At 59.8% G+C, this 57,671-nt stretch carries 50 protein-coding genes and 1 pseudogene (2 of these 51 only partly in view); 21 read left to right on the forward strand and 30 right to left on the reverse strand.

Going from position 1 to position 57,671, the window contains the following annotated elements:
• From N1032_RS15030 to N1032_RS15050, 5 genes are all read right to left on the reverse strand, one after another.
• Positions 1-656, reverse strand: partial view of a hypothetical protein gene (locus N1032_RS15030; RefSeq protein ID WP_259539963.1) — the 5' portion only. The gene continues 91 nt to the left of window position 1, outside the view; only the first 656 of its 747 coding nucleotides appear in the window; it begins with the start codon at positions 654-656; its stop codon lies off the left edge, out of view.
• Positions 653-1,744, reverse strand: a complete 1,092-nt coding sequence (locus tag N1032_RS15035; RefSeq protein ID WP_259539964.1) for a hypothetical protein — start codon at positions 1,742-1,744, stop codon at positions 653-655. The genes N1032_RS15030 and N1032_RS15035 overlap by 4 nt, the downstream gene beginning before the upstream one ends.
• 5 nt (positions 1,745-1,749) lie before the next feature.
• Entirely contained in the window at positions 1,750-2,547 is a 798-nt protein-coding gene (locus N1032_RS15040) for a hypothetical protein (protein WP_259539965.1), read from the reverse strand.
• A 112-nt stretch (positions 2,548-2,659) separates the two neighbouring features.
• Entirely contained in the window at positions 2,660-2,887 is a 228-nt protein-coding gene (locus tag N1032_RS15045; protein ID WP_259539966.1) for a hypothetical protein, read from the reverse strand.
• Between the two features lie 243 nt (positions 2,888-3,130).
• Entirely contained in the window at positions 3,131-3,673 is a 543-nt protein-coding gene (locus N1032_RS15050; RefSeq protein ID WP_259539967.1) for a hypothetical protein, read from the reverse strand.
• A gap of 187 nt (positions 3,674-3,860) precedes the next feature.
• On the opposite strand from N1032_RS15050, the gene N1032_RS15055 reads away from it, so the two are divergent.
• Positions 3,861-8,006 (forward strand): NACHT domain-containing protein, encoded by a 4,146-nt coding sequence (locus tag N1032_RS15055; RefSeq protein WP_259539968.1) that lies wholly within the window; start codon positions 3,861-3,863, stop codon positions 8,004-8,006.
• 92 nt (positions 8,007-8,098) lie between these two features.
• Here the strand turns inward: N1032_RS15055 and N1032_RS15060 are convergent, their stop codons facing one another.
• The 3 genes from N1032_RS15060 to N1032_RS15070 form a co-directional block, all read right to left on the reverse strand.
• Positions 8,099-8,563 (reverse strand): DUF3846 domain-containing protein, encoded by a 465-nt coding sequence (locus N1032_RS15060; RefSeq protein ID WP_259539969.1) that lies wholly within the window; start codon positions 8,561-8,563, stop codon positions 8,099-8,101.
• A 133-nt stretch (positions 8,564-8,696) separates the two neighbouring features.
• Entirely contained in the window at positions 8,697-9,038 is a 342-nt protein-coding gene (locus N1032_RS15065; RefSeq protein WP_259539970.1) for a ribbon-helix-helix domain-containing protein, read from the reverse strand.
• A gap of 231 nt (positions 9,039-9,269) precedes the next feature.
• Positions 9,270-9,488 (reverse strand): hypothetical protein, encoded by a 219-nt coding sequence (locus N1032_RS15070; protein WP_259539971.1) that lies wholly within the window; start codon positions 9,486-9,488, stop codon positions 9,270-9,272.
• A 395-nt stretch (positions 9,489-9,883) separates the two neighbouring features.
• Here N1032_RS15070 and N1032_RS15075 point away from each other — a divergent pair, with 395 nt between their 5' ends.
• The 4 genes from N1032_RS15075 to N1032_RS15090 all read left to right on the forward strand — a co-directional run bounded on the left by N1032_RS15075 (position 9,884) and on the right by N1032_RS15090 (position 17,632).
• On the forward strand, positions 9,884-10,582 hold the full coding sequence (locus N1032_RS15075) for an AzlC family ABC transporter permease (protein ID WP_259539972.1): 699 nt from the start codon (positions 9,884-9,886) through the stop codon (positions 10,580-10,582).
• A complete protein-coding gene (locus tag N1032_RS15080) occupies positions 10,582-10,887 on the forward strand; it encodes an AzlD domain-containing protein (RefSeq protein WP_259540182.1) in 306 nt (101 codons plus the stop codon). The genes N1032_RS15075 and N1032_RS15080 overlap by 1 nt, the downstream gene beginning before the upstream one ends.
• A 340-nt stretch (positions 10,888-11,227) precedes the next feature.
• Complete coding sequence (locus N1032_RS15085) at positions 11,228-16,489, forward strand: discoidin domain-containing protein (protein WP_259539973.1); 5,262 nt, start codon at positions 11,228-11,230, stop codon at positions 16,487-16,489.
• A 258-nt stretch (positions 16,490-16,747) separates the two neighbouring features.
• Entirely contained in the window at positions 16,748-17,632 is an 885-nt protein-coding gene (locus tag N1032_RS15090; protein WP_259539974.1) for a helix-turn-helix transcriptional regulator, read from the forward strand.
• 505 nt (positions 17,633-18,137) lie between these two features.
• On the opposite strand, the gene N1032_RS15095 is transcribed toward N1032_RS15090, so the two are convergent.
• From N1032_RS15095 to N1032_RS15105, 3 genes are all read right to left on the reverse strand, one after another.
• On the reverse strand, positions 18,138-18,857 hold the full coding sequence (locus N1032_RS15095; protein ID WP_259539975.1) for an alpha/beta fold hydrolase: 720 nt from the start codon (positions 18,855-18,857) through the stop codon (positions 18,138-18,140).
• A 116-nt stretch (positions 18,858-18,973) separates the two neighbouring features.
• A complete protein-coding gene (locus N1032_RS15100) occupies positions 18,974-19,942 on the reverse strand; it encodes a zinc-binding alcohol dehydrogenase family protein (RefSeq protein WP_259539976.1) in 969 nt (322 codons plus the stop codon).
• Positions 19,943-20,247: 305 nt separating this feature from the next.
• The gene (locus N1032_RS15105; RefSeq protein WP_259539977.1) at positions 20,248-20,808 is read right to left on the reverse strand and encodes an ester cyclase; all 561 of its coding nucleotides are present in this window, start codon (positions 20,806-20,808) and stop codon (positions 20,248-20,250) included.
• 79 nt (positions 20,809-20,887) lie between these two features.
• On the opposite strand from N1032_RS15105, the gene N1032_RS15110 reads away from it, so the two are divergent.
• Positions 20,888-21,508, forward strand: a complete 621-nt coding sequence (locus tag N1032_RS15110; protein ID WP_259539978.1) for a TetR/AcrR family transcriptional regulator — start codon at positions 20,888-20,890, stop codon at positions 21,506-21,508.
• A gap of 42 nt (positions 21,509-21,550) precedes the next feature.
• Here N1032_RS15110 and N1032_RS28425 read toward each other — a convergent pair whose 3' ends face one another.
• From N1032_RS28425 to N1032_RS15120, 3 genes are all read right to left on the reverse strand, one after another.
• On the reverse strand, positions 21,551-21,922 hold the full coding sequence (locus tag N1032_RS28425; RefSeq protein ID WP_407933041.1) for a nuclear transport factor 2 family protein: 372 nt from the start codon (positions 21,920-21,922) through the stop codon (positions 21,551-21,553).
• A gap of 309 nt (positions 21,923-22,231) precedes the next feature.
• Positions 22,232-22,921: an NADPH-dependent F420 reductase gene (locus tag N1032_RS15115; RefSeq protein WP_259539979.1), complete on the reverse strand. Its 690-nt coding sequence runs from the start codon at positions 22,919-22,921 to the stop codon at positions 22,232-22,234.
• 223 nt (positions 22,922-23,144) lie between these two features.
• The gene (locus N1032_RS15120) at positions 23,145-24,032 is read right to left on the reverse strand and encodes a helix-turn-helix domain-containing protein (protein ID WP_259539980.1); all 888 of its coding nucleotides are present in this window, start codon (positions 24,030-24,032) and stop codon (positions 23,145-23,147) included.
• A gap of 103 nt (positions 24,033-24,135) precedes the next feature.
• On the opposite strand from N1032_RS15120, the gene N1032_RS15125 reads away from it, so the two are divergent.
• From N1032_RS15125 to N1032_RS15155, 7 genes are all read left to right on the forward strand, one after another.
• Positions 24,136-24,528: a DUF2255 family protein gene (locus N1032_RS15125; protein ID WP_259539981.1), complete on the forward strand. Its 393-nt coding sequence runs from the start codon at positions 24,136-24,138 to the stop codon at positions 24,526-24,528.
• Between the two features lie 60 nt (positions 24,529-24,588).
• Positions 24,589-25,962, forward strand: a complete 1,374-nt coding sequence (locus tag N1032_RS15130; protein ID WP_259539982.1) for an MFS transporter — start codon at positions 24,589-24,591, stop codon at positions 25,960-25,962.
• A 43-nt stretch (positions 25,963-26,005) separates the two neighbouring features.
• Positions 26,006-26,812: a GNAT family N-acetyltransferase gene (locus tag N1032_RS15135; protein ID WP_259539983.1), complete on the forward strand. Its 807-nt coding sequence runs from the start codon at positions 26,006-26,008 to the stop codon at positions 26,810-26,812.
• Entirely contained in the window at positions 26,809-27,717 is a 909-nt protein-coding gene (locus N1032_RS15140) for a TIGR03620 family F420-dependent LLM class oxidoreductase (protein ID WP_259539984.1), read from the forward strand. The genes N1032_RS15135 and N1032_RS15140 overlap by 4 nt, the downstream gene beginning before the upstream one ends.
• A 19-nt stretch (positions 27,718-27,736) precedes the next feature.
• The gene (locus N1032_RS15145) at positions 27,737-29,362 is read left to right on the forward strand and encodes a thiamine pyrophosphate-binding protein (RefSeq protein ID WP_259539985.1); all 1,626 of its coding nucleotides are present in this window, start codon (positions 27,737-27,739) and stop codon (positions 29,360-29,362) included.
• 355 nt (positions 29,363-29,717) lie between these two features.
• A complete protein-coding gene (locus N1032_RS15150; protein ID WP_259539986.1) occupies positions 29,718-30,488 on the forward strand; it encodes an SDR family NAD(P)-dependent oxidoreductase in 771 nt (256 codons plus the stop codon).
• Between the two features lie 17 nt (positions 30,489-30,505).
• The gene (locus N1032_RS15155; RefSeq protein ID WP_259540183.1) at positions 30,506-31,087 is read left to right on the forward strand and encodes a DUF6518 family protein; all 582 of its coding nucleotides are present in this window, start codon (positions 30,506-30,508) and stop codon (positions 31,085-31,087) included.
• 72 nt (positions 31,088-31,159) lie between these two features.
• On the opposite strand, the gene N1032_RS15160 is transcribed toward N1032_RS15155, so the two are convergent.
• A complete protein-coding gene (locus tag N1032_RS15160; RefSeq protein ID WP_259539987.1) occupies positions 31,160-31,546 on the reverse strand; it encodes a DUF2255 family protein in 387 nt (128 codons plus the stop codon).
• Between the two features lie 87 nt (positions 31,547-31,633).
• Here N1032_RS15160 and N1032_RS15165 point away from each other — a divergent pair, with 87 nt between their 5' ends.
• Complete coding sequence (locus N1032_RS15165) at positions 31,634-32,029, forward strand: nuclear transport factor 2 family protein (protein ID WP_259539988.1); 396 nt, start codon at positions 31,634-31,636, stop codon at positions 32,027-32,029.
• A gap of 582 nt (positions 32,030-32,611) precedes the next feature.
• Positions 32,612-33,454, forward strand: a complete 843-nt coding sequence (locus N1032_RS15170; RefSeq protein ID WP_259539989.1) for a hypothetical protein — start codon at positions 32,612-32,614, stop codon at positions 33,452-33,454.
• Between the two features lie 69 nt (positions 33,455-33,523).
• On the opposite strand, the gene N1032_RS28430 is transcribed toward N1032_RS15170, so the two are convergent.
• The gene (locus N1032_RS28430) at positions 33,524-34,042 is read right to left on the reverse strand and encodes a GNAT family N-acetyltransferase (RefSeq protein ID WP_407933046.1); all 519 of its coding nucleotides are present in this window, start codon (positions 34,040-34,042) and stop codon (positions 33,524-33,526) included.
• Positions 34,043-34,316: 274 nt separating this feature from the next.
• On the reverse strand, positions 34,317-35,084 hold the full coding sequence (locus tag N1032_RS15175) for an SDR family NAD(P)-dependent oxidoreductase (RefSeq protein WP_259539990.1): 768 nt from the start codon (positions 35,082-35,084) through the stop codon (positions 34,317-34,319).
• Between the two features lie 542 nt (positions 35,085-35,626).
• Here N1032_RS15175 and N1032_RS15180 point away from each other — a divergent pair.
• Positions 35,627-36,235 carry a TetR/AcrR family transcriptional regulator gene (locus tag N1032_RS15180; RefSeq protein ID WP_259539991.1) on the forward strand — a complete coding sequence of 203 codons (609 nt, stop codon included), beginning with the start codon at positions 35,627-35,629 and terminating at the stop codon, positions 36,233-36,235.
• A 28-nt stretch (positions 36,236-36,263) separates the two neighbouring features.
• Here the strand turns inward: N1032_RS15180 and N1032_RS15185 are convergent, their stop codons facing one another.
• Positions 36,264-37,157 carry a ketopantoate reductase family protein gene (locus tag N1032_RS15185; protein ID WP_259539992.1) on the reverse strand — a complete coding sequence of 298 codons (894 nt, stop codon included), beginning with the start codon at positions 37,155-37,157 and terminating at the stop codon, positions 36,264-36,266.
• The gene (locus tag N1032_RS15190; protein ID WP_259539993.1) at positions 37,154-38,287 is read right to left on the reverse strand and encodes a glycosyltransferase; all 1,134 of its coding nucleotides are present in this window, start codon (positions 38,285-38,287) and stop codon (positions 37,154-37,156) included. Before N1032_RS15190 ends, N1032_RS15185 begins: the two co-directional genes overlap by 4 nt.
• 171 nt (positions 38,288-38,458) lie before the next feature.
• Here N1032_RS15190 and N1032_RS15195 point away from each other — a divergent pair, with 171 nt between their 5' ends.
• On the forward strand, positions 38,459-38,998 hold the full coding sequence (locus N1032_RS15195; RefSeq protein ID WP_259539994.1) for a GNAT family N-acetyltransferase: 540 nt from the start codon (positions 38,459-38,461) through the stop codon (positions 38,996-38,998).
• 238 nt (positions 38,999-39,236) lie between these two features.
• Here the strand turns inward: N1032_RS15195 and N1032_RS15200 are convergent, their stop codons facing one another.
• The 4 genes from N1032_RS15200 to N1032_RS15215 all read right to left on the reverse strand — a co-directional run bounded on the left by N1032_RS15200 (position 39,237) and on the right by N1032_RS15215 (position 44,830).
• A complete protein-coding gene (locus tag N1032_RS15200) occupies positions 39,237-39,977 on the reverse strand; it encodes an RES domain-containing protein (RefSeq protein ID WP_259539995.1) in 741 nt (246 codons plus the stop codon).
• A 35-nt stretch (positions 39,978-40,012) separates the two neighbouring features.
• Positions 40,013-41,533 carry a serine/threonine-protein kinase gene (locus tag N1032_RS15205; RefSeq protein ID WP_259539996.1) on the reverse strand — a complete coding sequence of 507 codons (1,521 nt, stop codon included), beginning with the start codon at positions 41,531-41,533 and terminating at the stop codon, positions 40,013-40,015.
• Positions 41,534-42,456: 923 nt separating this feature from the next.
• A complete protein-coding gene (locus N1032_RS15210) occupies positions 42,457-44,058 on the reverse strand; it encodes an SIR2 family protein (protein WP_259539997.1) in 1,602 nt (533 codons plus the stop codon).
• A 298-nt stretch (positions 44,059-44,356) separates the two neighbouring features.
• Positions 44,357-44,830, reverse strand: coding sequence for a GIY-YIG nuclease family protein (locus N1032_RS15215; protein ID WP_259539998.1), 474 nt, complete (start codon positions 44,828-44,830; stop codon positions 44,357-44,359).
• Between the two features lie 215 nt (positions 44,831-45,045).
• Between N1032_RS15215 and N1032_RS15220 the strand changes: the two genes are divergently transcribed.
• Positions 45,046-46,431: a hypothetical protein gene (locus N1032_RS15220; RefSeq protein WP_259539999.1), complete on the forward strand. Its 1,386-nt coding sequence runs from the start codon at positions 45,046-45,048 to the stop codon at positions 46,429-46,431.
• A gap of 303 nt (positions 46,432-46,734) precedes the next feature.
• Here the strand turns inward: N1032_RS15220 and N1032_RS15225 are convergent, their stop codons facing one another.
• From N1032_RS15225 to N1032_RS15240, 6 genes and pseudogenes are all read right to left on the reverse strand, one after another.
• Positions 46,735-47,604, reverse strand: a complete 870-nt coding sequence (locus tag N1032_RS15225; protein WP_259540001.1) for a hypothetical protein — start codon at positions 47,602-47,604, stop codon at positions 46,735-46,737.
• A gap of 127 nt (positions 47,605-47,731) precedes the next feature.
• Positions 47,732-47,932: pseudogene (locus N1032_RS28435) on the reverse strand (GIY-YIG nuclease family protein); the annotation flags it as partial.
• Positions 47,933-47,970: 38 nt separating this feature from the next.
• On the reverse strand, positions 47,971-48,156 hold the full coding sequence (locus tag N1032_RS28440; RefSeq protein ID WP_407933042.1) for a GIY-YIG nuclease family protein: 186 nt from the start codon (positions 48,154-48,156) through the stop codon (positions 47,971-47,973).
• A gap of 117 nt (positions 48,157-48,273) precedes the next feature.
• Positions 48,274-49,494, reverse strand: coding sequence for a hypothetical protein (locus N1032_RS15230; protein ID WP_259540002.1), 1,221 nt, complete (start codon positions 49,492-49,494; stop codon positions 48,274-48,276).
• Positions 49,495-49,710 carry a hypothetical protein gene (locus N1032_RS15235; protein ID WP_259540003.1) on the reverse strand — a complete coding sequence of 72 codons (216 nt, stop codon included), beginning with the start codon at positions 49,708-49,710 and terminating at the stop codon, positions 49,495-49,497.
• A 4-nt stretch (positions 49,711-49,714) separates the two neighbouring features.
• The gene (locus N1032_RS15240) at positions 49,715-50,455 is read right to left on the reverse strand and encodes a hypothetical protein (protein WP_259540004.1); all 741 of its coding nucleotides are present in this window, start codon (positions 50,453-50,455) and stop codon (positions 49,715-49,717) included.
• Positions 50,456-50,841: 386 nt separating this feature from the next.
• On the opposite strand from N1032_RS15240, the gene N1032_RS15245 reads away from it, so the two are divergent.
• A complete protein-coding gene (locus tag N1032_RS15245) occupies positions 50,842-52,992 on the forward strand; it encodes an AAA family ATPase (protein WP_259540005.1) in 2,151 nt (716 codons plus the stop codon).
• 676 nt (positions 52,993-53,668) lie between these two features.
• On the opposite strand, the gene N1032_RS15250 is transcribed toward N1032_RS15245, so the two are convergent.
• On the reverse strand, positions 53,669-55,747 hold the full coding sequence (locus tag N1032_RS15250) for a KAP family P-loop NTPase fold protein (protein WP_259540006.1): 2,079 nt from the start codon (positions 55,745-55,747) through the stop codon (positions 53,669-53,671).
• Positions 55,748-55,846: 99 nt separating this feature from the next.
• Between N1032_RS15250 and N1032_RS15255 the strand changes: the two genes are divergently transcribed.
• Together N1032_RS15255 and N1032_RS15260 are read left to right on the forward strand one after the other, a co-directional pair.
• Positions 55,847-56,320, forward strand: a complete 474-nt coding sequence (locus tag N1032_RS15255) for a hypothetical protein (RefSeq protein WP_259540009.1) — start codon at positions 55,847-55,849, stop codon at positions 56,318-56,320.
• A gap of 620 nt (positions 56,321-56,940) precedes the next feature.
• Positions 56,941-57,671, forward strand: partial view of an HNH endonuclease signature motif containing protein gene (locus N1032_RS15260; protein ID WP_259540011.1) — the 5' portion only. It continues 661 nt past the right edge of the window; only the first 731 of its 1,392 coding nucleotides appear in the window; its start codon is at positions 56,941-56,943; its stop codon lies off the right edge, out of view.

Consider the following 57,671-nt stretch of genomic DNA (forward strand, 5'->3'; position numbering starts at 1 on the left):
GTCAGCGAGCGGTGGAGCGCTGCCGCTAGGGCGCCAGGAGGATCGTCGTGGCTGATTCTCGTGATGCTGATGTTGTCCGCCGCGAGATCGAACGGCGGTGCGGCGCGTAAGACCACGGCATGAACCTGCCCAGGGAACTGAGCGAGTCGATTGAAGATCGCTGAGGGGTCGGCGTCTGTGAGCGCGAAGTCGGAGAAGATGGTCAAACGCCGAACGTGATCTGCATAACGAGCCGCAAGCCGCTCCGCTGTGAAAAGCGATGGAGAAAGCTCGCTTGTCCCGTACGCGCCCAACGGAACTCGTAGCGAGCTCATCAGTCGTCCGAGCCTTCCGTTCAACGGTACGACGCCGCTATCCGCGATTGATGGTTGGTCAAAGTGCACCACCGCGGCCTTTGACCGCTTCGTAGTCGACCAGCGACTCACCAGCTGCAAGGCCATGGCTGCTTCGTTGAATCGGTTGCCAATTGGGTCGGTGCCGCCGACACCGGTTACCGAACCCGAGTGGTCGAACACCATTACGTCGAGGCTGGGATCGATGGGATCGAGACCCGGCCAACCTAGATGGATCGTCGATTCGTTTGGCGCGATCGAGAGCGCTGGCTCTGGAAGTATGCCAGCAGATTGAAGGCCAGCTGGTTGAAGGTGAACGCTCACTGGGGGCCTCCTGCGCGGTTGATGCGGCCGATGGGTGGCTCGGAGGCGGCGCCATGCCCGACAACGCCGGGGGAGCGGCGAAGGATCCCGTACATGAGGGAGCGAATTCGCTTCATGGCCGCTTCTCCGCGCTGATCGTGCTCTCTGACGATCGACTCGGCTTCGGCGAGGCGCTTTGCTTGGTCGCGTAGCGTTCCTGCGCCGGCAAGCCGCTGGTGTCGAGCGAGTTCCTTCTCGTAGGCGTGCTCTGCGTTGTCGATCTGGTCGGCAATCTCGTCGGCGTAGGCGTATGACTCGAGGAAGGAGCCGGCCGCAACCGCGGCGGCGATCCCTCCGTAGATGAGGCCTGTCATGGCGCCCTCAAGCTCTGCCCTGCCGGCGAAGATCGCTGAGGCGATGAGCAGCCCTGCTGCGGTCGAGACTCCGACGACTGCCTTGATGACCTTGGCGCCCTTGTCGGTCCCGCTGAAGAGGTGCATAAATCGCTTCTGAGTGTCGGTGAGAAGGCCGATGTCGAACTGACGGCGTCGTGTGTCTCGGAGGACCCGAATCTCGGATCCAATCAGGCCAGAGATCACGGCGGCAGTTGCAGCAGAGATTGACATGAGCCCTGCCAGCACGGGGTAGTCCCCGATGTTGATGCCGAGAAGTGTCACCCCGACGGCGTCACCGAGTACCAGTGCGCCCTTCGCGCAGACGTGAAGTGCCTTGCCGCCGTGCGCGCGGCGGCGAAATGGCGATAGCGCTTCGGTCGTGGTGAGGTATCGATCGCGCGCGGCGTCCACGACCTGTTCGTGTCCGGCAGCGAGATGATCTGCTCCCTCGGCTGCCCGCATGAGTCCGGCTGCCGCGAGTTCCGCGGGTCGAGACGCTTCGATTCCCGCTGCGGCCCACAGCGGTCCCTGCTCGGCTTCTAGCTGGTCGTACTCGTTCTCGACCCATGTCTTGGACACGGATTCGGGACGGGGCACTGCTGCCGCCTCGTCAACTCGCTGAAGGCTGATCTGCTCCGCAGCCATTGTGTGCTCAATGACCGAGTCAGTGGTCGCCAGCCCGGTCACCTGGGCGATCTTGGTGAGGGGGTTCACGCTGCTCACCGTCCACCCGTGTAGTCGGTTGCGATGGTCACCGTCGTTGCACCAGTGCGGGCCAAAAGGGCTTCATAGAACGCCCTGACGGCGTCGGTATGGGAAGAAGGCAGCTGACTTGTGCCCGAGACCCTGCCCACTCCGAAGATCGACACGGATGCGCCCGCGAGGTCCGGTACCGGGATGCTTCCCACGTAGGACTGTGCCTGCGGTGTGGTCAGCCCCGGGTCGTCAAGCGGTGCCGAATGGTTGTCAAGACCATCTGTGAGCAGGACCAAGCTCAGCGAATGCGTGGGCCCGTTGACGTTGATCTGGTCGATGAACTCGCGCCCAGCCTGAAGCGAGGAAACGACGTCGGTGCCGTTGGAGGACAGCTTCGCCAGGGCATCTGGATAAGCGTCCTCGATCGCGTCGACGACTTCCTGGGCGCGCTTCGCGGCTGAGCGAAGCTGGGCAGTCTCCGTCGCTCCGATTGGATCGAAGGAGACGGACGCGACGGTGATCGAGTCCGTGAGACTTGCGCCGAAGATGTCGAAGCGGAAGGTGCCGCCACAGATGGCGGCGGCTAAGGCCTTATCTCTAGCAACCGCGATGTATTGCTCGCGGAGTGCGTCTGACTGTGCAGTCGCGCTGCCGTCAGCACGAACCAACGTCGCCGGTTTGTGGGTCGGCTCGCACGAGGCCGCCAGCCCCTGGAGTTCAGCGAGGTTGCCCCCTGGTGGAACGGTCGAACATGCGTTGAGGGTGGTTGCCGCGGTAAGGCAGAGGCCCATGGCGATGGTGGTTACTAGTGTTGAACGCATCTCGCGTCCTTTCATGATTGCTAGAGCTAGGAGTGATGTGTGGTACTGCGGGATAGGTGGTGGTTCGGTTGCCGCCGAACCACCACCGCACACGAAAAGGTCTCTCGCCCGCTTAGATCCCTCTCGAGCGGTGGATCGCGGCCAACTCGGCACGCACCTCGCGAATGAGCAAACGGTTTCGCTGCAGCGCCAACTTGTGGCGAAGCAGCAGGAGCCGAGAAGGCAGTTCTTCGGCGTCTGCCTGGAGGAACGTCGCGTATGGGTCGGTCTCGTATGGGTCGGTCTCGTTCAAACGACTATCGACCGGATTGAAGGCTGGATCGGGACGGTAGCTGATCATTGGGCGGTTCTCCTCTAGTGGGCTTGATGGTCGGTTGATTTGATCCCCGTTGAGGGGTACTTCGACGCTATTGAGCAGGAGCGGGCCCCGAATAGACCCTGACTGTCGGAGTGACCGGCTGCTTGGCTGACCTGACTGAAATGTGACTGGGCTGAATGACGGATCCGCTTCTCGACGTAAAAGTGCCCCTCTCGATCTGCGAGAGGGGCGTGTGGGGATTGGTGGAATTGTGAGTGTTCGCGTTTAGTAGATTCCGAGTCCCGTAATGTCTCCGAACCGGTATTGTTCGGGTGACCGCAGCAGAGCGCCGATCGCGCTTGCGCGCTCTCTGTCATTGAGCTGAAGTGCACTCTGGTAGAACTCAGCCGTGATAGAGACGGGCACATCTCGTAGCGGTGAACTGACACGCACCGGGAGTCCAATCCGATCGACACGGCCTTGTCGCCAAGTCGACGGGAACAACTCGTCCTGTGGCGCATATCCGGCGGACTTTCGCCAAGCGTTCCATTCGCCAATGATCAGTGCGACGCACAGCATGTATACCGAGTAGTCGCGCAACGTCAGCTTGCTTCCGAGCCCGGACAATAGCCAAAACTGCAGCCAGTCCGTTGGGAACTCAAGCTTGGCCGTCGTCAATTCGTCATGCTCCGGTAGCTCACCCAAAGCCGCAGAGAGATTTAGTTTTCCAGGGACTTCTGTGCCGCGATCGGTGCAGATGAGTTCCCAAGAAAGCTCGTAGAACTCATAAAACCGAAGCGCCGCGTTTTGAGCATGAGAATATTGCATGATTGGCCTCCGTATCGGTTAGACCAATCCCCGCGTTATTACGACACATCGTCGGCAAAGTGTAAATAGCTCGGTGTTGAGATTCTGTTTGCTTATAGGGGTCAAGTGAGCGTTGTGGAATTTTCATCAGCTTGGAATCAAGGTGATTACACTGACAGGCTCGTTGCCCATGCATGCGAGCGATCCCATGTCTGACGCCGATCCGCTCAAGGAAGTTGAGCTCCAGATTCAGCGCGTTTTCGCTGGTGTGATCAACCAGGGAGCTCGGCCCCGGATGCATGACGCTGTGGACGCGGCACTCAAAGAATGTGTCGCGGTTGTCACGGAATTTGAAAGGTTAACGGGAGGCACCCTCAGCACCATTGAGACCTTCAAACTGAGCCACCTGATTGCATTTTCACTCGACGCGGCTGACGCCAAGTCAGCTCCGCATTCAACCGATATCCAGAGATCGAAAGATCGTGCGGTACGAGAATGCATTCGCGGTTATCTTTACCTCAAGCGAAACGATCCAATGGGCGACGGACGACCTGACGACGAGCCGCGCGAAAGCCCTGTCACTCGCGGCGTGGGTTCCAGTGACCTCAACCTGATTACTCAAATCGTGGAGGACCTTCCAACTCAAGATAAGCAGGCGCTGCTCCACTCAGCTAGGGCGCGAAGGAGTTGGGCGATGACGCGCTACGCGCGCGCACTCGGCTCCAGTTCTCGAGAGACTCGAGGGCCAGGTGGCTTTTCAAGCCTGCGCAACAGGTGCGCTCTGGAACTATCAAGCGCGATCAGTGCCCTTCTTCGCCCGGAGAGCTCTCAGATTCGTCTACAATTCCTCGAACTCTACGCGCCGGAATTGGCTGGTTCCGAGAGGAGCAGCGACCATTTTCCGTCTGGAAACGGGATCGCGCAAAGGTTATTGAAGTTGTCAAAACAGTTCGCCAACGACATTGATCCTCGAATCAACTGGGTTGATGACGGATCAGCGTCGCATACGACTGAGTCTCGAGCGATCGTAGGTCGCACCGCAGAGGAGACGTTGCGACGATATCTCGCGCGTGACTCAAAACCCGGTTGGTTGCTAGTTTCGGGTCCTTCAGGAGCGGGCAAGAGCAGTCTGTTGTGGTCGACTTACTCGAGGGAAACAGAGCACGGTTCCGCGTGCTTCTTTATACCTGCGTCGAGTCTTCTCGCAAGCGACGGCTCCTCACCGATCGTGCAATTCGATGATCTCATCCGCGGCATCGAAGACGCTGCCAATCGACGGAAGATCGTCGTCTTGATAGATGCAGCTGACGCCGTAGTTCACATCGACGAGGTGCGCAGTGATCTCTCGGTTCTAATCGAACGGGTAATCGAGTGCCAGGGTCACATTATTCTCAGCTGCCGGCCTGACGCCGTTGGGGCGTTCACCATCGATGGCCGAGAACGAGTAGAACTGGGTCCATTCGATGACCAGGAGGTTGAACAGCTGGCAATTGCGGGTGGTGTTGGGGGACGCCTCGCTTCCCTCATATTCAATGAGCTATCTCCACGAACCTTCTGGCGCCTGCCTCTGAACTACTCACTGATCCGCGACCTAATGGATGGTCCCGGTGCGAAGGATCTCTCTTTCAAGAAAGGCGAGGTTGAGGTCTTCCGGATTCTCTGGCAGTTGCGAGTCGAGTCTGATCGTCGCGCACATTGGCCTCGGACGAGCTCGAGCGCAAACCTCGCCGAGCTTGCCAATTCAGTTGCAATCGTGATGTTGTCACACGACAGGACCGACATGAATTTTGATGCGCTAGTGCGTCACGTCGCGACCAAAGCCGGAGGAGAGGACCGCGCGAAAGCGGGGCTGCAAGATCTCGTAAGCCGAGGTATTCTGCAACTGGGCAGCTCCAGGCGAGTAGGTTTTTTTCATCAGAGCTTCTTGGAGTACGTGGCCGCAGGGGCCATTCTCGCCCGAGGTCGAGACGAGATTGCTGGGGTCGCAAAATTAGTCTGCGCCGCCTCGGCTCGAAGTTTGCAGAACTCGGTTTTCGAAGCGATGTTTCTGATCCTCTATGAAGAGGACCGTCGGAATCCGATTCTGGCCGATGTCGTTGACAGGTTGTTGGAGGCTGAGGGGCAAGCCGCCCAGTCGAGCCTCGTCGCGCTCTGGGTAGCGAGGCCAGAGCTCTTGCAAGATGATCCTCTGAACGTTCTGCGACTAGGCGATAGACGCCAACGTCAAGACGCCGGCGCGCGGCTTGGGATGGCCCAGATAGGACCAGCCGTAGTTTCGGCCCTACTTCGAGAGATCCTCTCGCGTGACGATACCTACTTTTCAGATCGACAACACATATCCACTGAACTATGCGAGCTCCTCAGCACCTGGGCGGCAAGCGAGTCGTCTGAAGTACTGAAGCTGATGGCGCGCCCGGAAGTTGATGTCTACATTCGACCAGGCGGTGACAAGTTCGTAGGGGGATCAGCGTGGCAAGGGCTGTTGTCTCGACTGGCCGACGCAAGTCCGACCTGGTTTCGCGGCGTAGTACACGAGTGGGTAGATGCCGGAGCGGACGGCGAAAAAATAGATCGTCACATGACCGACGACCCCTGGGAGCATCGAGCTGAATTGATTCGTCGGAACTACTCGATTCTGGGAATTGGCGTGCTTAGGCATTGGATGAGGGTGATTACTGACGGCCCAGGGGATCTTCCGTTTTCTGCCGCCCAGGTCGTGCCACGGGTCTGGCTGTCTCTCGCTACGCCCGGGACCGCGTCGATCGAGGTTTCCACGCGCAAGGCGCCGGGTCGAAAAGTAGACCAGCTACAGCGAGCCATCGTCCTTCTCGCCCTTTCGGATCCTCTGTGGCGTGATTATGCGCGAGAGTTCGTTGACGCTAATTTTCACTTATTCTTTCCGGCTCCCACGGACGAGCGAGACTCGATCTTCCGAGTGCTGTGGGAGCTCGGCGAGCAGAGTGGTGGGAACTTCCACAGGCGTGTGGTCCAGGGAATGATTGCGACGGCTTACGCAAATCAGGCGTTCGTTACCTGGCGCGACGAGTACACGATCAGATCAGCCGCCGTGTCCTTCTTTCTAGACGCAGTGCCGGACCAAGCGCGCGATATCCCCGAGCCATGGTTAGAAACCGGACTGCTTTCCTATCTTCCCGAAGCGGTAGCTGTAGGTGTGCCTGGTGCGCTAAGCGCCCTTGAGCTAATTGCGAATGGTGAGTTATATCTGCCATCCGTAGACGGATTGCTTGACCTTTTGCAAGCAACCTCCGGGCGAACGCAAGACCAGATCGTCCATGCGATTGCGCGGTCCGTCGAGATCGGTACCGGACGGTCAATTCTCAGAAAACTGCAGGCGGGTAGCACCGAGGTTAACGATTCTCGGCCCACTAAACTGATGGCAGAGCTGCAAGCTCGGGCCGCCCGAATCAAGATCAACTTGATGGACGATTTCGTGAAGTCGAACATCGTAGTGCGTGCCGCTGCGGCAGAGAACTTGGTACTCCTTGTTGGGACGGGATTAATTTCAGTCGCTTCGAGCGAAGTCACCGCTCTTGCCGAGGCTGAAACAGATCCGAAAGTCCTTTGCTGGATCATCGATCTTGTCCCTGTGGCATTGCGCAACGAACCTGCATCGTCGGGTGAGTTTAAACGCCTACTTAAGACGTTCGCCGAGCACAGGGCTGCGGGGCCCGCGCGCTTTGTTCTCTCGGTCGAGTGCGATCTGTTCTCTCCGGCGGGGCGCAGGTTCGTTGAGTCGTGGCGCGTTGCTCAGTTATCATCGATAATGACCGAACGGCCCCAAGTCGAACGGTGGTCGGAAGTCTTAGATCTCTTGGCGCCGGCTCCTTCGGAGGCTGTTCCAACAATGCGCCCAACCACTTTATTTATGGTGCATGAGCTGAGCATATTTTGGGATTGGCTCGGGCGTTGCGTGCCAGAGAGTTCGGCCGATCGGGTCCAAGATTCGTTCTTCGCGTCGATTTCGAGTTTGAAGCTTGGATTCGCGAATGTTCTTGTGCCTGGCTATGAGCGGTACATAGATCTATTAGCTCGGCTCCTCGATGGCGAGGAATTGGTCGAACGATTTGTCGGACAGGTGCTTTCGCTCGATGCAACAGGGCGAAAGGAGCTGGTCGCGTCGATGTGCGATGACGCGAGGAGCGTCGTGGTCTGTAGAGAAGCGTTAGGAGCGTTGGCGCTACATCCTGGGACTGACAAACAAACACGTTTGGAGGTCACACGCGCATTGAGTCATCGCCGACCAGCTCCAGTGACAGGACGCTCAAGTATCGAGTGGATGTCCCGGCGCACGGTCCAACATTCCAAGGGCTGCTCAGTGTGTGGGATGGTCTAGCGCTGCTGGCGGAAATGAAATAGGTGAAGCAATAGGTTGGTCTGTTGACCTGCCCTATTGCTCCACCAAGTTAATGTAGTCGTTAGCTACCTTCAGGCTGAGACGACTCGGATATCGGTCACTTCGTCGGAGGACCTAAAGTCAAGCAGCGCGAACAAAGCCGCGTCGACGTAACTATTGAGTTCCGTCTCCATGTCATGCCAACCCAGACGATCAGCAATCCGGACCTCGACGCGAAACCTGGACGTTCGTAAGACCAGCTCGGCCAGCTCCTTGGGCACGTTGCCACTTCGACCCAGAAGGACCACGTCGCCCACGAGCTCATCGACTTCGCGGAACATTCGATCGTGCAGCCACCAGATCGCCGTTGCGCGACGATTGACCGGGAGTCGCCGGATCTTCCCTTCTTCATTGGCGTAGATCAGTAGCTTGGCTTCTTCGAGTCGAACGGGTTCGATGTATCCTCCTACGGCAGCCTGGTAGGAACTCAGACCTTCAAAGTTCTGCTCGTACATCGCGCTTGATTCGTCGTGAGGGATCACGATTCCGATTGGCATGACTTCACTCCTTCATGGGGGTTATCTCCAGCTGGATAGCGGGAGAACGACGCCCACGAAGGCGAGGGATGTCAGCGCCGAAGCGGCTTCCGAGAACTCACGGTTCTCAGGAAGCGCTCCGCCGCATTGATGGCTACTCACCCTCCTTCTTGCTGCCTCGGGCCGCGGGGGCCGGACGGCCCCCGACCGCTGGAGTTGATCCGAAGATCGATTCGATGGCGGTCCGTCGGACGGCCGCGTCTCGCTCGATTTCGGCGCGGACCGCATCGGCGCGCTTCTGAACCTGTTGATCCGACTTACTCTGATCAACCCATCGCTCCAGTGCGAGCCTCACCTCCTCGGTGACGCTGCGGTCGTTGACCTGTGCGAGCACATCGAGCTGGGCACGTAGGTCGTCGGTCATGCGAACGGACATGGGGCGAATGGTGCTGCCGGCATCCAAGCCGGAGGGTGGTAGCGATATGAGGTCACTCATGTGACCCACCTCCTCGGTTGCGTGCGACCGGCGAACCTTTTGGTTCTCCTGTGGAAGTCGCATGGCAACGAGGAGATGCCGGAGCTGCGCTCAACGGCCGCTCTGAGTTAAGCGCGGTCTGAGTGCGCGGTCAATCCGCCGATCGCCAGAACCGAAGCTGGCTCATGCCGTCAATACGACAATTCTTCCGCCATCTGTTTCGCGAACGGACCGACCGAAAGGCGAAACCGGTCAGAGAAGGTCGCCGCGGATGGCGTCAACTGCATCTTCAGGTGTTGCAATCGCACCCAGTTCAAATGCGAGAGCCGACAGCGCCCTGTCGTCTGCGTGGCTCACGCGATATCCGTCCCATTCGCGCTCGATTCGCCACGGAGTCCCTGTCAACGCGCTATCGATGTTCTGAACCACCCAATAGTGGTCATCCTCGATTCCTCGCGCGATATAGAGCACACTTCGACAATACAAGCCGGGCCGCAAACGCTGCCGAAGCTTCGAGCGGCAGGGTTCCAGGTGAACATCCGGTAACGGACTGACAGGCCCCCCTTCGTGCTGCCGTTGGACCCGCGGCGAAAGTACGTTTTTCGCGTGCCTCTGAGCGAATGGGAAAGTCAATCCGCCCGGCTCATCGATACACAGCCGAACGGCTGGCAGTCGATGCGCCATTTGAACCAGAAAAGAGTGTCCTTAAGAACCACACGGCTGAGGGTAATTTGCGTTGCATCATTCGCCCCTACCGCAAAATCACCTGTCGATCTTCTCCCAGCCATCGAAGGCAAGCGAGCGGAAGGTGACCCTAGCCCCTGGATCCCCCTGGGCTGCCCTCGTCGCGCTGGGAAGTCTCAGCGATGAACGACTCGACCATCGCTCCGGAGCGCACCGCGTGGCGTGCCGGTCTGGCCGTGGGGCTCGCCACGATGATCTATGGTGTTTCGTTTGGTGCGCTGGCCACCCTTTCCGGGCTTGATGTCTGGCAGACCTGTTTCCTCAGCCTCGTCATGTTCACCGCCGGATCTCAATTCGCCTTGATTGGTGTGTTGGCGTCGGGCGGCCTTGCGGCGGGCGGGTCAGCGGTCACAAGCGCGGCTTTGCTTGGTACCCGGAACGTGTTCTATTCGATCCGGATGGCACCAGTGATCGGTCACGGTTTCTTCCGCCGAGCCGCGGCCGCTCAACTGACGATCGACGAATCGGTCGCAGTTTCAATGGCGCAGCCGACGCGCCGAGCGCAGCGCGTGGGCTTTTGGGTGACGGGGATCGTGATCTATGCAGGTTTTAACCTGACCACGCTCATCGGTGCGCTAATAGGCGACCTACTCGGCGACGTCAGTGCGTATGGGCTTGATGCGGCGGCGGCGGCGGCCTTCCTAGGACTCCTTTGGCCGCGGTTGAAGGAGCGGCAGACCCAAGCGGTCGCGGTGGGGGCAGCCGTCGTCGCGACCTGCCTCACACCCGTACTCCTGCCGGGTCTCCCCGTTATCGCTGCGGCGCTTGTCGCAATCGTGGTGGGCAGTATGAATCTCTTTGCGAGGAGGACATCGAAATGATGAGTACTTGGGAGATAATCATCCTCGCATCCATTATCTGCGTGGCTCTGAAGGTCGCAGGCTATCTGGTGCCGCCGCGTGCGTTGCAGCACCCGACCGTAGCCCGTATTTCCAACCTGCTCACGGTGGCGCTACTTGCGGCATTGATCGCGGTGCAGACCTTGGGTGCCGGTGAGACCGTGCAGATCGACGCTCGGCTGCCCGCGGTGCTGGTTGCGGCCGTGCTCTACGCCTTGCGTGTGCCGTTTGCCGTTGTAGTGATCGCGGCAGCCGTCGTTGCCGCCGCCATTCGCGCATTTACCTGACGCGTCGCATCCGAAATCGCCCTGGAATGACATCACGCGCGAGCTCTCGATATGCGTCTCAGATAACGGACGAACAGACCCCCCCTAGCGCTGCCGCACGCTGGACCGCAACAGTAACTTCTTTCTAGTGCCACCCGGCCGGGCTGGCTGGAGCCGTTCGTGAACTCCTTCGCCGGTCCCATCCTCGCTCGCGTGAACCAGTTGCGAACGATCGTGATCGATTTCCAACCGCACGGCCGGCCTCGGTATCTCCCAATATTACGAAGGAACCTCAGTGAAATCCCCCCGGCTAGCGGCTTCAAGCGCCGCATTCTCAATTACCGTCGCTCTGATAGGCGGCTTGATCCTGGTCGATGGTCCTACCGCGTCCGCGGTTCCGGGGCCCCCGAGCGGAGAGCCGGTAGGTGAGGGCTCGTTCGCTCCGACCCCGCCCGACTATCTCGGCCAGAAGTACCAAGACATCGTCAACCGCCCGCTCTACATCGAGAAGACGCTGTCTGGCGAGCCCGTTCCCACAAATGGCTGGGAGACTGACCTCCTGGTCAGCAAATACTCCGGTGACCTGTGGGCGAACCCGCTCGTCGTAAGCAATTCCGAGGAGGGCACGACCCTTCGTTATCCCACGCGGTGGAACGAAGAGGGCACCCAGCGTGTTCTCGAGTCACCGATTGTGGTCGGTGGCATGACGGAACCAACGCCCGCGCCGTCGGACCTCGTCATGGCCGATTTCGAGGGTGGAAATCTCCCAGAAGGTTGGACCGAGACAGGTGACGCTTTCGATGCACCCGCATCGGGCACCGCCCCCGGTCAGATCGAAGTGAACGGCATGCTCGGAAAGGGCCTCCTCAACTCCTTCACCGCTACGAAGGGCGACGGCGCTACTGGCCTGCTCACCTCGCCGGAGTTTACCGTCGACCGCGACTGGATCGTCTTCAAGGTAGCCGGCGGGGCCCACGTCGATAACGAGGAAGTTCGGCTCGTCATTGACGGCGAAACGGTGCGCACATCAAGCGGCGAGAACAGCGAGAACCTGCGCTGGGTGACCTGGGACATGGGCGATCTAAAGGGGCGTACCGCACACCTTGAGGTTGTCGACAATTTGGAGGCTGGCTGGGCCCACATACTCGTCGATCAGATCATGCGCACCGACGACACGGCAGGGCTTGAGGAGCGCTTCGGCACGGCCTTCCGTCCCGAGAACGCCAAGGCCGCCGCCTGGGGAGAATGGAACCTGACTTGGCGGATGGCTGCCGAGGACGGTGGCCCGCACGTAGACGTCACCGCGGCGCGTGGCATCCCGTACACATACTTCGAGTTCTCGGGAGTCGCACCACGCATCACCCTAAGCGACAAGGCGAAGATCACCGATGGCGACGGTCAGGAACTGACCTTCCCCATTACGGTCGATCGCTTCGTCGTGGAGCAGGACGGTCGCCGTTTTGGCGTGCACGCCCCCGACACCGCAGCCTTCGAACGAGCCGGGCGCATCCTGACAGTCAGCGGCGCCGACTACCTAGTTTTCAGCGCCATCCCGGCTGAAGGTGCATCGCTCGACGACATGCACGCGCACGCGTTCGCACTTCCACAGAACACGAAGATGGAATACACCTACGACCCGGAAAAGGCCAAGGTCGTGCAGAGCTGGAGCGTCGAGACCCGCGCCCTAGAGGGTTCCAATCTCGACACCGTCCAGGGCTTCCTGCCTCACCACTACAGAGGCACCGAGAACGACATACAGTTCACCGGATCGACCTACGACGTGCCGCGCGGTCTCATGAAGATGAGCATCGGACATGACGCCTGGACGATGTCGTACGACTTCGAAGGCATCGCCCCAATAGCCCCGACACCACTTGAGCTTGGTGGTGAAAACGACTACCAGCTCAACGTCATGCGGGACTACGTCCGCGACTACGCAAAGCGCACGGAGTATGGCGCGGATACCTATTGGGGAGCCAAGACGCTTCAGGAGTGGGCCCAGTACATGCTTGCCGCGAAGCAGATCGGAGAGATGGGAGCTTACGAGAAGATCAAGTCTTCACTCCGTACCGCGCTGGAGGACTGGTACACCTACACCGACGGCGAGACGGGCCACTTCTTCGCCCGATACCCCACCTGGAAGGCGCTCATCGGCTTCGGGGAGTCTTACCAGTCGGCGGAGTTCACAGACAACCACTTCCACTACGGCTACTTCGCTCTCGCGTCAGCATTGCTGGCATTCGAAGACCCGGAGTGGGCTGCTGGATACGGCGATATGGCCACACTCGTGGCGAAGCAGTATGCGAACTGGGACCGTTCGGACAAGGACTTCCCATACCTGCGCACCTTCGACACATGGGAGGGTCACTCCTATGCCGGGGGCACCTCATCGCCCGGGGGCAATAATCAGGAGTCGAGCTCCGAGGCAATCCAGTCCTGGTACGGTCTCTTCCTGCTTGGCACCGCACTCGGCAATACGGACATGCAGGCGACCGGCGCGATGGGTTTCGCGACTGAGCGCCAGGCAGTGCTGGAGTACTACCTCGACTATCACGGCAGCGAGTCCGCCAGTGAGCCGAACGGCGAAGGAGTGTTCCCGGAGCAGTACGACCACACCACGACGGGCATCCTGTACGACAACGGTCAGGGCTTCGGCACCTACTTCTCAGGAGACCCGGGCTGGATCTACGGCATCCAGTGGCTTCCGCTCGGCCAGCAGCTCGACTACCTCGCCTGGGACAAGAATTTCTCCCGCTCTCTGATGCAGGACATGTTCGACTTGCGACCGCATGAGATCGGACAGAACACCACCATCGGTGAAAATGGCTCTCGGCTGCAGATGGCAGTCAAGAAGTGGTACGGCATCGGCACCTATGGTGACGTCGTCATCACGAAGGACCGCCCGGCAGCGCTCGAGGAAATCAAGGGCGCGGTTCGCGCCGCCGAACTCAACAACCCGGGCTGGGTGACTGAGCGTCGAGTAGCAGACAACCCGTTCTACGACAGCGCAAACAACGCCTTCTTCGTGTCACGCGCGGCCGATGGAACGCTTGTCTTCCCGGCCCAGTATTGGACCGAGGAGACACTCCCTGCTGCGTTGGTACCTGTCGCGGTCGCTAAGGAGGAGGTCAACAAGCCACCGCGCGAGTGGAGTGTCGACTACCCGGTGGGCAACGCCCTATCGATGAAGTACGAGGCCGACACGGACGCGGCGACCCTGCTGCATTCCATCGACATGAAGAACTACACCATCGGCAAGGACACCGCACACGCCGCGGACGTCTTCTCACGGATCGGCGACGCTCTCGGTAACGTGCTGCTCGGGATGGTCGCGCAGTACGATCCCGAGGTCTACGCCGATATCCACGCCGAACTGCTTCGCCGCGGCGACGCTGTTGCGACCTCGACGTCTATGGCCGGTCTGGTCTACTACAAGGCCATGGCGAACCGCACCGTCGGAACGCCCGCGCCGGAGCGTTGGACGAGCAGTCCGACCAGCCAGGTGTACTACGACGCCAAGAGCGACACCTACAGCTATGTGATCTACAACCCGAGCGACACGCAGCAGCGTTATCAGGTGTACGACCGTGGTACGGTGATCGGCACCATCGACGTGCCAGGCCGCAGCCAGGTCACTCACCACCTGGACGCAGCGCTCGCCAAGATCGAGGTTACGGGAGACACCACGGCCCGCACTGTCGAGCCCGGTTCAACGGTTCAATATTCCGCGACTGCCTTCGACCAGTACGGCGCGGTCATCGAGCTCGATGACGTTATCTGGGAGACCGATGGCGGAACGATCGGGGCGGACGGCTCCTTCACCGCCGGTGATGAGCGCGAGAACGCCACCATCCGGGCGCGCTCCGGCAAGATCATCGGGTCGGCCACCCTCAGAATTGGCGCTACGCCGGTACTGACGTCGATCTCCGTCTCGCCAGGCTTCGCACAGATTGTGGTGGATGCGAGCACAGCGTTCACGGCTGACGGACGCGACCAATACGGTGATCCAATTGAATTGGGCGGTGAGGTCACCTGGGAGTACACCGGTAGAGGAACCATCTCCGGTGGTACCGTGTCGGCTACGGCCCCCGGCTCGGGTCATGTGGTCGCCCACCTCGGTGAACTCGAGGGCTCGGCAGTCGCAGCGACCGTCGCGCCGCTCTCGAACATGGCAATCAACTCAGTTCCCACCGCGTCGAGCATTGAGGGCTACAACTCGCCTCAGTTCGCGACCGACGGCGACGCCGGCACACGCTGGGAGAGCAAGCAGGGCAACGACAACGAGTGGCTCATGCTCGACCTGGGAAATCGGTACGACGTTGACTCCGTCCGAGTCGATTGGGAAGGCGCGGCGGCAGCACGGTACGAGCTGCAGTTCGCCGACAGTCCAGCCGGGCCGTGGGTGAGCACCATGGTCGAGAAAGCTAACGCGGATGACGACGTGGTCGACGTGGCTACCACCGCGCGCTATGTTCGACTCCAAGGCATCTCGCGGCTGACGGGCTACGGCTACTCTCTATACGAGTTCGAGGTGTACGGCACCCGGTCGGCATCCGACATCGAGCCGCAGGTGGTCCTCATCGCACCACGTTTGACCACCGTCGCATCAGGGCGCTCGACGACTCTCGGGGCCTATGCGTTCGACGCACTTGGACATGGCGGCACGATCGACGCCGTGTGGGCGGCGACCGGAGGGGTCGGCGCTGTTGATCCAGCGACGGGAGTCTTCGATTCCGGATCCGAGAACGGCACGGCTGCCATCACGGCGAGCTATAAGGGCATATCCGGCGAAGCAGAGGTGATCGTCGACCGCCGCGCCTCCACTATTCAGCCTGAGCGCAACATCGCCGTCGGTAAGAATGTAACCGCGTCATCGAGCGAGTCGTCCAACTTCGACGGCACCTTCGCGGTCGACGGTATCGACACCACGCGCTGGGCTAGCGAGGCAAGCGATGCGCAATCCTTTGAGATCGACCTCGGCGAGATTGTGCCGATCACGAAGATCGCGCTGAACTGGGAGGCCGCATACGCCAGCCAGTACACACTCGAGGTGCGCGCCTCTGAGAGCGATCCGTGGCGCGAGATCGTGACTGAAGAGTCTGGACACGCAGGACGGGCCGAGTACGCGGTCCCCGAAGAGCACGCTCGCTATGTACGCCTCGCAGCGGTGACTCGCGCGACGAGTTGGGGTTACTCGCTATGGGAGTTTCAGGTGTACTCCCGTGAGGGCGCACCGCAACCGGACCTCGCTCTGAACCGGCCCACCGTGGCGAGTTCGACGCAAGGTGAGTTCGCCCCTACCGGCGCAACGGACGGCAATATCGGCACGCGATGGGCCAGTGAGTGGACCGATAACGAGTGGCTTCAGGTCGAGCTCGCTGCGGCGGTCAAACCGAGTACGGCCGAGTTGAAGTGGGAGGACGCTTTTGGGAAGTCGTATGTCCTCGAAGGCGCACTGACCGCCGATGGCCCCTGGACCGAGCTTGCGAAAGTTGTAGACGGCGATGGTGGGGACGATCGCGTGAGCCTCGACACCGCAGACGCGGCGAAATTCCTTCGCGTCCGAGGACTGGAGCGGGGCACCGGGTACGGATACTCCCTAATTTCTCTAACCGTCCGGTAGTCGCGGAAGATAGCCCACGAGGCTGACGTGGCATGGAGCAGCGGGCGCCGCCACAAGCGGCGCCCGCTGCTGCGTTCCAAACCCGTCGGAAGACGACGTCTCTGTCGAGACCGCGGCCCCGCCAGCCCTGCGCTTGGGTCAAGATGGCGTCGACACCGACTCGCAGCTGCGTGTCGCTTGATCGCTGTGGCCTTGAGGGGTAAAGACCTTACCTGTTTTCAGTGCGGGGTGGATTCGCCTGGTTAGTAGCCTGAATGTATGCCGATAGGAGTTGTAGCAGAGTTCCTCCGAGCTCGCCGTGCCCGCATCTCGCCCGCGTCTGCAGGCCTCCGGGACGATCTAGGGGTTCGTCGAGTAACTGGCCTACGCCGCGAAGAAGTGGCTCGCCTTGCCGGCGTTAGCGTCGATTACTACCTGAGGATCGAGCGCGGACGGACCCGCGGAGTGTCCCGCGCAGTTTGGGAGTCGGTCGCTCGTGCACTTCAGTTCGATGAGGTCGAAAGAATGCATCTGCTGGACCTCGTCGCTGCTGAGACCGCAATGTCCCAGCCAGGAGTCGTGTCCTCTTCGAGGCAACGAGCAGATCGTGGCCTAGTTGCCGTGGTGGCGTCCATGGAGCAGGTGCCGGCAATGGTCCAGGGACGCCGTATGGACGTGTTGGCCCACAACAGTCTATTTGGGGCACTGTACAAGAATTTCATGCAACTTGATCCTCGGGACCGCAACCTCGCCCGCTTCATGTTTCTTGACCCAGCCGCGAAGGTTCTCTTCGCTGATTGGGCGAGCGCTGCGCGCGACGTGGTGGCAATGCTTCGTCTATACGCTGGGTCGCACCCCACCGATCCGGAACTCAACGCGTTGCTCAGTGAGTTATCGAAGGGCAGTGATCTGTTCCGCCAGGCCTGGACCGAGCACCGAGTGCTTCGGCACTCGTCTGGCAAGAAGCGACTGGTGCATCATGCGGTTGGCCGCTTGACGCTCAACTATCAGACGTTCCAAGCCACGGGAGATCCGGACCAGACTCTCGTGATCTACCACGCGGATCCCGGCTCGCCATCGGCAGATGCACTAAAGCAACTTGGCGCCTGGAGTCTGTCTGACGCCCCGACTGTGGTCGACTCAGGCGCCCGATTGCTCCCGTGATCGCGGTGTTGACGTAGTCGACGGGTCGGGTCGCTCGGCGCCTGTTGTCGGTGAGGACTGGCAGTGCGAGAGCCCATCGCGCCGAGGCCGTGATGCGATGGCTCAGTGTCGAGCCAAATAGAAGCGCGGCGATTCTAAGCATAAGACTTCAGGTCGAGGAACCGGCGGACGTAGAGTGATGGCCTCCCGACAGTCCTATCTCTGGGTTCAGGCCGAACTCAGACGACTGGCGGCGCGGACGTGGCGACGGTCGATTCAACAACGACGAAATTGTAGGTCCTTCTGCGGTCGACCTCGACTTCACCGGTAATCGCCGTCGTCGCTCGCGAAGAATCGAAGCGCTCTATCCGTGCGCGAGCCAGACACGTGCCGGGCAACTCGCAAATCGTTGTCGTTTCAGCTTCGCTGCCTGGAATGATGCATGGCTACAGCGACTGAGTCGCCAGACAGATTGCCTGCGCGGTCAACGCCGTCCCCTGGCTCGGGTCGTCCCGCCGAGCCCCGCCTAACGTGTCACAGATGCAGCCGCATCAGCGATCAGATATGCAACTTCGTCGGGGTGCGAGATAGGGATCGCGTGTGATGCGCGTGGAATCTCGAGAACGCGGGTAGCGACAGCACGGTCTGCCATCCAACGGTGCGTCTGAAGCGGGATGTTCTTATCGGCGTCACCGAACACGAACCAGGAGGGCGTGGTTTTCCAGGCAGGCGGCTCTGCAGCGAATGGCTGCTCGATCGCGATGTTCGAGATGGGGCGCTGAGTAAGGGCGGCGAGCTCTGCGTCAGCCACCGGAAGGTCGGCCGCAACCTGATCGTGGAATTTGCCCGGGTCGATGTAGAGATCGACGCTTCCATCGCTCAGCTGGCGGGCAATCAGAGTTTCGCCGAGAGTGCTACCAGTGAATTTTCCGGCGATGTCGCCGACACTCTCCCCATTTTCTGGTGCGAAGCCCGCGACGTAGACGAGTGCTGCGACCCTATCCAGCCCGGCGGCAGCGCGGCTGATAACCGTCCCGCCATACGAGTGGCCGACGAGAACGATTCGCCCCTCAATCGTGTCGAGGAGGCTGCGCAATGCATCCCCGTCGGCGATCGGGCCGCGGAGAGCATTCGGCGCGGCAATCACTGGAAAATCTGACTCCCGCAGGCGCTTGATGACGCCGTTCCAGCTCGATGAGTCGGCGAAGGCGCCGTGGGACAAGACGATTGTGGGAAGGGTCCACATGGTGCAACTCCTGGATGAGATTGATGAAATGACATTGAAAGTGGGACTATTTGGTGTGTTGGACACGTGGTGTGTTGGACACGTGCGCTGCGGCGTATGGGTACACTTCCGACGGGTCAGCGCCGAACGACAACTTTCCCGACGGTCGTGCTCGTCGCCACGAGATCGTGTGCGCGCTGGATGCCCGCCGCTGTGAAATCCTGGATTTCGGTAGTGAGTGTCGAACGGAGCATGCCGGCATCGACGAGGCTCGCGACTCCTCTCAGCAACTCACCCTGTGACGACATCTGGGGTGTCTTCTGGGTCGAGTGCGTGAACATGTACTCCCAGTGCCATGTGATGCTCTTGGCTTTCAGCGGGGACAGATCGAGGTGGCCGTCGTCGATGGCCACGATGTGCCCGAACGGCTTCAAGATTTCGGCGAAGTGCCGAATGTTGCCGCTGGAGTAGGAGGAAAACACTGCGTCGACGCCGAGCGGGGCGATGCTCTTGACGCCTTTCACGAGGTCTCGGGGGTCAACGAGTTCGTCTGCACCCATCTTGGCGGCCCAGGCTTCAGACTCTGGGCGGGAGGCTGTTCCGACTACGCGAAGTGCGGTACTCAGTTTCGCAAGCTGAATGACCATCGAACCAACTCCGCCGGCCGCACCTACGACGACCAGGTCGCCTGTTGTCTCCCGGTTGACCGAGAGGTGGGTGAAGAGCGATTCCCAGGCCGTGATGGTGGTCAGCGGTAGGGCGGCGGCTTCAGCTACCGTAAGCGACATTGGCCGGTGCGCGATGAGTCGCGTATCGACCGCGTGGTAGTCAGCGTTTGCGCCCTGCCGGGTGATGTCCCCTGCGTAGTAGACCTCGTCACCGACCGCGAAGCCTGTCGCTGATGGTCCGAGCTCGATCACGGTACCGACAGCGTCGAAACCAAGGATGCGAGATCGGGAGGTCGTGCGTTCTGCGAGTTTTACGTCAGCGGGGTTGATCGAAACGGCTTCCACGGCCACGAGCGCGTCGTGCTCTCGGAGCGCGGGTCTCGGTACCTCGACGTCGATGAGCCTGCCGCCAGGTCCAGCCGCGGCGATCGCGCGCATATTCGTCACCGGCTTCCGACTTCCCGAAGCAACTCGACGACCATTACGGGGCTGATCGGCGAAAGGTTTATTCTCATAGCCAGTAGTCAACGCGGAGTTTATTCGACTCTGAGAGTCAGAGATTTTCGGGGGAAAGGCGATCCCCCCTTCGCGCAGCGGATGACGCAGTCGAACATCTATCCACTCTGGGGGAGACCCTGGCCCGTGAAGTGACCACGCTTCACGGGCCAGGGGGTTATCCCCGCGTCACCGCTTTATGTGCGCCGACGTCTCGGCTGATAGCGATTATGGCGCGAGGAATATCTTCAATTCGCGGTCTCGGCCGCCGCCGCCGCCACGGCGGAGACATCACGTGCTGCGCGCGCTGAACGTCCGCTAATTTTCCAGCCCGCCATGGCCAAAGCAGACGGGCCGGGAGGGAATACGCGGAGTTGCTCCAGCATGGCGAGATCATCCCGCAAGGCCTCGTGGCGCACCACCTGACCGTGTCGGATCGTCACGATATGGATCTGCTCCACGTCGATTGAACGGTAGGTTGGCGGGATTACCTGAGCAGGCTGACCGTTATCAAACCGGACGAACGCGCCGGTGTGGGTACCGCGCATACGCATTCGGAGCCACACGGATTCTGCTCCAATCGCTGTCTCCTCGATAGCGAAATTGAGGTCGGAGAACGCGTACGTTAACCAAGCGCTCGACGCCAAAGCTCCGGCGGGGCCTGGAATTTGACAAGCGGTCGGGGACGCGGATGCGGTCTCGTTGTGGTTGTCCGTGGCGACGATGCGCTTAGCGAGCTCGACGTCCTGAGTTTCGAGCACGCGGAAGAGATCGCGGGCGATTTCAGTCGTGTCGGTGGAGGTCATCATTCTTCTTTCTTCCATATGTATCTAGTGCAGATTAAATGTAATCATTGCACATTAACTGCAATCAAACTAAGATCGGTTCATGGTCACAGAGAAAACTCGCAGCTACAACTCGCCGCGGAGGCTTCGGGATTCCCTAGATACGCGGCGCTCTATCCTCGACTCGGCGCTTGAGCTCCTCGCCGCCAAAGGGTATGCGCACGTAACAATCGCCGAGATCGCCACACACGCTGGGGTAGCAGTGCGCACCGTCTACACAAGCGTCGGGAGTAAGCCGGAGATACTCGCCGCCGTGATCTCTCGTGCCGCCGCGTACTCAGGTGGGCCCGAAGTCTTGGAACAGGTCAGAAGGTCGACAAAAACAGCTGAGGTTCTTCAGCTCCTAGCTAGTGGCACTCGAGCTGGCAACCAATCAAATCGTGCGATCTTCGACCTTGCCCGATCGACGGTGGGAGAGCCAGAGGCAGATCAGTTACGCGGGGTCGCAACGCAGTTGTACCTTGATCTGCTCCACCAGGCAGCGATGCATCTTGACGCCATGGGCGGACTGCCGTCCGGCATGTCGGCCAAAGAGGCGGGAGAGACCTTATGGTTCTGCTTCGGCTTCGAGGCGTGGGGAACGGTAACGCGGGATCTCGGTCTCGGGTGGGACGAGGCCGAGTCGTGGCTAATCCGCCGCGCCCAGCTTCTGCTCCAGGCCTAGGGTCGGGAGCAACTTAGAGTTCGCACGCGTTGCTTCCGCAAATCAAGGTTCAATAGCGAGCTGCCGGATTTGCCGTCCGTCAACCTCAAATTGATATTCAAGGGTGACCACGCCACCCGGGAAGTTTCCTTCCACTCTTATCCGGACAACTGAGTGTGTTGCGTCGATCACCTCTTGGCTGAGCCGGGAGCTGGTGTAAGTGAACTCAGTAGATGACGCCTCCAACCATCGTCGTATCGCGACCCTACCTGTGTAGCTTTGTCCATCGTCGACGACAGAAGCGTCTTCCGCGAATTGAGCAGCTGCGTCCGAGTATCGCCTCGCGTCGTGGGCGTCGAGGTAGCTCAGGACCGGCGCCGGCAACAAGCTTGGGTCATACGAGGAAAATCTGTCGGACAATGCATCTCCATTCAAAGCGGTTCTTCGCGAGATTTGCTGGCGTCGCTTGCGACTATTGCTGGATGCGCATCACCAGGTCCTCTACGTCACGCCCATTGTCGTCCAGCCAGATCGTCCCGAAGCGCTCAGTGATCACGCCGGCCGAGACGGTGGTACTCCGAAACCCCACTCGCCAAGGGTGGGTAGGCCCCGTATTCCATGGGAGATCGCCAGGGTCGGCGTGGTACTCGACTAGTTCAACGAAAGCCCAGGTCGGTTGGGCAAGACCAACGTACGAAGGATTAAGCAGGATCAAGTCACCTTTGCTGACGGGGGAGTTCATCACTAGTCAGTTGTGGCGGAGTCGATAGCGACACGAATTCGGTCTAACGAGGCCGGGCGTCCGGGATCTATCGTCCACGGCAAGCCTGGATCCGCTTGATAGACGGAGACCCATGCTGGGGTTGCTGGTCCGAATTTCCAGCTGTCCGCTAGTGTCCCGACACGGAAGGCATCGAACCCAAACTCGTCGAGCACGGTAGCTGCTTCATTCATAGCGGCGCCATCGTTCGCAGCAATCGGGATGGCAGAGCGGTCATCGGCGTCCGTATCACGGGCCAGTGCCAGGACGTGGTGAGCAGCGATCGTATTGAACCCCTTGACAACGCGCGCAGAGGAAAAGTGCTGCTGAATCAGTTCGCTGCTCGTGAGTTCACCACTGTTCAGTAGTGCAGGAGGATCGTACATTCCTGGGTAGTAGTTGGTGACATCGATTAGTAGCCTGTGAGAAGCGATTTGTGGATCGACGTTGCGATAGGCCCAGAAAGGGATTGCGAGGAAAAGCACGTCGCTCAGTCCCTTTACGTCCTCGGCCGATCCTGCTCTTGCGAGGGGGCCAAGCTCTGCCACCTTGTGGTGTAGCGCTTTGGCATGGTTGGGCCTACCAGATAACACGACGTCGTTGCCTGCCTTGATTGCGAGTGCCGCTAAGGCGGTAGCCATTTGGCCGCTGCCGATGAATCCGATGGTGGTCATTGTGGCGAGTCCTTACTATCTTGATGGTTCTCTATTTGGCGGATTGCGATACGGGCGAGCGTGAAGGTCTCGATGAGGTACTTACGAAGTCGCTAAAACCGCGCACCACGATGTAGGCAGCATGCCGAAGGGTTCCAAGACTCAGAGAGGAACTCTGAGAACAATTCGGCGGCCGACCTGAAATAGCGTCCTCGGGAGGGCGCAACGCGCCTTGTCGGCTACGTCAGTGCGCGTCGTTCGGTTGGGAAGCTCGAAACGGAACTTCAGAAACCTGTGTCGCCGCCCAGCTTGCTAAGAGTTTGAGGGCATCCGCAGATGGACTTCCGGCAACTGCTGTGTACACGATCATTGCGATTCCAGGGTCGCCCGGAAGCTCCATAGTCTCGTAATTGAGTTCGAGCTCTCCGACGATTGGATGGCGCAACTTCTTGACGCCAGACCTATGGAAGCGGATGATATGTGCCGCCCAACGTTGCCTGAAGACTTCACTGCGCGTGGACAACTCCCCGATAAGTTCGGTCAGACTCTTGTCGTAAGGGTGGCGCGCGGCCTCCTGCCGTAATACGGCAGCTATGTCGTCGGCAAGGTACTCCCAATCAACAAAAAAGTCCGGCGCACGGGGGTCGAGGTAGACGAATCGGGCGACGTTTGCCGGGTGGTGCGAACCCGAGAGCATTGGGGCGTGGAGAGCTCTGGCCATCGAATTTGTCGCCAGCATGTCGTAACGATCATTTCTTACCCAGGCTGGCGTGCCTTCGAGGCCGTCAAGCACACTCTGCACTGCGGCACGTACCTGCGGCGGCCGTGATCGGCGTGAACGCGGTTGCGGTGCAGCCTTTCGAGCTAATTCGAAAAGATACTCGCGCTCTGCATCTTCGAGTTGAAGCGCCCGGGACAGCGACTCAAGTACTGCGTCCGACGCCCCTGAAAGGTCGCCTCTCTCAAAACGAACGTAATAGTCGACGCTTACTCCGGCAAGTGTGGCGACCTCTTCACGTCGCAGTCCAGGCACCCGTCGTGTCCGACCGGAGACCGTGATGCCTGCTTGGGCGGGGGTTATCCGGCTGCGTCGGGACGCAAGAAAGTCGCGCACTTCGTCTTTGTGGCTCACAAAAAAAGGCTACGCCGAAGGACGCCAGAGGTGGGAGGGAAAGATATTCCCCCGAAAACTGCTGACTCTCAGTCGCGGCTGAACCTTGACTTTACTGCTTGCTATGACAACAACATCCTCGTGGAGCGACGTAGAACTGGCGGGCATCGATCAGACCGATGAGGTCGCGGTCGCATCGCGTCGCGTCGATGGTTCGCTTCGTAATTTCGTCATCATGTGGGCAGTTTCCGAGCACGGCAGTGTCTACGTGCGTTCTGCGTACGGCGCCACGAACCCGTGGTTCGTGCGCGCACTACAAACGGGCAGAGGTGTCATCCGATTCGGCGCGGTCGAACGCGAAGTGACGTTCGAGCTGGACGACCCCGCAGACGGATACAAGATCGATGCCGCGTACCACACGAAGTATGACCGCTACGGCCCCCGCATCGTCGGCGACGTCGTAGGCGAAGGGGTTCACGGTGTGACCCTGCGCCTCATCCCCGCTCGCGACCACTGACAGAACCAGTCTGTTCCGTCTTTAGAACCGTCTAAGAAACCCGAAGAAAGAGAACTCACCATGACCACACACACTGAATTCCCGAGTCTGAAAGCAGCCCCGATTCTGCTTATCGCGCTGCTGATCTCGGTCTTCGCTGTGCCATCTCAGATCGCCGGCACCGCGGTAACCCTGCCCTCGATAGCCGCAGAGTTGGGCGCCGACCCTGGACCCTTGCAATGGGTGGTAAACGGATTTAACGCGGCATTCACGCTATTCACCTTGGTATGGGGAGTGGTGGGTGACCGAATCGGCTACAAGACCACATTCATCATTGGTGCGATCATCTCAATTGCCGCCTCGTTGCTCAGCGCATTCGCACCAAACCTCATTGTGCTCGACTTCGCCCGTGTCGCGGCTGGTATTGCAGCAGCAGCCTTGTTCACCTCAGCCGCCGCAATCATCGGCAACGCATTCGCTCCAGGTGTGCGCGCGAAGGCCTTTGGGTTGCTCGGAACAGTGCTCGGAATTGGCATCGCGTTCGGGCCGGTCGTTGCTGGTCTGCTTACATCCGCGCTCGGATGGCGGGGCGTGTTTGTCGCCTTCGGAGTTGCCGTTGCGGCTTCGCTGGCACTCAGCGCGGCAATCCCGCGGATCCGCCACGAGCGAGTCGAGGGAAGCCGCCTGTTGGACTTCCGAGTGCTGCGCAACCCGCACTTCTTGGCGATGACCCTCGTTCCTGTCGTGCAGGCGTTTGGTTTCGTGACGATGCTGACCTACTTCCCCGTGGCACTCAGCGCGATCTGGGGACTCGATGCCGGAGCCGCAGGACTTGTCATGCTTATCATGACCGCTCCAGTGCTCTTCCTGCCCGCTCTCGGTGTGCGCCTCATCGCCCGTCACCGCCGCATCTCCGCGATGACGATCGCCTACATCGCGCTTGGCAGCATGCTCGTGGGCAACGCGTTCCTCCTGTTCGTCAGTCCGTCGCTCGCTCTCGGCTGGCTAGTCGTTCCCCTCGTGCTGCTCGGTATCTCGATGGGCCTGCCGCTCGGCTTCGTTGACGGCGAGGCGATGGGGGCGGTTCCTGCGCACCTCAGCGGTACAGCCTCGGGAGTGCTGAACTTCATGCGACTGGGTGGCGAGACGGTTGCTGTCGGCGGATATGCCGCGGTGCTCGCCTTCCTGGTGGCCGCGCAGGTCGGCGACTCCGAACTCGCCGACCGTGTGGCGTCCGGCGAACCTGGCAATGCCGGCATCTACGCCGACGCATTTGGCACCACGCAGCTCTTGATCCTCGCGATCGTAGGGGTCGGAACTCTAGCAATCGCCCTGTTGCACGGGTCGCGCGTGCGGCGCGAACGCCGAGCTTCAGCTGCGCAGCAAATCGAAGACGCGATCACCGCAGCCAAGTCCGCACGTGAGCATGAAGCGGGCGTCAGACGGGATCGCTGACACGACTTGTTACGACGACACTCCCGAAAGAGAGGAACCGCAAGTGAACGAAAATGAAATCGCTTTGTACTCGGGGATCCCAGGTATCCCGGGACTCCTGGAACAGTTGGCAAACATTCGCGCCTACTGGCTCGGATGGGGTATCGACCGCTCCGAGGATGACAGCCTCACGTACTACCGCAGCGGCATCAACCACCCACGGCTCAACGCCGTGCTACGCACCGAGGGCTTGGACCTCATCTCGCAGTTTGGGCGAGCGCGTTCCGCACTTCAGGGTGTGCCTTGGCTCTGGGATTTGAATGTGGACAGTGCACCCGAAACTGAAGCCGCTTTGCTTCAACTTGGGGCGATCCATGCGGGATCCATGCCGATAATGGCCCGGGAACTGGGCTCCCTGACTTACCGGGAACCTCGTGTCCCAGGCCTGGTCCTTACAGAAACAAACGCGTCCGACCTAGACCGGCACGTCATTGCATATTCGACCTCGATGGGAGTCGCCCCGAGCGAAGTCGACCGGACGTTAGCTGTTGAGCGGGCACGAACATACGCAGGACTGCCGTTCCATCGCTTTCACGCCCAGGTGGACGGGGCGATCGTCGGCACGGCAGAGACACTCGTAACAGGCGACATCGCTGGCCTTTTCCTAGTTTCCACAGTGGCGGACCGGCGACGAGAAGGAATCGCGTCGAGTTTGTCTACTTATGCCCTCGAGCGGAGTAAGGAACACGGCGCGCGTACGGCTGTCCTGCAAGCAAGCGGCTCGGGGGAACCCGTTTACCGACGGCTGGGGTTCATGACCGTCGGCACGACAACCTCATTCGTCGTCGGCGAGGAGACAACACCTTCGTGAACCGTCCAAACACCGCAAGCCTTCGTGCGCAGCTCGGTCCAGTTGGCGTCTGGTCAAATCGAATCGGCGAAACCTCCGCATCTACGGAGAGGACCGCAGCGAAAACGATCGAGTCGCTCGGATATGGGGCCTTGTGGTTCGGGGAAACTCCTCACAGCAAGGAAGCTCTCGTGCATGCATCGATTCTGCTCCAAGCCACGAGCGCAATGACCATCGCAACCGGTATTGCCAATGTCTACGGTCGAGACCCGCTCGCTGCTGAATCCGCGGCAAACGCGCTCGCCGACGCATTCGACAACCGCTTCATCCTCGGCCTCGGAGCAAGTCACGCCCCGCTGGTGAAGGCCCGCGGTCACAGCTACACCGGGCCATTGACTGCCGTACGCGACTATCTGAACGCCATGGACACCGTCTCATACGCCCCGCCAAAGCCTGCCGCGGTGCCGCGAGTGCTCGGTGCACTGCGGCCGCGGATGCTCGAGCTTGCTCGCGATCGAACGGCCGGAGCCCACCCTTATTTCGTTCCCGTGGCGCACACGAAACTAGCGCGAGAAGTTCTAGGCCCAGACAGGATCCTCGCTCCCGAGCTCATGGTCATCCTCGAAAGCGACCCCACAGCAGCTCGCGCATTAGCCCGGGGGACGACAGCCGGATTTCTTGCGTTACCGAACTACGCCAACAACTTGCGGGAACTTGGCTACAGCGACGACGATCTCGCTGGCGGCGGCAGCGACAGGCTCGTCGACGACATCGTCGCTTGGGGAACCCTCGACGAAATTCAGAATCGCGTTGAAGCTCACCTTGACGCGGGCGCGGATCACGTGGCTATTCAGCCGCTCGCTGCCGATCTCGGCTTCCAACTTCAGCAACTTCGGATTCTCGCTCACGTGCTCCTAGACCGTTAGCGAGGGAGATAAGGATGCAATGCCCTTCTACGACGTACAACTCGATACGCTGTCCGTCTCAACCTGGATCGCGCAAGAGACAAGCACGTATGTGACCCAGGTATTCGGCGTGATGGGCAATGGAAACGCTTTGTACATCGACGCACTTATTGGCTCGGGGGTGCACTACAACTCGCTCCGGCATGAAGCCGGCGCAGTGGCAGCCGCTGATGCGTACTCTCGCACAACTGGGGGAGTCGGTGTGGCGACCACGACGTTCGGCGCCGGATTCACGAACACCCTCACTGCCCTGGCTGATGCCGTCCGCGCACGGTCGACGATCGTTGTCGTGACGGGGGACGCGCCCTCGACCGGGTACAGAACGGCCGATGTCGATGTCCCAGCGTTAGTCCGAGGCGTCGGCGCCACCTCGTGGACGCTCGTGCCCGGCCGAGAGGCGCAAATTGCCAGGCTCGCATTCGAAAGCGCGGTGCGAGATGCCCGCCCCGCGGTCATCTCGGTGCCATACGACCTCAGTGATGCGCCAATCGCCGATCCTCACGCAATCTTCCGGCCGCATGTAGGCCTGCGGCCCGGCGGAGTGGTCAGCCACGCGAGCGCCGTCGTGCCGCAGCGCCTTACGACCACACTCCTCAGTGCTCGGCGGTTGCTGGTAATCGCGGGACACGGCGTCGTTCTGGCTGGAGCGCAGCGCCTGGCCGCACGATTGGTCGCATTGAGGTCGGCGGCTTCGGCCACCACTGTGATGGCACACGGTCTATTCACCGGACAACGAGGTCACCTCGGGCTTGCGGGAGGTTTCAGCTCGAACGATGCCGCCGAGCAGATGCGCACGGCGGATGTCGTACTCGTGCTCGGAGCCAGTCTCAACGAGAGTACGACTAGGAGCGGTACCCTCTTCTCGCCGGCGGCCCGAGTGATCCAGGTCGACGTTCTTGAGCAGCCGACCTCAGATCTCGTCACTGACTATCTCAAGATGGATGTAGCAGAGTTCCTCAGCCAGGTGCTTGATGCGCATGACGACTCCGCGTCCCCTGAACCGTGGGCCGAGCGTACCGCTGGGGCATCCGCACAGGACAGTGCGAGGGGACTTCATCCCCAACTGCTTTCGCACGGTATCGCCGGGCTGCTTCCGGTAAACACCAGCATCGTTCTCGACGGTGGCAACTTCATGGCTTGGCCATTGGATGCATGGCCGGTGCGGTCAACCGACGCGTTCGTGCCTGCGGGTCTTTCATTCCAGTCCATTGGCCTCGGTCTCCCTGCATGGATCGGGGCGGCACTTGGGCGCCGCGACCGATTGCCAGTTCTGGCCGTCGGCGACGGAGGATTACTTATGTCGTTCGCCGATCTTGAGTCGGCAGCCCGGCTCGTAGACCGTGGGCTCATCGTTGTGTATAACGACTCCGCATATGGTGCCGAACTACACCAGTACGAAGCCGCCGGCCTTTCCAGCAGCCCTATGAGATTTCCGACTACCGACTTCGCCGCCGCGGCCGAGGCGCTTGGGATGCGCGCGATCGTTGTGACCTCCTTGCTGGATCTAGAAGATCTCGAACTTTGGCTCGACAACGGGGCGGAGGGCGTGATGCTGCTCGATTGCCGCATCGCCGACGATGTCGCGGCCCCATTCTTAGAAAGGTAAGTCGTCTCGTCCAGCCTTCGTCCGCCTCAGACGCCTCGCCGTTTACTGACGGCGATCCAATTTCGCTTGTTGTGAAGGTCGCGTACCGATCGCCACCCGACCTAGCGCGCAGGCCAATGGGATGGTGCCCGTGCAGAACGCCGCCGAAAACCCCGAGCAACGAATGACTCGCCGGGTAGCCATCCCCTTACAGCGCCCAATGCCTATGCGAAGATGCTCCGGCAAGCCTCGACCAATCTTGAGATCGCGTGAAGTAGAGAGAGTCTGTGCTGCTGTTATCGCAGAAACAGGTAACAGCATTCCTAGGAAAGATGGATACTGGTTCACTACTCCTAACGTGCCGCAGCCTGGGTTAATGACAAACACGATCAGAGCCGCAGGGCGGTTCGAAAACAAGGTGGCGCTGGTCACAGGTGGCAGCCACGGCATGGGCCTAGCGACGGCGCATCGGCTCCTTGACGAAGGAGCGCAGGTCGCAATCATCGGTCGACACGCTGGTCACCTCAAAACGGCGATCGAAGAGCTGCAGGCGCAGGACCGCCTCTTGCCGCTCCTCGGTGACGTTGCAGACCTCGCCAACCTCGACGACGCCATGGGGGCAATTCAAGATCGATTCGGCCGACTGGACGCTGTTTTCGCCAACGCAGGAATGGGCGGATTCAAGGCCACATCGGAAGTGACCGAGACTGACTTCGACCGCCTCGTGGACGTGAATTTCAAGGGCGTGTTCTTCACTGTTCAAAAGTCTTTGCCTCTGCTGTCGGATGGCGCCTCGATTGTGCTCAACGCTTCCTGGACCATCTACCGTGGACGAGGCGCGAACGCCCTTTACTCAGCGACGAAGGCGGCCGTTCACAATCTCGCGCGGACGTTCGCCTCTGAGCTCGCGCCACGGCGAATCCGCGTCAACTCCATCAGCCCGGGTTACATCGTCACGGGCATGTTCGACGGGATTGGATCAGAGCAGAAGGGCTCATACGCGGCAGAAGTGGCGGCGGGCCGTCTCGGTGTTCCTGCCGATATTGCCGGCGCCGTAGCTTTCCTATTTTCAGACGACGGGGCATATGTCAACGGACAGGATCTTGTCGTTGATGGAGGTCTCGTCACTGCGTACCCGCCGGCCTGATCATGGGCCGGCAGGGCATGCCCCCGGCTTCGGGATCGGCAAACGATCCTAGAAGTCGGGGTCGGCGGCGCAATACCGTTCTGTCAATCGGACTAGTCGTGGTCGGCAGTGTCGTCGTAGGCGGACTGACTAGTCCGGCGCAACAATACTTGCCCGACGCGTTCAGGTCGCTAGCCAATTCCGCCGGCGGCTGGAGCATGTTCGCGTTCGTCTTCGTCTGGCTGTCGAAAGTGGGTCCGCGGCTTGGAGCCATACTCGGCGCATTGGCTTTCATCCTCATGGTCGAGTCCTACGGAGCGGTCAGCGCAGTGCGCGGCTATGACTTCGCCGATCCGTTCACTTCCATGTGGATTCCGATCGGTCTTCTAGCAGGCCTAGCAATCGGAGCATCCGCAACGCTCGTGCGACGTGGTTCCAGGCTCCGTGTGGTTGGAACAGGACTGCTTAGCCTCGTGTTGGTCGTCGAGGGCGTCTATGGTTTGACAATTCTGGGCGAAACAACAAGCCCCGTGTACTGGCTGCTGGAGATCGCGGCGGGCACCCTCTTTACGGCTCTGGCACTCGTCCGCCTTCTCAATCGGAGGCACCGTGGTCTGTAGGCGCTCACCTCTTGGACCCCGCTGGGGCCAATCGCGGCTGGCCGGATTGAATGTGTTTGGTCACGGCCCGCCTCAGGCGGGGGTGAGCCGAAGCGTCGCCGCCATTGCGGCGGTACCGTTCTGAGTGTCCAGGTAGGTCGGCCCGTAGCGGCCGTATTTTGATTCGATCAAGCGGTTGACCAGAGCGATGCTGGCTTCATCGTCGACATGCCTCACGTCGACATCTCTGTCCACCGGACCCGTTGCGACGTGGGCGCGCTGACTGGCTAGTACGCGCCGATACCAGTTGCTGCGCTGACCGAACGAGGAGCGCACATACACATCGCTCCCGTCGCGAAGCACCCAAATCGTGACGGCGCGACTCTGAGTGCCGTCCAGGGATAGTGGGGATATCTGCAGCTCTTCAACCGATTCAAGATGGGCCAGTTCGGCGGGGCTCCAGTCATTCACGACCTTCATACCGCAAGGCTATTCCGCACGCCAGCGATCCTGGGTAGGAATATCTTTACCTCTCTGGGCGCAAGACTCTCCCGGAACAATGACGACATGACGAACACCGAAGCCGCAGAAATTGCCGATGCCGCCTACGCTGCCCTGATCCATGGGCTGAACACCGGGCAATGGGACCCGTTCCTCTACTTCCTCGCGGAGGAGGTCGATGTTGTGTGGCCCACGCCCCCGATGGCCGGTCACTTCGAAGGGCGGGAAGGTTCGGCAACCCTGAAGGAGATTGTGAGTCATCTGGGCCGCCCCGAAACTTACCGTCTGGATCACTTCACGCCCATAGCTCGGATTGTGAGCGGTGACGATGTAATTTACGAGGACATCAGTGTCGGAACAGTTCAAGGCGGGTCGACTTACACGACCCGGGGGAGTGTGCGCTTGAGCATTCGTGATGGCAAAATCGCGGCATTTCATGAGTACAACTTCGCTGTGAGCTGACCCGCTCCGGCCGACATTTTGCCCAAGCCTGCAGCCGATATCCCATCCTTCGTGCGCTTGAGGCCGCCTCGTGATCTTTCTGGCAAGCCGTGCGAGCTCAATACGACGTCGATGGCGTCCGTATCACCGTGCGCACATCGCCAGGCGACTCCATCCGAAGTTCGGTCGCCGACTCGAGGACCACTCAGCCACCATCCAGAACGGTAGACCTGAAATATAGATAGTAATAATGAATGTATGTGCCTATTATGAATAGTGAAATCACTACCGGCACATATACAAGTCACGCCTGCGTCAATGAGCAGACTGGCAGCCGTCAGACAACTAGCGACTAGGCGGCGGGTATGACATTGAAGCCGGTCGAGCGAAACATCTGGAGTTGACGTGAGTACACCATCGAAGAAGCAGGGCCCGATCAGCCGGCGCAGCCTCCTGGTAGGCGGCTCAGCCGCGTTAGGCGCGGCCGCGCTCGGCGCAAGTCTCGGTGCCGGGAGCGACTTTCTCGTGCCCAGAGCCGCTTCTGCGATCGAACCGGGTTGGCGGGAGATATCCGGCGGCGCCCTCACGAAGAAGGCACCCGCTATGGCCGCATACAACGGGGTCGACTACAACTTCGTCCGAGGCAACGACGGCCAGATTTGGTGGAACTATAGGCTGCGTTGGGAGAATATCCCCGGTCTTCCTTCGAACACTCGCACAAACGCAGCGCCCGTTGCTGTTGTCCACCCCAGGCTCAATCAACTTTGGCTGTTCCACACCGGGACTTCGGGGCAGGTTTTCGTCGCAGCCTACGACGGCTCGAGTTGGACTCCTTGGTCCCAGCAGGAGCCGGCCGGCCAGTTGGATCCGACTCAATCCGTCGCCGTCGTGTCCGCGGAAGGCCAGATTTGGTACACATACCGCCAGAACTCGACCGAGAAAGTACAGCTCCGTGCTCTCAACCGTTATGAACTGAGCTACGACGCAGCATTCAGGCGCACCGCCGAGGGTGGCTTCGATTCACGGACGCGATATGCCCCTTCAATCGCCACGAACTCGCAGGTTGCGCTTATCTTGGCCCACGTCGGCACTGACAATCGCGTTTACACCGGTACTTTCGCGTGGGGCAACAATTACCCGATCATGCCAGACGTGCTGAAATGGAAGGCTGGCGATGTGTCTGCGATCGAGCAGCCTGCGCTATATACCGCGAACAACACCTGGACGTATGCGGTGGTCAAGGGGTTGGACGGCCGCACATGGGGATCAATCTACAACTACGGCGAGAACCGACTTCACAGCGGATGGGTTATCAGCAACGAGAGTGCGCTCAATGGGTCTGCGCCCATTGTGGCGCGGAACCACGACTGGGAGGAGCGCGTCTACATCACCGCTAACCCGGATGGGCGCATTTTCCATCGTCCGGTGGCGTTCAATCGCTACTAACGGGGAGAAGCGTCCTTGACCCTGCACAGAGGCGACAGGTTCGCGGCGCCGCTGGTTCGGCGGACGGTTTCAAGACTGAGTTGTCGTTGGCGGACGACGTACAGTGGCTAGTCTCTCCGGAGCCGGTGGTAGCGCTCGGTCCAGATCACGATGGCAATGCCGAGGCGGAGGCTCGATAACCCATGGGCGATGGCGCTCTGACCGGGCAGATTCTAGGTCTGATCGCCGGTACCTGCGGAGTGGCACGCGAGTGATGTTAGCGCCCATGGATTCGGCTAAGCGACTATTGAGTGCCAACGCAGCGATGTTATCGTCCAGGGTGGCTAGCGCAATGTTGCACTGCGGCTCGAGAGCTGCGGTGGCACAGAGGAGGGAGAGACCTGCTCCTCGCCGTCGTGCCCATGGAACTACCGCTACAAGTTGGACAAACAGTGGGTCAGGCTTTGTGCGGCCTATGAGCGAGAGACAGAAGCCGACCGGTGTGCCCTCAATTTCTGCCAGAAGAACCAACTGATCTCTTATTGTCAGTCTGTTGCCTTCGACAGAATGGATGTAGGTCGATTCGCATGCTGCTTGAATCCACCGCATCCACCGACCGTCTTGCGACTCCCAGTCTGCCTCGCGTACCGCCACCGCGACCGCCGCCGACGGCAAGGTCTGCTCCCTCCAAGCGATGAACTCTGGATCACGAAAGGGGGAATCGAACACGAGCTACGACGCTACCGTGAACGACCAGGTACGCCAGCAAACTGGGACTTCACGACTTGCGGACCCCGTGATGCGTTGTCTCACGGGGTCCATCGAGGTCAAGGACGGGCGGGAGGAGTCGCCCCTTACTTCGGATAGTCAGCCAATGGACTGTCTAGTGGGTCGTCCAACCGCCGTCGATCACAAGTTCCTCGCCAGTTACGAACTTCGACTCGTCCGATGCCAGGTACACCATCCCAAAGCCAATATCCGATCCCTCCCCAACGTGGGGAGGGAGCGGAATCTCAGGCCCGTATAGCTCTGCCATGGACTGAGAGGTCAGGCCGGCAGCTGCCGCCAAACCGGTGAACACCGCTCCGGGGTGGATGGAGTTGACTCGGATCCCGTCCTTGGCAAAGTTCTGAGCAGCGTGCTTTGTCAGCGACCGTACAGCGCCCTTCGAGGCGCTATACGCCGCCCCGCCGCCATCCGCGAATCCTCCGACAATGGCGGCGATCGAAGAGATGTTTACGATCGATCCACCTCCATTAGCTTGAAGGTGAGGGATGACGGACTTCATGCCCAGCCAGACCCCGGTGGTGTTGACCGCGAGAATCCTGTCCCACTCTTCTGGTTCGGTCTCGAGCACACCTTTGGCGAGGTGGATGCCTGCGTTATTCACAAGAATGTCGATTTTTCCGTAGGTCGTGACGACCTCGTCGACAGCCAACGCCCATGAGCGAGCTGATGAAACGTCAAGCACGATCCCGATTGCTTCTCCGCCTCCAGCCCTAATCCCCTCAACAACTTGCGCAAGCGCATCTGCGCTTACGTCGGTCGCGACAACCTTCGCGCCCTCTGCCGCAAACAATTGCGCGCCTGACAGGCCCATGCCGCTCGCCGCACCGGTGATGATCGCTACTTTTCCACTTAGTCTTGCCATTCTTTTTCCCTACCAATTCTTGGATGACCGCACACAAGCCGCTCGGCCATATTCAAGGACGTCGCGAGCTGCTGTCTGCGCTTCCCGCAATTGGTCCCGCCCGCTCTCAGGTCTACGGGGCTCCTGTCTTTGGATTCCCTATCCTGCTCGGGCCGCTAATTACGTAAGGAATTCAAGCCGCTCGGGGACGGCTAGTGAGAGTCAAAGTTCTTCACGGTAAGGCGGTTCCCTCCCTTGTATTTGGGTCTCACCGGCACGCAGGGCGAACAATTTTGTGGAGCTGCAAATGTTTCATACAGACGCGAAGCTCGCGCGCCTGAAACGAAACCGAATCACTCCTCAGACCTCTTGCGTGGGACACGCCGCGACGCTTCGACCAGCGTCGCGCCCGAGGGGGACTCGGTTGTTCCGGATGTGGCTAGGTCCGCGACGATAACTCGGACGCCGACCTTCGCAGGCTGGGGCTTCAATGAGGAAGGTCCCATCAGGTGTTCACGCCAGCGCAATTCGATGTGTGACGCTACAGCGAATAGGGTGATGCTATGACCCGCACCTATCGTTCGTCGCAGCGCGAACGGTCTGCCGCCTACACCCGACAGATCATCCTGCAGGTTGCCCAGGAATTGTTTGCTAAAGGCGGTTACGCCGCTACTACGGTCGCGGAAATTGCGCGGGAGGCCGACGTTGCCGTGACAACCGTATACGGAAGTGTCGGAAACAAGTCAGGCATCGTGCTCGCACTCATCGAGGATGGCGCGCAGGACCCAGCAATTGCCGCGACTATTGAGAAGATCCGGCAATCCGACAGCCCTGACGCAGCCATCAGTCACCTCGCGGCAGGTGTGTGCGCATCCACCGAAAAGCTAATGCCGCTGATTCGGTTGATGTACGACACTGCGCCGGCTGATCCGGCCATCGCTGCCGCAGTAATTGCCAGCGAGAAGGCGTATCGAAGAAATCTCGAGCCTCTTGCCGACCATTTGCGAGCGAACGGCTGGCTGCGTCCGGAACTGTCGGAGCAGGATGTCGCAGATATGTTGTGGTTTCACTTCGGAATTTCAGCCCTGCGTACCCTTAGCGAAATGGGATGGTCTTGGCTGCGAATGCAGGACTGGCTCAGTCGGCAGGTACGGAGCGCTCTTCTCGCTTAGTCGGGGACGCCAGAAGAGCGCTCCTTAGCTAGAGAGTTGAGATCAGGTCGTGCAGCGTCTTTGTTGTGGGCGCTGATATCCCCGCGGTTTCGGCTTCCTCTAGCACGGCTCCGGTGAGGTATTGGTACTCAAGCGATCTACCATTCGCTCGGTCGAGCTGCATGGAGGTCGTCGCGCTGGGTGGAAGCCCATCGATCTTCCGCTGCATCAGCGAGATCTCATCCTCGTCGAACATCACGCCGCGCGCGCGCGCGACGTTGACGCCCTCGGTAAGCACTGTGGCGATGAGTTCACGGCCGGCGTCTTCTCGGGCCACCGACACCGGACGGCCCGTGAGGGCAGTCACTGAATTGAGGGCGGCATTCATGACTAACTTGCGCCAGGCGTATGTGTCGAAGTCCTGGTCCACACGGGCCGGAAAGTCTTCGGCGAACAGTGCTGCGAACTCGCTGGCAAGCTCTGTGTGCGGCAATACAAGCTGGTCTATCTGACGAACGGCTACTAGGTCTGGTGCAGTGCGCTCGGCCAAGATATAGACGATCGCTGGAACCACCCGCGTGGCCGGGACCCAGGAAGAAACTCGGTCAGCGTGATTAATACCATTTTGTAGGACAGCGACCTTTGTGTTTGGGCCGACTAGCGCATCGAGCCAGTCGGACGCACCAGGGACGTCCTGTGCCTTCGTCGCCAGTACCACCCAATCAACTTCGCTTACGCTTTTCGGTGAGCTCGCGACGCGGGCACGCACTTGTTCACCGCCCTTCCCTCTGTCGATCAGCATCGAGTGATTGGTATTCCGCCGGCACAGCGTCACGCTGGCCACGCCTGTCATCGCGTCGGCGATGACAGTACCAATGGCGCCAGCTCCAACTACCGCGACAGAAGGACGACGCAGCACAACAGAACTGCTTCCTGAGGTCACTTCGCGTTCCTTGCGATCTGGCGCTCTAGCTCTTCCAGGACGTCGGCTGCGGTGGGAGACATCGAGATTTCGTCAGCCAACTCTCCGGCTGCGGCCGTGAAACCAGCATCCGACAAGACAGTCCTTAGTGCCGGACCGACCTCGGACGTCTGAGACACAACAACTGCGCACCCAGCCGCGGCGGCGCGTTGTGAATTGATGAATTGATCGGCGCCCTGAGGGAAGATGACCATCGGCAGGCCGCGGCTCAGGGAAGCGAGAACGGTTCCCGCCCCGCCAGAAGTAACGACGATGTCGGCGTCTTCCAGGAGTTCTGCAAGAGGGGTGAAGCCCACGTACGTGACTTCGTCTTCAAATTCTCTCGGTCTGTCTACCAAACCTGTCGTCGCAACGACGTCAAACCTCGACAGGTCGATCGATTCGATGATCGCTCGCAGCACCGAACTGTCGGAAAAAACGGTGCCGAGCGTAACCAACACCTTCGACTTCGCCGCGGAATGGCGGAATGGTGAGTCGAGTCTGGCCGGTGGGTTCCTGCGATGAGGTTCGGGGCGAAGAGGCAAGTGATGAACCGTCGGAGTCCAACTAGGGAGCTGTAGGGAGCGAGGACTCGGATCGATGTAATTGGTAGGCGCGGTCGGGACAATCCGACGCTTGTCGTACTGTGCGGCAGCCAAAGCGAACATTGGTGCTGTGAATGCTTCCGGCACTGCTGGACCGAATGCCAGCACACTCCATGGCACGCTCAATGCTGAGGCAATCATGGGTCCGACGAAGTCTGTGGCCTCGGCGATGACAATATCCGGCACCCATGTCCGTGCGGCCGATAGCGCCTCATCAAAGGTTAGATCTACGCGGCTTCCCGCGAAGAAGTCAGCGACAGTCTCGGGCCTTGGATCGATGGCGGGGTTGGAGCCGCTAAATCGGAGTGCGACCTCCTCAAAGATGCGATCCGGCATCGGTCCGGCGGCAAGGATCCTCACCCCCGGCAGTTCGGGCGCGATGAGATCACCGATCCCACCGCTCGTTAGAAGGCGAACATCATGACCAGCGCGAAGCGCTGCGGCAGCTAAAGGGGCAAGGGGCAGGAGGTGGCCGAACGCGGGCACACCACTCAAAAGAATGCGCATATATTGACACTAATCACATCAGTGTGAAATGGTCAATTTGAGCTGGAACGGTTCCGATCACGTCCGCATTGAGTTGCTCCCCCAACTTGGTGGTGCAGTCAACGACGCAGCAACGCGTTCTGGCACGATGCGCCGCGGGGCGCTCAACCCGTGAATCTTGATTGGAGCATCATGAACGCAACGCACGTAATTTATCGCCTCGGCAGCGATGATGCGGAAGACCGCCAGCAAATGAACGCCATTACGAACATGGTGAATGATGTTTTTTCGATCGAGGATGAGGGCATGTGGCGGCCCGGCCACACTCGCACCTCTGTCGACCGGATTGTGCAAATGGCCAAGTCGGGCGAACTCGTAGTAGCTGAACTGGACGGGGAGCTAGTAGGGGTCATACGTGTCCAAAGGATTGACGACCGGACCGCATACTCCAGCATGCTTGTCACCCACCCCGATCACCGCGGTCAAGGACTCGCTCGTCAACTCCGCCAGTATGTCTTCGACTATCTGCGAAGGCTGGGTATCACTACACTTCGCATTGACAACATCGCTCCGCGCTACATCGACCGCAAGGCCACGGAGTTCATGACTGACTGGAATGAGCGTGCCGGCTACGTGGTCGTGGGTCGAGTGCCGGTCGAGGAGGTTCATCCTGAGGTAGCGCCAATGCTCCTCGTGCCCTGTGATTTCATCCAGTACGAACGTGTGCTCTAAGCCATATTCCCCGCGGTTCTGGGTCACTGCCCACTATGGGAGCAGGTATAACGTCCTGGGACCTCACTGCGGTTCGCTTATTGACGTTGGAGAGCATCAGCAGGTCGCGTGACGTGCGCCCGGAGCTAAGCGCGACTCGACGATGAGGTCAATCCGTCGATCGAAGGCTGCATGCCAGCGTTCAGTAACGTTACTTCGCGAATGATCGCTACGCCTACCACTGGTGATGCGGTTGAAACTACGGAGTCGGAGGCGCCCAAGGCGACTCTGGCAAATAGTGTGTCCTTGGCGCCAGGTCGCGTAAGAGTCGGTACCCTTCACTACTACCCAATTCGGTGGCGTCGCCATAGGGTACGAGGCGATCCTCGAGACCCCGCTGATGCGTGGCCGTCATGACAAGAGGGAATCCGGCATCTGTCGATCCAAAAGCCCGAGAGCGGTACAAAATGCCGTCCGCGTGAGGAGCATTGGTGCGCACCCATCTCGCCCAAGCTCGCGTCTTTGTAAAGTCGTTGCCTTCCAACACTCGTTGATCAGCAAAGTAAAAATCTCGGCAAGCGGGGCGCGTCGTGAAGTCGACCAATTCGATCGCTTCGCTGAGCTCAAAATAGGCGACCGACAAATCAACGACGTCTGCGCGCCGTAGAACCCTCATACTCCTCGCCGGGTCTAGCGCCATAATTCGAAAGTCGATCGTCTCAAGAACTACGACTTCTTCGCTTCCAAGAAATTGAGACAAGTAGAGGGCATCGAACGGAAACGACTTGGTTCCGTGATAGCGGCCACGGGACGAAGGTAGATCGGGGTCTATGACATTCGGGTTGTAGGTACGAGCTGAGTACCCCCCGGAAGCCGCGCGTACGTGATCGAAGATACGGGCGACCAAGCTGCCAGCCTCAATCCGCTGCACATTAGAAGCGTTCGGGTAATGAGTGCTATCGGGAATCGGGCGCTCATCATTGGTGACGGGCAGCGGCATGAACGGTCCCAGGTCCTAATTGATAAAGCTGCAGCTCAGCTCTGCGGGGCTATGGCTGACTTAATAATCGCGTCGCCGTTCTCAACCCACAGAAAGTCCCTCGGGCAATTTCCTCCAAGGCGATTTAGGGGCTGAACCCAGAAAGCCAGGGTCGACCAGTCATCGGCGTCGCTTCCGACCGAGGCAACTCGGGCATCGTGCACGTCGCGGATTATCGGCGATGGCAAACCACTGGCGCTGTCGAACTGGAACACCGGGTACAACCAACGATCATGATCAGGCACAGCAAGCAACCAACCCCACCGACGCATCACTACAACGTCGACGTCACGGATCTCAGAACCGAGCACTTGCGACAGACGCTGGGCAACGTCGTGCGTATAGATGAAGTCGTTCCGACCAAGAATCTCGTCCCGCAGGATGGCCGATAGTTCGACGTACTGTTCGTACTCTTGTATCAACCCTGGGGTGTAACTCGCTAAGGCCTCCGGTGAGGTTAGTCGGTCATCGTGATCTGGGCCAATGCCGAACCCAAAGAAGTCTCGGTGGATTTTGTTCTTCCACCGATCGTCTATGGATGCTGGCAGTTCGGAAGACGACACGGAGGTTAGTCCGTCTTCGTGAGGCCTAACGGGTGATTCATAACCCCGAGTGTGAGCGATTCTCATCTCCTTGTCAAGTAGTCGCCAGGTGAGAAGGCTACGTGACGTGAACTCGTTGAGGTGGAGCAAAGTCTCGGGGCTTGCAAGGGCGTCTGCTCGGACCGCCTTCGCGACGGCGTTCGTGACACGAATACTTGAGTTTGCGGTTTTCAGCGCACGGCACGCACTATTGAAGCCATCGAGAAACGGATCCACGGATGTTTCAGCTGCCATGAGGCCGCTTTCGAACGCCTTCTGGAGTTCGGCGGCCTTTGGGCGTTCGTCGGGATCGGCGGCCACGCTCGCATCAAATAGCCATGAAATCTGACTTTCGAGCCGGCTGATGTGGCCGATGCCTCCGGCGTCACGGAATGGCCGCAGAATCGCTCGAGCGAATCGGAGGAATGAGTAAACGTCTCCTGCTGACGTGCCTCTCGAGCGAGCATCGCCGCGCAACTCAGGGGCTACGTAGTCACGTGCGGTTGCGTCAAGCTCCTCGAATCGCACCCGCACTCCTGGGTCGATAAGTTCTGCTTTGTCACCGATCACCCGCACGTTCTCCGGACGTACATCTCCATGTATACGATTATCCGAATGACGCTCAACAAGCCCGGCAAGTACGTCGAGGATCCACCCTCGGGCTTGGTCATATGACACGCTCTTGAGCACGCCGGTGCCGCTCATTAATGTGACGAACGCTCGGACCGTGACGAGCTTTTCGCCGATCCGGAGGGCGGTTTGATCTGCGAAGTGTGCCTCATTCTTCGACACCGTAGAGTCCTCGTCGAGGACCTCATCGAGCGAGTACTCGTGCAAGACGTGCGTTGAATTCGTCTTCATTGACGCCAGTTCCTTCGTCACGAAGATTGCGCGTCCAGACGGCTTGAGATGAAGGTCGACAGGCGATCCAGCCAAGCGGTAATTCTCGCCAGTCTGCTTATTGACGGCAGCTAGAAGCTCCTTGGTGTGCTCTACTTCTATTGCCAAGGTCGTCCGATCATGTGACGTTGCCCCCGATAACGCACGTAGATTTTGGATGGCCGCACTGCAACGCGGGTCACTTACTAGCGAGTGTAAGTCACCTTAGGGTATCAAGCAGACAAGCGCACGCCTGAGTTTCAGGCATCGATCCGTTACTGCACCTTCGATGGGACTGCGCCGATATGGGCGGGCTAATGGCCTCTACTTCACGGCTCGCGGTCTCTGCGCCGGACTCTTGTCAGATGCGGGGGTGTCCATCAGTCCAGTCGCCGACGCGCCATTGACCCTCCGGGGATACAGGCGCCGCAACTGACGCACCTCATCGCCCACGGCTTCGTCGCGGCATTCCGGCGGGGCTCTCGCCTGAGGACATCGCGCAGGTGCGCGAAACAAGTCTCTATTGACAAATTGTCAGCATAAGCGCATAGTCCGAGGTCTATGACAGAGAAAGTTGCGTATGAAGCAAACAACGAGGAGGCGTGGGTCTGCCTCTGCGGAAATACACCGTCAGGGGCGGGCTTCTATCCAATTGGTGAGGGAAATGCGGAGGTTGAACCGGTTGAGTCGGAGTGGGTCATGGGTCATTATTTTTGCGGTCAGTGCGGTCGCGTTATCGACCCGGACACGCTGCGTGTCGTTCGCCGACTGCTCGTTAGCGGCATTATTCGACTGACTTAGATCGGTTCCCGAAGACGGTCCCTCTAATCTCGTTCTCGCAGGCGGAACCTGCGAGCGATCGCCTCATTTTGCTGCGCTACTCTCAGCGTGTAATGAACAAGGTCCCTGGACTCCTGCTACCTACAAGATAATTCGACGGCAGTCTCTAGGCGTGCATGATATGTGATGCCGCCTGCGCTTCACCGGCTGCGGCTGTAGGAGCGGAGCAACTCCCTGTGTGCTTCTAGTACCTTCTCGAGCCCATCTGGTCCTCCGAGGTATTCCGGCCACGGCCAGTCGGCGCGTCGCGACGCCTCGCGAACAAACGTGATCTCCGCGAGTGGTTTTCTATCACTCGCAAACGACCACCCGCGCTCGCCGACGTACTCGCCGTCTGCGGGGGAGTAACCGTATCCATCGATGGCCAACTGCGACTGGATAAGTCCGATCCGATACTCGTAGCCGTGGAATGCAGCTACGAAGTCAGCATCGAGGCGGATGAAGTCGGCGAAGAACACTCGAAGATCAGTCAGCAAGAGATGACTGATCGGGTAGACCCATCGCGTGTCTCCCCAGCGTGGCATGACTTTAATGAGCCCGCTCGCGAAGACATGATTCGCGTGCAAGAGTTGCGCCGAAGGCACGGCCTCTCCGTGTCCCATTTGGGTGCGACCTTCGATGGTGGTCGCAGCACGAATGAACAGAGACTCGCGACCACGAGCTGCTGCTGCAACGCCCATTGTGGCAAGAGCAAGGTGGGCCGGAATAAGGCGGGCAGCAGCTACAACCTGCGTGGCGGAATTCACTGGCGTCGTGCCCGCGTCGACCAGTCGCTGCAGGACATCTAACCAGAGCTGATCGTGCGTGCCGTCGGTATCGTGCCACAGCCCAGTGATCAGAAGCGGCAGCAGGGACCCAGCGGACGCTAGGTGACGTTCGTACAATGACTCCATGAACGCTTCGTTTACCTCCTGCCCGGCACTGAGAGGTTCGGCGCGGATTGCGTCGGCGACACGGTCAGCTGCACCCATCACGAGGTCATAAAGCTCAATGCGGCGCGTCGGGTCGAGCAAGGAGCGCTTGAGGCGCGAAATGGCCATCGCGGTCGTCAGCGGGGATTCGCTCAGGCCCTGAAGTGCTTCGATACTGGCGGCGAGATCCGTGAAGAGTTCGTCGGCACCCTCGAACTGGAGAACTCGACCGTCGCGATTGACAAGAAGGCGGCTGGCAGATTCGCCTCGACTACTGCGACTGTCCCAGTAGAGCGGGTAACGGCGCGAGGCAGCTTCCAACGCGGTCACGAGGGCCGTGTCCCACTCTGCCGACCAGCCGCTGATGATCAGACCGTAGTCACTGAACACTTGGTGAAGCAGCGCATTCCATTGTTCGGGGTATGACTCGAGCTCGGTGGGCGTGTTCTTGCTTCCGAGGTCCTTATAGTCACCGTGCAGTTTGATGACTGTTGCCGACGCGTGCGTCAGCGGCGCCATCCCGTTGACCGCTTCCGGCCGGCTTATGACCTGCGGGGCCACCCCTACAGACTCCAGCGCCTGCTCCATAAGACGGTCGAAGTTTGTGGTGACGATGACCTTGACGTGGCCCTGTTTCACGAGCTGCGCGATAGCGAGGTGCGCTTTGCTCGGCAACTTCGTTCCGCGCTCGCGGTCTTCGCTGGTTGGTTCGAAGTACGACGCGAGAAGTCCTTGGCGTGCGGCGGCGGTTGGGGCGAGTTGCTCGAGGAGTGATGAGTAGCCCAGTTCGCCTTCCCCGTGTTCGCTCCACCACGCTTCGGGCTCCTCCACCGCCAAACGGTGAGACTCCACGTCACCAGGAGCGTCCGCGACGGCAATTTGCCGCACGAGGTCGCGTACCACTCCCCAGCCCGTAGGAATGCCCGCCCCCGTCGAGGTCCCGGACCCGAGTAGTACTGCGTAAACGCCCGGCTGCGACTGCATTGAGATCGCAAGCATCGTGGATACAGGTAGACCATTTCCCATGCCGTTCCTCCCTGTCGCAAGCCTCGCATACGCCTCCGACACGACAGCGACGGCCGGCTGGCAACAAAGAGATTCGCCAGTCGCTGGCTTTCCGGAGAGCACCTCAAGCGGGAAGGGGCAATCGACCTTCGTCCTCACGACGATCGCACCAATGCTCATTGCTCGACTGCTTGTGCTCAGGCGACTGATTTGTGCGGCAGCCATAGTTTCGATAAAGCCCATGCTGGCGAGTCGCGAGCGCGTCTTTGAAGTGGCTCTCTGCAGCGTTGATGTCTCGCGTCGGCGTTGCCGGGTCGAAGACGCGCAGCAGCGAGAACCGGAAACTCGACGGGTCGAGACCGCGCAGGTCGACGTTGCCGCCGTGCCCGTTGGTGGCGTAGAGGCTCCAGCGCTGCCGAATGCTCTCTTCCCCGTCTGCCTTGCCGACGTACTGCTTGCCGTCCCGCGTATCCGTTAAGAGGTAGATCCCAAAGACCGACGAGAGTGCCGTGCGCCACGAGGCGTATCGGAGCTCGCGCATCACTGCCTGCAGTTCGACGTGGCTGAGGACCAGACGGTCGAAGCCCGGGAACGGCATGCCCGAGCGGTCACAGTCGATGCAGCGCGGCGCGACAGATCATCGTATGGGTGAACCCGGATCAGAGTCGTTCGACCGCTTGGCTTTGGAGGGGAGCCATAGAGCCGCGTTGAGTTCGCTTCCCGCTCCGTTAGAGATCGTCTGCCGGGTCGTAGGCGCATCGTCCGCGTTCACTCGAAACGTCAGACCAAACGACCCAGCGCCATGATTGAGTCATGGCACATCAGATTGTGGCTCCGACCTCTCCACGCACCGCCTACGTGCTCGGGGCCGGATTTTCCCTCGCAGCCTCGGCCGCAATGCCCACCACGGATGAGCTTGGCCGACGCGCGGCAGCGAGTCTCGGCCTCGAGGACCTCCCCGACTTTCGTCCGGACGGGATTACCTTCGAAAACTGGCTTACGTGGCTCGCAGAACGACAGCCGTTCCTCAGCGAGGCGGAGCATCTCCAAGACCGTGCTCGGTTCGCCGAGTTGTCTGAAGCGATCGCCATTGAGGTGGCGGCGAGCCAGGTTGCGGCCGATACGGCTGGCTTCCCGCGGTGGCTTGGCGAGTTCGTCGATCTGTTGCACTGGTCGCAGAGCACTGTCGTGACGCTCAACTATGACACCATCGTTGAGACGACCCTCACTAAGAGCCCGCGTTTCGGCGGTGACAGCGCTATCAGTTCTGCCGACGTTGTCACCGGCTTCCCCAATGGGCGAGGCCTGATGTTCGGCTCCGGTCCGTACTTCGAGGACCGTCCGACGTTTCGACTGCACAAGCTTCACGGATCGATCGATTGGTTCGCCGTGCCTGGTGACCACACGGGAGCGACCCTGGAGCGGATCCCGATGGTCGAAAGTCGCGGTCAGTCCGTCCACCGCGCCACGGTCGGTGGCCGCGAGGTGTTCATCGTGCCACCCACCTCGACGAAAGGCACATACTTCGACAATCCAAAGACTCGATTCACCTGGCAGCAGGCCCGAGATGGTCTTCGTGAGGCGGAACGCATCGTGCTCATGGGGTACTCCCTCCCACTCACCGATACTGCCCTTGCGAGACTGCTTATGACGACAATCGGGCCGGCCGCCACGCAGGAGGTGATAGTCGTCAATCCTGACGCGGTTGCCGTTGCGAATCGGCTCGTCGCCCTTGGTGTCGATGCGCGCCGTATTCGGGCGTACGAGGGTTTCACCTGCGTTCAGGACTTCATTGACGACGAGGTGAAGGCGGCGAGCAGCGAGCTGGTGGAGTATTTAACAGGCCTGGCGTCGTCCGCGCCGGACAATCCGGTCGCGATTGGATGGGGATTCGTTGAGTGGGGCGCGGTCACCGGCGCGACGTTCGACGCTGCGACCGGTACGCTCCGCCTTGCCGTAGACCGGGTTGATCAGCCGCTCGGGACAATCCATCATCCGGATGCTGTCAGCGATGATCCGAATGTGCGCCGCACTATGACCCTGGGGGAATTGCTCGCACTCGGTCGACCGTCGGGGATCGTTGTGGAAGTGGATGGGCGTGAATGGCGAATGGCTACCCGCGCGCTGCCGACTGCTGGGGAAGAGCCGGATTGGGTCTTATTGCGGCCGCTCGGTCATCAGCCGGACCGTCGCCCCTGAGTCAAGTGCTGTTCTTCGGGTGACATGAAAGAGCCTGCCGACGACGGGCTCTTTCCGAGTGTTGTGGCGGGCCTGGTGGTTCGAGTCATTAGATGGTCAGGTTACCCCGCAGGTCTCCGCTGGAGACGTGCGCGCGGTGCTGCAACCGGATCCCTGGCAAGGTGCGCCCCTGCAGACGCAGGTGACCAGACATGACGTGAATGTCTTGTGAGTTCGGCTGCGCCGTAATGCGCGAAGAATGCGAAACATCTTGGCGTCAGGTGGCCAAGAGTGAATTCGCTATCGCATAAATATGAATATAGGTCAATAGCGGTACGGCATCTGGATGGTGTTGTCGGCCGATGCTGTGTTTGGCTCTAGTCGTCGCTCGTCGAACATCTTAAATGCGAAACTGAGGGCGAGTGTCGCGGCGGCGGCGGCGGGGCCGATGTCATTGACCAGGTCGCCGCGGAGGAGCGAGTATTTGCCTCCGGTAGGAGCTTCGACGATGGTGTTCTGCTTGAGGCGTATGGTGGCGAAGCCGCGGGAACCGTGCGCGGCGGCGCTGCCGCTCCGCCATATGTGGTTCACGCCACCCTGTACGACGTCCTCGTCGTGCGCGGCTTGGGCAACGCTCTCGATGATGCTCGTGTTGTTGATTCTGCACTTATCCACCTGAAGCCCCGGCTTCAATGCGTCAGCGATGGGCTGCAGCTGCGCTTGCCGCTCGAGCAGAACTTCAATCATTCGCTCTTTCGCTGTGCGCTCGGCATCCTTCGGTGCGAAGGCTTCTCGCACCATAACCAGCTGTGTTCGCACATCGTCGGACAGGAACTGGAGCGCCCGCAGCTGGCGCTCCGAGCGCTGCGTTGGTGTCAGCATCCAGGCGGCATGTGAAGCCGCCAGCAGCGACGTCCTGAGCACCGTCAGGTAGGCCGTCGGGTACAGCGTGCTTGTCTGCTTCATGGCGGTGAGTGTGAAATCTAAATGCTCGGTCGCCGCGGCAAGGCTGTATCCAACGAGATTTAAGATGCTGAAGCTTTCGAAGGTGACATCGTCGTCGGCCAGGTCACTTCCAGGTTCAACTGTGGCCGGCGCGCCATTGAATGACTGCTGCCATTGGGTTGCTGCCTCAGAGATCCGTCCAAGTCGAGCCTCCCAGGCTCTGTACTCATCGGTCCTAACGGTGTCCACGGTGCCTACTTTTGGGTCGAGGGCGAGTGTGAGTGTGAGCAAGGCTACGCGTCCGTGCCGACACTGCCCATCGTTGTTTCGACAGGGAGAGCGAATCCAGTTACGGGCCTGGGGGTTGTGTGGCGACCTAGCGACAGGCGACCCGTAGTGCAGCGAGTTCCGCGAGCACTCGGGGATTATCACGAAGGTTGAAGAGCGGGGCGTGCCTAGCGATGAGTGCGACCTCGACGTCGTGGATGCCCTCGTCGAGCGTGATCCATGAGACCAAGAGGTTTGCGTTGACCCAATACACGATCGCCTGCGTGTCTGTTGACGCAAAGCGATAATTTTGTTGACCGACCTTGCCAGTGAGCCTGGGCTAGGACGCTAGCCCAGCACAGCTCTCAGGCTCCGGAAGAAGGTGCCATGTCTTTTTCCTCGCAGCTCGTTCCCAAGGAACCGCTTGCGAAGCGTCTGCCCAACTGCTTCGCCGATATAGATGAGGTCGCTGTCGTGAGTCACCGCATGGATGCGAAGTGGCTCCTGGAGCGCCTCCACAGTGCGAACTCGCATGGCGTAAAGCCCAGGGGCGCTTGGCACGAACGCGTCGATCCCTGCTGCAGGACAAGACTCAAAGCGCGTTCCCTCTCACCTGCTTAGCGTAGCTACCCGCTCCTGACACCAAACGCGCTAACCGGCCTTTGCGCCCGTTGGCGCAGGCAGCGGCGTCCCGCTGCGATCGAGGAGCTGAGTTCTAGACCCGACCGGGATGGATATTGACAGTTCGGGCTCCACGACCGAAAACTCGTTGCCGGGACCAATGCTCGACCAGTCAGAAAGATCCGGCTGAGTCGCGCGAGAAAGTCCAGCCAGGTCCGCGAGCAGGTCCGGTAGGTCCTCGAGCTTCTCGGTGACCGTCGTTCCATAGCGCTCGGGTGCGCCGGAGCGCCGCAGGAGGTGGAGCGCATCGCGGTCGCCGACGACCACGTCACAGAGCGGAACGGCGACGCTGAGAGCGTCGATATCTCGCACCATGTTCCAAGTCCAGGGGCGACTGGGATTACGAAACAACTCAAGTTTCATGTCGACCGCAATACGCATCGTAGGCACGCGCTCGCTGAAGGTCATCATCCGGGCCCGCGTATCCGCCTTGGTTCCGCTGACGATGGAGCCAATCGTTAGGTGATATTCATTCAGGATCGTCTGAAACGTGACGCCGTACTCGTGCGTGATCTCGCGGGCGAAGAGTGCCACGCGGAGTTCCTCACGGGACTTGATCTTCGCGGCCTGTTCAACGTACGACTGCTCCCACGCGAGCCGATTGCCCTCGTTGGTTTCGAAGTAGCGAGGATCGACGTAGCCGACCTTTTCGAGATTCGGGATCTCGGCGTCGGTGGGGCCGGCCATGAGTGAGAACTCGCAGTACTGATTGAGCCGACGAGTCCAGTTCGGATCGACGGATTTCACAATGCGCCCATCGGCGTCGACGACGGTCATGAACCCCTCTGTGCCGATGAACGACCAGTGCACGCCGATGCCAAGGGTCTGGAGCGGTGTGGGGCGGAAGGTCGGGCGCCCAATCATTTCATGCAACGATGTCAGGAGCTGATGGCGCACTAGGTCGGACTGTTTTCGGATCGTGCGTCCCAGAGCGATAGGAGCCATGACGCGGGCAATCTCCCTGCGCTGCGCAGGATCCGTGATGCGGATGGTCTCTTCATAGTGCGTTGCCGATAGTGGGAATGCGACGCCTGCCTTAGCGGCGGTCTTCAGAGACGCAAGGAGGGCGACATCGGACGGTTTGGAGGGCCGACCCACATTGGCTCGCGCGAGGCGAATCCAGACCCACTGATCGAGGTAGACCGAGGGCTTCGCTGTCTTGAACCGCCTGTCGGCGCCCGAGTCTTGCACCTAGAGAAACTCCCGGAGTCGGGCGACCGCCGCCTCCGCCGTTGCGAAGGCGCCCAGCCCCAAGACCAGGTCCGTTTGCAACATGTCATCTGCGTTACTCAGTCGGTACCGATCAGATTCCTGTTCGATGCGCCATGGTGTTTCCTCGAGCGTACCGTCGACCCCCTGGACCACCCAGTAGTGGTCGACTTCGACGCCGCGAGCGAGGAAAAGCACGGCTCTACTGTTCCTGCTGCAGTTGACCCGAGCGGATGATCTCGAAAATGTTGTCACGATATCGGGCCGCAATGCGATGCTTCACGCCAGCCTTCATCTCCGTGACGAGCTTCTTGATGGATTCTGCATGGCGAAAGTCGCCACCGGCCGCGAAGTAGGCGCGAAGCCATGAATCAACATCGTAGGGATACCCTTCCGCGTGGAAGGCGCGGGCCAGTTGCACGACCGCCTCCTTCCCCCGCCCCGAGCCGAGGCCGTTGTATTGGTGGGAGATCATCATGGTGCAAGCCTCGACCATCAGCGGGTCGGGCACTTCCCTCGCCTCACCAGTGTGCAGGTTGAGCGCACTGTGACCATCAAGCCAGATCGCAACGATGTCGAGCGGCCACCAGATCAACACGAAGAGTCGGCTCACCGCTCCAGATTCCACCGCAGTCCGCATCGATTCGAGGGAGCGCTCATCGCGCGGGTGCAACACCACGACGGCATGGTCAACGGTCTTTCCCTGACGGGCGGAGGCACCGAGCTCCGAGACGTCGAACACGATGCGTGTGGCCTTGTCTGGGGCGATGAAGCGAGCCGCTTCGAGGTCGACGCTTCCGTCGCCGCCATGCCTCTTCATCTCGGTCATCGCGAAGAGGTACGGCTCCTCGCCGAGCCAGTCGCGTATCACGGCGCTTTGCGGCACCATCGCCGTGGCATGCTGTGCCCAGTCGTCGCGGGTCATGTACGCCAGTTCGGTCATGGCCATATCGTGGCAGAGGCCCCTGACATCGACACCATGTGGAGAGTCGAATTAGAAGGGCTATTCGTTGTGGATTGCACAACGGGTATTGGCTTTCAAGCTGAGCTGGTCAAACTGAGTCATCCACTCCTCGTCGGTGTGCGATGTAGAGGATCCATCGGGGGGTCGTCCATCGCTTCCGATGAGGATGCTCAGCATGGCTGAGAATTAACCCGCTGAGGTGCGGGCGAAGGCTCTCGGCCCGATCCGCCGGCTGAGCGTGCAGATCACCGGCGGCCTGCGGGCGCAGCTGGAAGTGATTGCCCAGCTCGGCGTTTTCGTCACCTCTATTGGATGTACCGATAGCTATTGACCAAATGTACCGGTGCGTCATAATCAGTGGCATCATGCCGACTCCCGAACTGACAGAACATGCGAGCACTCCGGTCTCGAGCAGCCCATTGTCTATTCGAATCTCGAACTGCAACAACCTGGATAGCGCCGAGATCACGTTGGTGAAGTCGGCCCTAAACATCAAGTACGGCCCGAACGGAATTGGCAAAAGCACTATCGCTCAGGCGCTGACTTTGCGTGCTGATGGCGGCGATGCGCTCAAGCAGCTCATACCCTTCAAGTACCGAGGGGGAACGGGTCATCCGGATCCAACCGTCACGGGAGCAGACTCCATAAGGAAAGTTCTGACGTTCGATGATCGGTACGTGTCTCAGTTCGTCTTTCAACAGGACGAGGTTCTAAAGAACAGCTTCGAGATCTTCATCAATACCGTCGAGTTCCAGAACGGCAATCAGGAAATCGAGGACCTCTTCGCGGCACTTCAAACGACGTTCGTGGAGCAGGAAGAGTTCAATGACGCAGTTCATGCGTTCACTCATCTTTGCGATGTATTCGGCGTGACAAAGACCGGCGTTCTGTCCAAGAGCACCAGGGGCTACAAGGCGATGGCGGTCGGCGGAAAGCTGAACAAGATCCCCGAGCCGCTGCGTGGGTACTCAGGCTTCCTGCAAAGTGAAGACCCTGCGAGTTGGGTGGCTTGGCAAGCTAAAGGCAAGAGCTTCCTTGAGCTCTCGGACAACTGCCCGTTCTGCTCAGTGGAGAGCGTGGACAAAGCTACCGCTGAACTCGTTTCGAGAGAGTACGAGACGGCAACGGTCAAGAACATGAGTTTGCTGAGGGCCGCGGTTGAGACGGCGGGTCACTACTTCGACCCGTCATACCTCGAACAGCTCAGCGAGATGTTTACACTCATCTCCGAGCCAAAGCCCGAGCAACTTCAGTTCCTCGCAACCCTTCGTGGCGAAGTTGAGGTCTTTCTGGATCGACTTAAGTTGCTGCGAGGTCTCGCTTTTCATACGCTTCGCGACCAGGAAAAGGTTGACGAGTACCTTTCGGGCCTGAAGGTCAATCTCGCCTTACTACGATCTTTGAACTCAGACGCCACTCGCTCGGTTGTTGAACTCATCAACGCAAAGCTGGAGGAAGTTGCCTCCCAGATCTCTGTGGTCAAGGAGCGCGTTGGTCAGCAGCGCGGGCGCGTCAAGCGGCTTATCGAAGACAATCAACGGCAGATCAACGCATTCCTCGAGTCTGCAGGCTACCGCTACCAGGTCTCTATTCAACCCAACGAAGATTCGTACCGAATGCTTATCGAGCATCAAGATCTACCTGGCCACCTCGGCTCGGCGAACAGCCACCTCAGCTACGGAGAGCGCAACGCTTTCGCCCTCGTGCTGTTCATGTATCAAGTGCGCCACGAAAAGCCGGACCTTGTCGTTCTCGACGATCCGGTCTCTAGCTTCGACCAGACGAAAAAGTTTGCAATTCTCCATGAACTGTTTAGAGGCAAGCACAGCATTCGCGACCAAACGACGCTGATGCTGACCCACGATCTCGAGCCAGCGATCGACATTGTCCGGCTCTCGACCAGGCGTCTTTTTGCCATGGCGAAGCCGGTGGCGCACTTCCTTACGAGCAAGGCGGGAACGATCACCGAAAAGCCGATTCTCCACTCCGATCTGAAGACCTTTGGTGAGGTCTGTGACGCGAATATTGCTGCGGCAAGCGACATCGCCATCAAGCTCATTTATCTACGTCGCAAGTTCGAAATTCTCGGAATGAATGACGCCAGCTCGGACGTCCTGTCGAGCCTGCTGCACCTTCGAGCGGAACCCGACCGCCCGATCGGAGGTGGCGACCGCGAGCCTCTCGAAGCCGCCGAAGTGGCCGAGGCTGTCGCCAAGATCGGCAAGTCAATACCCGGCTTCGATTACGACGCCTTGGTCCAGGAGTTTCGAGACCTTGACCTGTTGAAAGCGAAATTTGCCGCGACCACTGTCGGCTACGAAAAGGTGCAGATCTTCAGGATGATGCTCGAGATCAACGAGCCGGGGGAAGACGACACGTTCAAGAAATTTGTGAACGAGACCTTCCATATCGAAAACGAATACGTGATGCAGCTGGATCCTCGCGAGTTCGATTCTGTGCCGGAGTTCGTAGTGGCGGAATGTACTAGGCAAGTCGAGTTGATATCCGCTGCCTGAGCAACCGTGTTCTTTCGCCCTCCGCAGAGGCAACTAGCGATTGGATGGGCGTGGTGCTTTCGCTCGCATCTCAACGCCCGCTCGGTGAAGCGCTCGCAGCACCGTGCCGTGCGAGAGTCCGAACCGCTCCTGTAGCGCGACGACCGTAGCTCCCGCTTCATACTCACGAGCGAGTGCCACCTCATCATCTGCAGTCACCCTCCGCTTCTCGATCGTCACGCCACGCTCCCGCAGTAGTCGAAGCAACGCTGACGGCGCGATGCCGCATTCGCCGGCTAAGGATCGTGCGCTCTCGCCTGCCCTAGCGCGGTTCATGAGTTCCTCTACTTTCGCCTTACCAAGGCGTTTCGAGAGTTCGTGTGGTCGATACGAAGCAACTACTTCGCTATCTTCTCGATCGCCAAGCGCTGCAAGCCTGAGCAATTCATTAGGGGTAAGCGGGATACTCGATTGGTCCGAACAGAGGGTCAAAAGGTCAGCCAAGCTGAGTAATTATCACCAAAAATCACCTCTGCATCAGGGGTGATTTTCCGTATTCTCGGTACCGATCGCTCCGCCGATCGAATTTCCTGGCACCCCCGTTACCTCTGGTTCGAATAGACGCGAAACAGAGCATCGGGACAAGCTTTTGACGCTTTCGCCACCTCTGTGAGATGTACCGATACCCGGTTGGTCGTCAGAAGCGCTCTGGTCTCCATCCGGATGCGTACTTGTCAACCAGCTGCAGTACTTCGTCGTCTCCGAGCTTCTTCCGTACATTGTCCGCAGCCTTCTTCACCGCACTTTCCGTGCCGAATAGAGCAATGAGTAGATCCCACCCAAGATGATCTTGAGTCTTCACCTGGCGAGAGTCCATGGATTGTGAGCGTGACGTCGACTTCGCTGAGCGGAGCACAGCTCGAATTATCGAGGGGTCCGAGCTGGGCTTTAGTGGTGGTTTGCCTGTGGCCTCAAGCACCACGTTATAGATCCGCCACGCGTCCCATTCGCGTGGAGGATCTGAAGGCGCTTGCTTTACTAGCCGGTCCGAGAACTCGGCCTCCAGCTGAAGTGCAAATGGCTCACTGACAAGTTTGAGGCCCGCGCCCTCTTTGTAGCCGACGCTGTGAATGAGATCGAGCTGCGACGAGTACGTCTCGACACCCGCGAGAATTTGTGTCACGAGGAATTCCCGCTCGCCCTCGTCATCTATCCGCCGAAGGAGCCGATAAACGACTCGGCCGACTGTCATATCGGGGCGACCAATATCGAAGAAGCCCTTATGCTTCTTCTCCGGAATTGAGTCGATGAGATTCAAGAGTGTTGTGGATGCCGGCACGATCATTTCTGTAGTGAACTTCGACTCATACGACGTCAGGCCTTCGAGAATCGTCTCGAGCGTTTCGGGGTCGAGCCCATTCAGGTATGCCTTGAGTGCCCCGGCATCGGTCAGAAGTGTGAAGGCTCGCTCAGAGCTTCGAAATGCCACGAGTTCGTCTGGCGCGACACGATCGAAGTACAAATTGAGGAAGTCCACGTGTGCCATTCGATGAGCGGTTCTCCATGTGCTAGCCCAGTCGGATCCGTAGTGGTTGTTTTCGACGTACTGGAGCGCAACTGGGAAAACTCGGTTGAATAGTGCTCGGATCAGCTGGTCGTCAATGGAGAACTTTTCTCTCAACTCATCAATTGCCTTTTGCTTTCGGCCATCTTTGTTGCCCATGACGTCACGTGTGCTGGTGAGCTCGCTCCGAAGTCGTGACAGTGCCTGGGCGAGTTCGGGCCGGAAGATGCGCACAGCTTCCATGGCCAGGAGATCAACGAGATCGACTTCTTCACCAAGGCTCTTGATGGTGGCTCTCGATGAAATGGCATAGCGCGTGACGTCTCGCATATTCGAGAGAAGCGGATCGATAATCTCCCAGTAGATGTCGCTCCACCGCCCCTCGTCCAGCGTTGCGTTGACAACGGGGGAAATGATGCGATCGAGTTCCTTGAAGACCTGAGAGCGAAGAAGCGTGCTTGGCGCCTGCGGGACGTCAAAGCTTAGTTGCACGATTTTTTCTAGGTAGGCGCGACCTGGTACCCCGTCTTCCGTGAGAGCCTGCTCTACTCGTTCTCTGTCGAACGCAAGTACATAAATGATGTTTGGAAAGCTTGCGGTGAGACGCACGAGTTTGAAGATCTCGCGTATCTCGGCGGTTGTTAGGCGGTCGATGTCGTCCACGACAACGACGATTGGCTCATCGAGTGCGCTGAGCTCCTTCGTGATCTCTTCGCGAACTTTCTTGGCGCTGACGTCTGCTTCGGTTGTGTCGGCCAATCCGGTGAGTGCGGCAGCTGCTGCATCACCGAGGATTCCTGCTCCCGGAAAGGGTATGAACTGAGAAGCAGGCTTGAGTATGCCGGCGTACTTGGCTAGCCAATCCGCCGTCTTTCCAAAACGACTCTTGCTCTTCACATTGAGTTCTGCGCCGATCTCAGTGAAGAAGAAGTTGACCAGCTGATTCGAACCCGAGAACATCCACGGATTAAAATCAATGACGGTCAGGGCGGGTTCTGTTGCGAATTGCTCTCGCATCAGGTTGATGAAGGAACTCTTACCATGTCCCCATGGGCCAAGGATCCCCACCACGAGACCATCGCTTGTATCAAGTTCACGAATCGATTCAGCAAAATCGTGCGCAACGGGCGCCCGGCCAAGATCATCATCCTTCGACGAGGTAATCGGGGCATCGACTGGGGGCTTTTCCTGTGGCTGGTTTGGCTCGCTCATATGCACCTAGTTATGCGCTATCGACACCCCTTTTGCAAGCACTACCGACATGCTCATGCTTTGAGTTCCTGGGGGACCAGTGCATAGTGATACGCCACGATGCCACGACTCACTTCCAACGACTATCTCTCGACCCGCTCCGCCCTCTTTCAACTCTGGACAGCAACGGATGGGTTTGTGTTCGCGGTGCTTTCTGGCCACGCGCAGCGTGACCTTCACGACTACTTCGCCTTCACTGTGCCCATGACTGACAGGGAAGCACTTGCCCACCGCACTGCCATGACGAAGGCCTTTCCCTCTCTACCTCAGACCGCCGGCCGAGCCTTCCAAGCAGTGAACGCGCACGTCAACGGCCAACCGAATCAGATGGTCGATCGGCACCTCGAGCAGTCCACAGTCACCGTGGAACATGCCGGGAAGACTCGAAAGATCCGAGCACTCGGTGTTGCTCACCCCAAGGTGAAGCTTGACCTTCTCGCTCGTGCGACCGTGCGATTCATCCAGGACGATATGAACGGCAAGCTCCCCAAATCGAATCCAAAGACCTCACCTCCCAACCGATCACGGAAGTAGTCGGCGCGGCGCCTTCGCCCGCATCTCCACTCCCTCCCGATGAAGTACCCGCAGGACCGTGCCGTGTGAGAATCCGAACTGCTCTTCAAGCTCGGCGACCGTAGATCCCGCTGCATAGTCACGGGCTAGCGCCACTTCGTCCGCAGCGGTCACTCGCCGCTTCTCAATAATCACACCCTGCTCGCGAAGCAATCGAATCAATGCGGACGGCGCCACTCCAAGTTCGAAGGCCAAAGTCCGTGCGCTCTCGCCTGCTCGAGCCCGATCGACCAGCTCCTGTACTTTCGCGCTGCCGAGCCGTTTTGATAGCTCATGTGGCCGATACGTCGCAGCATGGACAGGAGCTTCGCGGTCTCCTGGGGTGGCAAGCCGAAGTAATTCCACAGGGGTGAACGGAATGCTTGATTGGTTTGAACAGAGGGTCAAAAGGTCAGCAAGATCCGGTCCCTCTCTGAGGGGCCTTTTTTGTTGTCTGCGTTAGCGTTCGTTCGTGGACAACCGGCCTCGTCGTCGTCCCGCCCTCGTTGGCCTAATGGTGCGAATTCGCTCGTGAAATAGGCGGTTTGATCGGCGATTTCCCTTGTCTCGCGAGGTGCTTCGACTATAATTGAGCTACGCTCATGAACTCGACCACCGCTCCTCATTTCGCCCCCACCGGCACCGGCGCGCTCGACGCCCGGGCCATCCGATCGGGCGTCGAGATGGAGGAGTCGTTGCTGACCGGCATCGCCTCGGATGTCTCGGCCGTGGCGGCGCTGCAGCGTGAGCAAGCGGCACTGGAGGCCCGATCGGCCGAGCGCCTGGGGGCCGCGGCGCGCAAGGCGAACTGGCTCGCGCGGTTGCCGGGCGGCTCCCTCGAGCACGCACGCCGGTCGTTGGTGGCCGAAGTCGCGACGGGCCTGCGGATCTCCGAGGCACTGGCTGCGCAGCGCATCGACGAGGCCGAGTTGCTGGTCGACGACCTGCCCGCGACCGTCGAGGCGCTGAGCCGCGGCGAGATCAGTTATCGGCACGCGCAGGCGGTCGTTCGCCACGCACGCTCGCTGCCGGAGTCGGCTCGGGCGGAGTTCGAGGCGGTCGTTCTGGAGAAAGCGACGACGCAGACCTGCGTGCAGCTCGCCTCCGAGGCCCGCAAGCTGCGCGAGCGGATGCACCCGGAGTCGATCGATCAGCGTCATCGCGAGGCGCGCGACGAACGGGCCGTGTGGGTCGAGAAAGAGCGCGACGGCATGGCGACCCTGGTCTGCCATCTGCCCGCGGTCTCGGCGTTCGCGATCGACGACACGCTCGACCAGCTCGCCCGCGCGCTCAACACGGCCGACGAAGCCCGCACGCACGCGCAACTTCGCGC

Source organism: Herbiconiux daphne, from assembly GCF_024979295.1.
In the GTDB taxonomy this organism is placed as follows: Bacteria; Actinomycetota; Actinomycetes; order Actinomycetales; family Microbacteriaceae; genus Herbiconiux; species Herbiconiux daphnes.

Coding starts and splice junctions, on each gene's coding strand:
- N1032_RS15040 (WP_259539965.1), bottom strand. CDS start 2,547: ATGCGTTCAACACTAGTAACCACCATCGCCATGGGCCTCTGCCTTACC.
- N1032_RS15045 (WP_259539966.1), bottom strand. CDS start 2,887: ATGATCAGCTACCGTCCCGATCCAGCCTTCAATCCGGTCGATAGTCGT.
- N1032_RS15050 (WP_259539967.1), bottom strand. CDS start 3,673: ATGCAATATTCTCATGCTCAAAACGCGGCGCTTCGGTTTTATGAGTTC.
- N1032_RS15055 (WP_259539968.1), top strand. CDS start 3,861: ATGTCTGACGCCGATCCGCTCAAGGAAGTTGAGCTCCAGATTCAGCGC.
- N1032_RS15060 (WP_259539969.1), bottom strand. CDS start 8,563: ATGCCAATCGGAATCGTGATCCCTCACGACGAATCAAGCGCGATGTAC.
- N1032_RS15065 (WP_259539970.1), bottom strand. CDS start 9,038: ATGAGTGACCTCATATCGCTACCACCCTCCGGCTTGGATGCCGGCAGC.
- N1032_RS15075 (WP_259539972.1), top strand. CDS start 9,884: ATGAACGACTCGACCATCGCTCCGGAGCGCACCGCGTGGCGTGCCGGT.
- N1032_RS15080 (WP_259540182.1), top strand. CDS start 10,582: ATGAGTACTTGGGAGATAATCATCCTCGCATCCATTATCTGCGTGGCT.
- N1032_RS15090 (WP_259539974.1), top strand. CDS start 16,748: ATGCCGATAGGAGTTGTAGCAGAGTTCCTCCGAGCTCGCCGTGCCCGC.
- N1032_RS15095 (WP_259539975.1), bottom strand. CDS start 18,857: ATGTGGACCCTTCCCACAATCGTCTTGTCCCACGGCGCCTTCGCCGAC.
- N1032_RS15100 (WP_259539976.1), bottom strand. CDS start 19,942: ATGCGCGCGATCGCCGCGGCTGGACCTGGCGGCAGGCTCATCGACGTC.
- N1032_RS15105 (WP_259539977.1), bottom strand. CDS start 20,808: ATGATGACCTCCACCGACACGACTGAAATCGCCCGCGATCTCTTCCGC.
- N1032_RS15110 (WP_259539978.1), top strand. CDS start 20,888: ATGGTCACAGAGAAAACTCGCAGCTACAACTCGCCGCGGAGGCTTCGG.
- N1032_RS15115 (WP_259539979.1), bottom strand. CDS start 22,921: ATGACCACCATCGGATTCATCGGCAGCGGCCAAATGGCTACCGCCTTA.
- N1032_RS15125 (WP_259539981.1), top strand. CDS start 24,136: ATGACAACAACATCCTCGTGGAGCGACGTAGAACTGGCGGGCATCGAT.
- N1032_RS15130 (WP_259539982.1), top strand. CDS start 24,589: ATGACCACACACACTGAATTCCCGAGTCTGAAAGCAGCCCCGATTCTG.
- N1032_RS15145 (WP_259539985.1), top strand. CDS start 27,737: ATGCCCTTCTACGACGTACAACTCGATACGCTGTCCGTCTCAACCTGG.
- N1032_RS15150 (WP_259539986.1), top strand. CDS start 29,718: ATGACAAACACGATCAGAGCCGCAGGGCGGTTCGAAAACAAGGTGGCG.
- N1032_RS15155 (WP_259540183.1), top strand. CDS start 30,506: ATGCCCCCGGCTTCGGGATCGGCAAACGATCCTAGAAGTCGGGGTCGG.
- N1032_RS15160 (WP_259539987.1), bottom strand. CDS start 31,546: ATGAAGGTCGTGAATGACTGGAGCCCCGCCGAACTGGCCCATCTTGAA.
- N1032_RS15165 (WP_259539988.1), top strand. CDS start 31,634: ATGACGAACACCGAAGCCGCAGAAATTGCCGATGCCGCCTACGCTGCC.
- N1032_RS15170 (WP_259539989.1), top strand. CDS start 32,612: ATGGCCGCATACAACGGGGTCGACTACAACTTCGTCCGAGGCAACGAC.
- N1032_RS28430 (WP_407933046.1), bottom strand. CDS start 34,042: ATGCGGTGGATTCAAGCAGCATGCGAATCGACCTACATCCATTCTGTC.
- N1032_RS15175 (WP_259539990.1), bottom strand. CDS start 35,084: ATGGCAAGACTAAGTGGAAAAGTAGCGATCATCACCGGTGCGGCGAGC.
- N1032_RS15180 (WP_259539991.1), top strand. CDS start 35,627: ATGACCCGCACCTATCGTTCGTCGCAGCGCGAACGGTCTGCCGCCTAC.
- N1032_RS15190 (WP_259539993.1), bottom strand. CDS start 38,287: ATGCGCATTCTTTTGAGTGGTGTGCCCGCGTTCGGCCACCTCCTGCCC.
- N1032_RS15195 (WP_259539994.1), top strand. CDS start 38,459: ATGAACGCAACGCACGTAATTTATCGCCTCGGCAGCGATGATGCGGAA.
- N1032_RS15200 (WP_259539995.1), bottom strand. CDS start 39,977: ATGCCGCTGCCCGTCACCAATGATGAGCGCCCGATTCCCGATAGCACT.
- N1032_RS15215 (WP_259539998.1), bottom strand. CDS start 44,830: ATGCCGTTCCCGGGCTTCGACCGTCTGGTCCTCAGCCACGTCGAACTG.
- N1032_RS15220 (WP_259539999.1), top strand. CDS start 45,046: ATGGCACATCAGATTGTGGCTCCGACCTCTCCACGCACCGCCTACGTG.
- N1032_RS28440 (WP_407933042.1), bottom strand. CDS start 48,156: ATGCGAGTTCGCACTGTGGAGGCGCTCCAGGAGCCACTTCGCATCCAT.
- N1032_RS15240 (WP_259540004.1), bottom strand. CDS start 50,455: ATGACCGAACTGGCGTACATGACCCGCGACGACTGGGCACAGCATGCC.
- N1032_RS15245 (WP_259540005.1), top strand. CDS start 50,842: ATGCCGACTCCCGAACTGACAGAACATGCGAGCACTCCGGTCTCGAGC.
- N1032_RS15250 (WP_259540006.1), bottom strand. CDS start 55,747: ATGAGCGAGCCAAACCAGCCACAGGAAAAGCCCCCAGTCGATGCCCCG.
- N1032_RS15255 (WP_259540009.1), top strand. CDS start 55,847: ATGCCACGACTCACTTCCAACGACTATCTCTCGACCCGCTCCGCCCTC.